The sequence below is a fragment of the Actinosynnema sp. NPDC023794 genome, from assembly GCF_040639675.1.
GTDB classification, from domain to species: Bacteria; Actinomycetota; Actinomycetes; order Mycobacteriales; family Pseudonocardiaceae; genus Actinosynnema; species Actinosynnema luteola.
This window is the reverse complement of record NZ_JBFAFR010000046.1, coordinates 1-46023: the sequence shown is the minus strand read 5'-3', so window position 1 is coordinate 46023 and position 46023 is coordinate 1. Positions and strand designations below refer to the sequence as shown.

The following is a 46023-nucleotide window of genomic DNA, read 5'->3' as shown; positions in this document are numbered from 1 at the left end:
ACCACCGACGATCAGGGTGCGGAAGGTCGGCAGCTCGACGTCGGGCACGGTGGCCAGCGCGACCGGCGGGATCAGCGCGTGGGTCACGCCGAACGTCCGGATCACCTCGGCGAGCTGGTCGCCGAGCAGCGGCCCGGGCGGCGGCACCACGAGCGCCGCGCCGGCGGGCAGGGCCATGCACAGCTCCAGCACCGACGCGTCGAAGCTGGGCGAGGAGAACTGGAGGACCCGGTCGCCCGGGCGCACGTCGAAGTGCGCCACCTCGGCGTCGGAGAACGCGGGTAAACCCCTGTGCGGCACCACGACGCCCTTCGGGCGGCCGGTCGACCCGGACGTGTAGATCACGTACGCCGGGTCCTCCGGCCGGATCGCGACGTCGGGCGCGGTGGCGGGTCGGTCGGCGAGGTGCGGCCTGCCGCCGTCGTGCCGACCGGCGAGGTCCCGCAGGTCGGAGAGCACGAGCAGCGGCTCGGCGTCGGAGACCATGAACGCGATCCGGTCGGCCGGGTAGTCCGGGTCGATCGGCAGGTACGCGGCGCCGGTCTTCAGCACCGCGAGCCGCGCCACCACGTTGTCCACCGAGCGCGGCATGGCCACCGCCACCACGTGCTCCCGCCGCGCCCCCTCGGCGAGGAGCAGGTGCGCGAGTCGGTTCGCGCGTTCGTCGAGTTCCCGGTAGCCGACCACACCCTCGGCCGATATGACCGCGGGTGCGTCGGGAGTGCGCAGCGCCTGCGCGGCGATCAATTCCGGCAGTGTGCGGGCGTGCGTCATCGCGAGAGGTGCCTTTCTGGCTCAGGGGCGCGGCTTACCCATTCCGCTGGGGTTCAAACGTGAAATTCAGCGCGTTTTCGCGACCTGCCTGCGGGCGAGTCGACCGCCGATCTGGATCCACCGGATACCGCCGTCGTCCGGGTCGCGCAGGAAACGCCCCGTCTGGTTGGTGTCGCCGGTGTCGGAATCACGCATCGCGAACACGAGGCCGTCGAACAACGACAGGTCGGCGAACGGCTCGCCGTCCACCGTGAGGGCCAGGCGCTCCCGGTCCACGGCGCGCACGGCGTATTCGACGTCGCCGTTGCGGAAGCGCCCGGTGCAGTCCGGCGGAGGGGCGATGCGGCGGTGCAGCCCGCTCATTCCGTCGTAATCCGCCACCGGCAGGCCCGCGTCGGCCAATTCCGGCACGAGCTCGCGCCACAGGCCCCACCCGCTGCTGCCGTTGGTCGTCAGGGCGACCGCGGTGCCGTCGGCGGGGTTGATCCGCAGGTGGCACGACGTGCCGTCGGCGGTGCCGTCGTGGCCGACCCAGCGGACGCCGTCGCGCTGGAACAGCGCCAGACCGAGGCCCCAGCCGTCGGCCATGCCGAACGGCTCCGCGTGGCGCACGGGCTCGCGCATGAGGGCGAGGTCGTCCGGGCCCATCAGGTGCGGCGCGCCGCCGCCGAGCATCCGGCCGAACGCGACCAGCTCCGCGGCGCTGGCGGCCAGGGCGCCGGCCGGCGCGTCGACCGGCGTGAGCGACTGCGTCACCGGTACCACGCGGCCTGTGGCGGTGTTCACGGCGTGGCCGGTGACGACGTCGGCGTCCGGGCTCGTGATGAACCTGGCGCGCACCCCGAGCGGGCGCAGCAGGACCGCCTCCACCGCCTCTGACCAGGACATCCCGGTCGCCACCTCGATCAGGTGGCCGATCAGGGAGTACCCGATGTTGGAGTAGGAGAAGCCCGCGCCGGGCTCGTGCAGGGGGTGCAGCTCGCGCAGCGCCTGCCGGACGTGGTGGCGCAGTGACGTCGTGCGCACGTCCTCCGGGTCCGACGGCAGGCCGCCGGTGTGGCTGAGCAGGTGGCGCAGCGTGAGTTCGCCGGCCGCCACCCCGGGCAGGTGGTCGGACAGCGGCGCGTCCAGGTCCAGGTCCCCGTCGGAGACCAGGGCCATGGCGACGGTCGCGGTGAACGTCTTGGTGATCGAGCCGATGGGCACGGCCGCGTCGGCGGCCAGGCCCACCTCGTGCGTCCACGTGCGCCCCTCGTGGTGCACGGCGAGCTGCGCGCCGGGCACCAGGTGGGCGCGGGCGAGCGTTGCTAATCGAGTGGAGATCCGGTCGGTGTCCATGCGTGATCCTCTGAGAATGAGCCACAGTGTCAATGAGTAACCGGGGCGCGGCCCAACGGTGGCTGTCGCCGGGAGATCGTCGCGACCGCCGAACGGAGCATTTGCGGAAAGGTGTGCCCCCATTTTGAGGGGAGGGTGACCGCGCGTCAGAAGATGCACTTCTGGGATTCACTCGAACGGCTGGTTTGGACCGTGGGGTCTCGTAAATACCTGCAGTACGCGAGGGTTATTCGCAGTCGCGTGTCAACGGCTTGCGGGTGTCGGTAGCCTGTCCACCAGGGGGTGTATGAATTGTCTACGTGCTCCGTTCAGATGGATTTTCGTTGAGGTTTTGAGATGGCCGTAACCTTCTTTGTCTGGCGTCGTTTGACGTTACTCGGGCGTAGCGGCGCGGCACGTCGGTAGTGACGTGCGGCACATTCACGATTGACAGATCGGCGCGCGTGAGTCCTGCGTTCAGCGCGCGAGAGTCCTGCGTGTGGGGCCTGCGTGCGGGGCGCGCCGCTCAGTCGCGCTGGACCTCGTGGTGCAGGACCTGCATCCGGGCGTCCAGCTCCGCGGCGATGGCCGCGGTGGCGGTCAGCTCCTCGACGAAACCCGCGGGCACCTGGTCGTCGTACTTGTAGTACAGCTTGTGCTCCAAAGTGGCCCAGAAGTCCATCGCGATGGTCCGCAGCTGCACCTCGACCTTCACGTGCTCCACCCGGTCGGACAGGAACACCGGGATGCGCACGATCAGGTGCAGGCTGCGGTACCCGTTGGGCTTCGGCGCGGCGATGTAGTCCTTGGTCCGCAGGATCTCCACGTCGCTCTGCCGGGCCAGCATGTCGCGCACGCGGTACACATCGGACACGAACGGGCACACCACCCGCACGCCCGCCACGTCGTCCAGGTGCTCGGCGGCCAGCGACAGGTCCGCCGGCAGCCCCTTGCGCCGGAGCTTGTCGAGGATCGCGTCGGGCCGCTTCACGCGGTGCGTCACGTGCTCGATGGGGTCGTGCCGGTGGACGAGGTCGAACTCCTCACTGAGGATCCGCAGCTTCGTCATGAGTTCGTCGACCGCGAACTTGTAGACCACGAGGGACCGCCGCAGCAGGTCATCCGCGACGCCGATGTCCATGATCCCCACGATACCGGCCGGCGGTCGTCTACGATGCCGGTCGTGAACACCCACTGGCACGTGGTCCTTCCGCCGCCGTGCGCCTGACCGGGCGCACTCGCTGACGCACGCCTTCTCGCCTGCCTGACCCGATCACGCCCTGATCCGGTCACGCGGTGCGCCCGTTCGCGTCCTCTTCCCCCTCGTCTCGCGAACGGAGACCTCGTGTCGACCTCTGCCGTGGAAACACGTGCTCGTTCCACCCGCGGACCGCTGCCGATCCTGGCCGCGTGCGTCCTGTGGGGCACCACCGGCACCGCAAGCTCGATGGCGCCCGCCTCCGCACCGGCCGCGGCCGTCGGCGCGGCGGGCCTCGTGGTGGGTGGCTGCTTGTTGTTCTTGACCGCTCGTGGCACGGGCGCCGTGCTGCGGACCGCCGACTGGAGGTTGCTGCTGCTCGGCGCGGTGACCGTGGCGGGTTATGCGCTCGCGTTCTACCCGGCCGTCGCGCGCACGGGTGTGGCGGTGGGCACGACCGTGGCGCTGGCCACCGCGCCGATCGTGCTGGGGCTGCGCTCACGGCCGCTGCTCACGTCGGCCGCCGTGGTCGGTTGCGCGGTGCTCGTGCTGGGCGGCGGCGACGCCCGCGTCGACCCGGTCGGAGTGGCGTTGGCGCTGGTCGCGGGCTTGTCGTACGCCGCGTACTCGGTGATCTGCGCGCACCTGATCGGGCTCGGGCACCCCTCCCGCGCGGTGGTGGGCGTGGTGTTCGGCGGCGCGTCGGCCCTGACGTTGCCGGTGGTGGCGGTGGTCGGCGCCGGGTGGGTGGCGAGCCCGTCGGGGCTGGCGGTGACCGCGCACCTGGCGGTGTTCACCACGTTCGCCGCGTACCTGCTGTTCGCCCGTGGGCTTCGGCACACGGGCGCGGCGGCGGCGACCACGTTGACGCTCGCCGAGCCGGCGGTGGCGGCGGTGCTGGGCGTGGTCGTGCTGGACGAACGGCTGCCGCTCGTGTCGTGGTGCGGGATGGGTGTGCTCGCGGTCGCGCTGGTGGCGCTCGCTCGGCGGTGAGCGGTGATGTGGCGGTGATGTGACGGGGGCCGGTGTCCAGGGTGGACACCGGCCCCCGGGTCTGCGCCCGCTACTCGTGCGGGGTCAGCACCCACTCCTGGCTCAGGTCGCCACGGGACGTCTGGACGTCGACTCGGGGCGGGTAGGTCAGCATTGGTGACCGGTCCAGCGCGAACCCGCCCTCCCAGGCCCGGATGGTCACGCGGTCGGGCGCTGAACCGGTGCGCACGACCCACGAGTACGGGTAGGGGCCGGCGACGACGGGCCGGTGGTCGGCTGCTTGCTGCCCGCCCAGAGTCAGGTAGAGGCCGCTGTTGAGGTTCCTGATGATCTGGGTGGTCCTGCTGTCCCTGACCAGTTCCCACTCCTGGTAGGCGGGCTCGCCGGTCGGCGGCAGGAGGACGGTCGGCGCGCCCTTCTGGTCCGACAGCGGGGTGAGGACGGAGTCCTCATCACCGCCGAAGGTGATGCTGTACACCCCGTCCGGGACCATCGCGCGTGGTGAGGCGGCTGCGGCTGAGGGCGCTGTGGTCAACGCCACTACCGCGCCGATGGCGGCGGTCCACGTGACGATCGTTCTGGCGGCACGTCGGAGAAGCATCAGCGGTCCCTTCCATGAGGTGTGCCCCGGGCGGGGCGTGACTCATGGCATACCGCCATTCGGTGGTGGCGGCAGACCTGCGACCGGTGGTGTCGCCTGATCGGGTCGGCCGATCCGGCTGGATGGTCCGGTCGGCTCGTCGGGGCGCGTCAGTCGGGGCGGTGTGCGCCGCCGCCCAGGCCGTAGAGGATGCGCTGGATGACCTCCGGGTCCACGTTCGGCTCGTCGCCCAGCTGCTCGGCGGCGGGGGAACGGCGGGGTTCGCGGCGCGGGAGCGGGACGGCGGAGGCGTTCATGCCCGACGGCAGGGCCAGCTCGCACCACGCCAGGTGGCCGCCCGCGGTGAGGTCGACCAGGCCGGCGCGGGAGCCCGCCAGTTCCGGCGGCAGCGCGACGCGGTTGCCCTCGACCTCGACCACCAGGTAGGTGCCGGTCAGCCGCAGGCGCACGAGGAGGAAGCCGGGCGCGCGCCGGTCGGCCACGTCGACCGCGGCGCCGACCAGTCGGCGGACCGTCTGCGCGGCCTCGTCCTGCATCGCGCGCAGGCGCCACTCGCCCAGTGAGAAGCGCACGAACATGTCCGCCACGTTCACCGCGGTGGGCAGCGCGACGAGTCGAAGGTCGTCGACCTGTTCGGTCTGGGCGTTCACACCGATCCTCCTCGCCTGCGTCCGGCGCGTGCTGCGCCAGATGGTGCCATGAGTGCGTCCGATATCACCCACGTGGTCTACGACCGTGAGCGGACTGTGTCCACATCGAGTTCTACAGCTTCAGTGCCGACCGAAGCAAAACTCTGGTTCTCACGACCTGCTACGACCTACTACGGGTGGAGACGGTGCGCGGTTCAGGCAGGTTGCGGCGGCACGCCAGAAACTACCGAAATGCTCGGTGTAATGGAATGACGCTCTGGTTCGCCCGGTCTAGCGACTTGCCCTGACGCAGGGTAGGGGAGGGAGGAGGGGTGGTGAGTGCCGGGGTGGAGGGGAGGGCGACGGGCAGCGCGAAAGGCCCGCCGGGTGTCGGCGGGCCTTCCGGGAGGCTGCTGCTCGTGGTTCAGGCCTGCTTGACGGCCTCGATCTCCAGCAGGATGGTGATCTTGTCGCCGACGACCGCGCCCGCCGGGCCACCGGTCACGCCGAACTCGCGGCGGTTGATCTCGGTGGAGGCGGAGAAGCCGACGACCTTCGAGCCCTCGAAGCCGTCGCCGAAGCCGTTGATCTCCAGCTCCAGGGACACGGGCTTGGTCACGCCGTGCAGGGACAGGTCGCCGTCGACGAGGAAGCCCTCGCCGTGGGCGCGCACGCCGGTGGACGTGAAGGTCAGCTCGGGGAACTTCTCGACGTCCAGGAAGTCCTCGTTCTTGACGTGGGCGTCGCGCTGGTCGTTGCGCGTGCTGACCGAGGCGGCGTCGATCTTCGCGGTGACCGTGGACTCCAGCGGGTTCTCGGCCGTCACGATCGTGCCCTCGAAGGTGCCGAAGTGGCCGCGGACCTTGGACACGCCCAGGTGGCGAACCACGAACGAGATGTCCGAGTGCACCGGGTCGATCGCCCACGTGCCCGCGAGGTAGCCGGGGATCTGCACAGTCTGCGAGGTCATTGATGGTCCTTCTGGGTTGGTCTGGTTGAACTCTCAACAGAACATAGCGCATCCTGGTTGAAGGTTCAACAACGCCCGTATGATGGGAGACATGAGCGACGTGCGGTGGCTGAGCGCCGAAGAGCAGCAGGTGTGGCGTGCCTTCATGACCGCCGTGACCAAGTTCACCGAACACCTGGACCGGCAGTTGCAGCGTGATTCCGGGATGCCGATGGCGTACTACGAGATCCTGGTGGCGCTGTCCGAGGCCCCGGAGCGCTCGCTGCGGATGAGTGAGCTGGCGGCGGTGTGCCACTCGTCACGGTCGAGGCTCTCCCACGCGGTGGCCCGGTTGGAGAAGGAGGGCTGGGTCGAGCGGCAGGCCTGCCCCTCGGATCGGCGTGGCTCGATCGCGGTGCTCACGGACGTCGGGTTCGCGGTGTTGGAGCAGGCGGCGGCGGGGCACGTGACGGCGGTGCGGGAGCACTTGTTCGACGTGTTGACGCCGGAGCAGTTGCGGTCGTTGGCGGAGATCAGTCGGGCCGTGGACGCGGGGCTGACGACGGAGTGCGCGAAGGTGCGGCGGGAGGAGTTCGCCGACCTGTGAGGGCGGTGTTTGAGGTGTAAGGGGCGGTGTTGAGGTGGGAAGGGCGCGCGCGGCGTTGGTGGGCGTGGCGGGGTGGTCGTACCGCGCGCGGGGGAGGGTTGGTCCGATGCGGACGCATCCGGCCGAGTCGGGTTTGGGCCGAGCGGAGCAGGCTGGTGAGTTGTCTCAGAATTGTCATGCAGGGCCGTTAGCATCCCGGCCGTGGGAGCGAAGCTGGGCAGGATCGCGCGTCGGGCCATCGGCGCGGGCCGGCGTGAGTCGGCCAGTGTCAGCGCCGCCGCGTTAGGGCTGTTGTTGCTGGTCGGCGCTGCTCTTGGCGACGGCATCTCGCGTACGGCTGTCGAGGTTTCCGATGGCCTTACCTGGCTGAACGACGACCAGCGCGGTGAGGTCGTGCAGGTCAACCCGAGTTCGGGGAAGCCGCAGACGCGGTTGCAGGTCAGTGGCGCGGACGCGCAGTTGGAGATCGCGCAGTCCGACGACAAGCTGATCGTGCTCGACCGCCGCACCGGCCAGATCACCGTGATCGACCTGGCGACGTTGTTGTCGTCCGGTCGCAGGCAGGCGCCTCCCGGACCGTCGGCGAAGGTGCTCATCGCGTGGGACCGGGTGTTCGTGGTGGACCGCGCGGCCGGTTCCGTGCACAACGCGGACCCGGTGACGTTGGCCGACATCGGGTCGCCGTGGCTCGCGGGGCAGCCGTTGGCGGACGTGGTGGCGGATGACGACGGTGTGATCTGGGCCGTGGACCACGGTGGCAACCTGCACGCGTTGGAGTGGTCCGACGACGAGCTGAAGTTCCTGGAGCGGTCCAACAAGGCGGTGGTGGGTGCGGGGCCGCGCACGGCGTTGGTGCCGCACGAGCGCGGTGTGACGTTGCTCGGGTTGGAGGGCGGCGTGGTGGTGCGCGACGGCACCGGCCGCGACCTCACCACGAGCACGGACACGTTCGGCGGCGAGGTGTTGGCCGCGCAGACGAGCCCCACCGGCCTGGTGCCCGCGTCGGTGCCGGACGCCTCGGTGGTCGTGCTGGTGAGCGGTGACGAGGTGGTCCAGGTCGACATGCGGCAGTTCGACTGCCCCAAGCCCGGCAGGCCCGCGGTGTTCCGCGAGAAGGTCTACGTGCCGTGCCTCGGGTCGGGCAAGGTCGTGGTGCTGGACCGGTCGGGGCGGCGTGGCGCGGAGGACGTGCGGATCGGTGGCGCGGGTGACCCGGCGCTGGTGTTCGACGACGGCAAGCTGTTCATCAACACGCCGGGAGCGGACTCCGGTGTGATCGTGGACTCCGACGGGCGCACGCGTGACGTGGTGATCCGCAGTCCCGAACTGCCGGTGATGGACCCGGAGCGGTCGCCGATCCCGAGCGTGCCCAGCCCTCCGCCGCCGCGCCCGGACCCGCCGACGCGGGACAACCGGGGCAACGGTCAGAACACGCAGGGCCGCGGTGGGGAGACGACGGTCGCGCCGACCACGACGACGCCGAGTGCCGGTGTGTCGGGTGCGGCGCCGGGTCGTCCGGCGGGTGTGACGGTGTCCCAGCGCAGCAACAACGGCACGTCGGTGGTCGTGACCGTGAGCTGGAGCGCGGTGCCGGACGGCGGTGAGCCGATCACCGGGTACCAGGTGACGGGGACCGGCGGGTTCTCGGGCGGCAGCCAGGAGACGCGGGTGGCGGGCACGTCGGCCGAGTTGGTGTTGCCGTGCGCGGGTTCCACGTTCTGCGCGAGCGGGAAGGTGGACGTCGCGGTGGCGGCGTACAACCGGTTCGGGGTGGGTGAGGCGGGCACGGCGTCGTGGACGATCCGGCCGGCCACCGGGACGACGACCACTCAGCCCCCGGTGGTGACTACGACGCAGCCGCCGGTGGTCACCACGACGACGACCCCGCCGCCCGTGATCACCACGACGACGACCACGCCCCCGCCACCTCCGCCGTTGCCGACCGGGGGCGTCCAGGTGATCAGCACGGTCGGGTCCGGCGGTCACCTGTACGAGAGGAGGGTGACCACGGCGCCGCCGGCGGACTGGGCGAGTCACAGCGGGACGTGCGAGGTCGTCAACCTGCTGTTGGAGGCCACCGCGCCGATCCCCTGCGCCGGTGGTTCGGTGACCATCGCGGTCGACTACGGCTTGAACTCGATCGTCGTGCGGGCGCACGGCCCGGCGGGGTCGGTGGAATCGGCGTCGTACCCGGTGCGCGTGCGCGAGCCGCCCCAGAACTGCGGTGGCGGTCGGATCTGCCAGCCGCTGAGCGTGCCCGCGTCCGACGAGAGCAACCAGTTGGTCGGCGGCGGTATCGGGTTGTTGGCGACGGCGTGGTTGTTGACCTTCCGCAACCGCCGGATGCGGCGCGGCGAGTCGGAGTGACGAGGGGCGAGAAGTGACGAGTACGGCGGTGCCGGCGATCGGTGAGGACGAGATCGCGGCGTTCCGCGCCCTGCACTCGCGGCTCGGTGACGCGGTCGAGTCGGCGGTGCGGGGCAAGCGGGACGTCATCGACCTCGTGCTGGTCGCGATGTTCGCCGGCGGGCACGTGCTGCTGGAGGACGTCCCGGGCACGGGCAAGACGACGCTGGCACGGGCGGTCGCGGGCGCGTTGGGCGGTGTGTCGCGACGGGTGCAGTTCACGCCCGACCTGCTGCCCTCGGACGTCACCGGCACGTCGGTGTACGACCCGCAGACCGGTGAGGTGCGGTTCCGGCCGGGGCCCGTGTTCGCGAACGTCGTGCTGGCGGACGAGATCAACCGCGCCGCGGCCAAGACGCAGTCGGCGCTGCTGGAGGTGATGGAGGAGCGGACGGTCACGGTGGACGGCGTGGCGCACGCGGTGCCCTCGCCGTTCCTGGTGGTGGCCACGCAGAACCCGATCGACCTGGACGGCACGTACCGGCTGCCCGAGGCGCAGTTGGACCGGTTCATGCTGCGCACGTCCATCGGCTACCCGTCGGTGGAGCACGAGATCGACGTGCTGCGGCCCGGGAGCGGCGCGGGGCAGGTGGGCGCGGTGCCGACGGTGAGCAACCCGCACGTCGTCGCGGAGCACGGGCGTCGGTTGGCGACGCTGCACGTGGCGGACCCGTTGTTGCGCTACATCAGCGACATCGGTGTCGCGTCGCGCGGGGACAGCCGGTTGCGGTTGGGTGCGAGCACGCGTGGTCTGCGTTCGCTGGTGCGGTGCGTGCAGGCGCACGCGGCGGCGCAGGGCAGGCACTTCGTGGTGCCGGGTGACGTGCAGGCGTTGGCCGTGCCGGTGTTGGCGCACCGGTTGGTGCTGACCCGTGAGGCGCAGTTGGCGGGCACAACGACCGAGGAGGTCCTGGCCGACGTCCTGGCGGGCGTGGCGGTGCCGAGACCGGCCGCGCGATGACCAGCGTGCGGCTGACCGCGCGGGGGCTGGGCGCGGTGCTGTCGGGCGTGACGTTGGCGGGTTTGGGGTTGTGGTGGCGTTATCCGGGTGTGGCGGGGTTGGGCTTCGCGTTGCTGGTGCTCGTGGCGGCGGGTGTGGTGTCGGTGTTGTCGCGGGCCCAGGTCGCGCCGAAGCGGGTCGTGCGGCCGAGGACCGTGCAGCGGTTGGGCGTCTGCACCGGTGTGGTGGAGCTGACGGGCACGAGCCGGCGTTTCCCGGTGGTGTTCGACGCGACCGACGAGGTGGCGGGTGAGGTGGTGGCGGTGGACATCCCGCTGCTCGCGCCGGGGCAGAAGGTGAAGGTGGAGTACCCGATCCCCACGCACACGCGGGGTTTGGTGAAGGTCGGGCCGTTGACGTTGAGCCGTCGGGGGTTGGCCGGGTTGGCGCACGCCCGGACGGTGGTGGGTGACGTGGTGGATGTCCGGGTGGTGCCGCGCGTGCTGCCGGTGCGTGGTCTGCCCGGAGGGGTGCGGCGTGGGCACGTCGGAGCTGATGAGCGGGTCGAGCGTGGTGGGACGGATCTGGTGGGGTTGAGGGAGTACGTGCCGGGTGACGACTTGCGGCGGCTGCACTGGGCGACGTCCGCGCGGACCGGGACGTTGATGATCCGGGAGGACGCCGACCCGGCTCGTCCGCACCTGGCGGTGGTGCTCGACGATCACGCGGACGGGTATGCGGAGGCCAAGGACCTCGAGGACGCGGTGGAGGTGGCGGCGTCGCTGGTGACGGTGGCGATCGCCGAGGGGCACCCGGTGCGGCTGGTGTCGTCGTCGGGTGCGGTGGACGTGGAGCTGCCTCCGGGCGCGGTGGACGCGGACGCGTCGGTGGTGCTGGCGGCGTTGGCGGATCTCAAGGCGGCTGACCGGGTCCAGGTGGTGCGTTCGCTGCCGATCCGGGACTTGGACGTGGTGGCGGTGGTGTGCGGGGCGAAGGCCGAGCTGCCGGCGTTGGTGCTGGAGGCGGGGCGGGCGTCGGTGGGGGTGGTGCTGGTCGTGGATCCGGGGGTGGTGCGGCCGATCTCGGCGGTCGGGTCGGTGTTGTTGTTGCGCGATGCCAAGGCCGAAGGGCTGTTGGACGCTTGGAACACGGCGGTGTCGCGGTGAGCGCGTGGCTGTGGCGGGCGCTGGGTCGCGTTCCCTTCCCCGCCGCGACTGCGGAAGATCACCCGATAGCGTCATGGGCGCCGGGGATGAGTGGAAGCGCCGATTTTGTTGCCGGAAGTACGGAGGCGCGGCGCCCCGGCCTCGGGTGTGTCGGGGCGGTGGGTCGGTGAGGGTGCGCGGGCCTTCGGTTGACGGTGTGCGCGGGTCTGCGGGCGACGGTGCGAGTGCCCGAGGCGGCGGAGGCGCGAGTGGCGGAGGTGGGAACGGCGGCGGAGGCGTGAGTGCCGCCCGGGTGGGCAGTGCGGCCCGGGTGGGCAGTGCGCGGGTGGCCTGGGCGGCGCTGCTGGTCGTGGTGGCCGCGCTGCACCTCGGCTCGGGGTGGCAGGGGTTCACGGCTTCGCTGGTGTTCGCGGGCGCGGCCGTCGTGGCGTTCGCGTGCCTGCCGTTGTTGCGGTGGCGGCGGATGCCTTCGGGGTTGGTGGCGTTCTCGCTGGTCGTGCTGGCGCTGGTCGGCGGGTACTGGGTGGCGGAGGACTCGGCGATCGACTCCGCCGACCCGCTGCCCGTGCTGCTGGACCTGGTGCCGCGCCTGTTGACCGCCGCCCGGCCCGCGCCCGTCACCCCCGAGCTGCTGGCGCCGGGCGCGTTGCTGGTGTTCGGGGTGTCGTTGGTCGTGGTGCTGGCGGTGGCCGGGCGGGGGAGGTCGTTGGTGGCGCCCGTGGTCGGCGCGGCGGTGCTCTACACGTGCACGGCGCTGTTGACGGCGGGCCGGGCGGATCGGCACGGGCTGGTCGCGGTGGTGTTGATCGCGCTCGTGGCGGTCGGGTGGTTGCTCGTGGACCGGTTGGAGGCCGGTGGCCGGGTGTTGCTCGGGCTGCCCGCCGTGCCGGTGGCGGCGGTCGCGGCGCTGGCGGTGGTCCTGCCGTCCGGTGAGGCGTTCGAGCCGCGGGAGCTGGTGGAGCCGCCGGTCGCCGATCTGGGGGTGGCGAGCCCGTTGCCGCAGTTGGCGTCGTGGGCGAACCTGGGCGACACCGAGCTGTTCCGGGTGCGCGGTCCGGAACGGGCGGTGCGGTTGGTGGCCTTGTCGGACTACTCGGGCGCGGCGTGGCGGGCGGCGTCGTTGTACGGGCCGATCGGGGCCGTGGCGGCGCCCGACCTGCCGCCGGGCGCGCGGGTGGACGAGGTCGAGGTGGAGATCACCGTCGGCGAGTTGGGCGGCCGGTGGTTGCCGACGGTGGGGCGGCCGACGGCGGTGACGTTGGACGGCGCGATGGTCGACCCGGACTCGGGGTCCTTGGTGCTGCGCAACGAGTTGACGCCCGGCCTGTCGTACCGGGTGCGGGGTGTGGCGGACGTGCCCGACGACGCGGACCTGCTGGACGCCACCGTGCCGACGAACGCGGGCCGCTACCTGGAGCTGCCGGGGTTGCCGTACTCGTTGGCGGAGTACGCGCGGCAGATCGTGCAGAACGCGCGGTCGCCGTACGAGCGGGCCGTGGCGATCGAGCAGGTGGTGAAGCAGGGGCGCACGCCGGACGCGCAGGCGCCCGTGGGGTCGTCGTACGCGCGGTTGGAGCGGTTCCTGTTCGGCGGTCCCGGTGAGCCCGGTGCGAACGCCGGGACGGCCGAGCAGTTCGCGTCGGCGTTCGCGGTGCTGGCGCGGGCGGTGGGGTTGCCGACCCGGGTGGTCGTCGGCTTCCAGCCCGCCGACGGCGAGGAACGCGTGGTGCGCGGCAGCGACGCGACCGCGTGGCCCGAGGTGTACTTCGCCGGGTGGGGCTGGGTGCCGTTCGACCCGGTGTCGGGCGTGTCGTCGGGTGGGTCGAGCGCCGCGCAGAAGCGCGAGGTGCTCGACCGGTTGGCGTCGGTCACGGCCACCCCGACCAGCACGCCGCTGTCCGCGCCGCCACCGTTGGTGACGCCGTCGAGCCCTGTCGCCGCGCAGGCGACGTCGGCCGGTTCGCAGCGGTGGATCGGGTACGCGGTGCTCGGCGGGGTGCCGGTGCTGATCCTGCTGGTGCTCGGGTTGGCGCGGCTGGCGCGGCGCAACCGGCTGCGTGCCGCGGGGGCGACCGGCGCTTGGGCCTACGTCCTGGACGGGTTGTTGCTGGCCGGCCGGACACCGCCCCCGGACCGGACCGCGCCGGACGTCGCGGCGGGTCTGGGGTCGGCGCCGGCGGTGGAGTTGGCCCGGTTGGCGGACTACGCGGCCTTCGCCCCGGAGCACGGTCGCGCCCCGGAGCGCGGTCGGCCCCGAGTCGGTCACCCGGCGCCGAGGGGACCCGGGACGGTGGCGGCGGGACCGGGCGCGGTGGCGGGGCGTCCGGCGGCCACGTCGGCGTGGTGGTTGGCGCGGCAGGTTCGCGGTGGGCTGCGGCGCGGCGTGCCCTGGTACCGCAGGATGTTCTGGGCGGTCGACCCGCGGCCCCTGTGGCGGCGCTAGCCGTTGCGCACGGCGCACGTGCGGGCTGACGCGCCGCGTTGCGTGGCCGGGTCGTCGAGACCGATCGCGAGCACCTGGAAGCAGTACTGCGGCGCCTTCGGCTCCAAGTCCTCCAGCACGTGCGACGTCGCACCGGCCGCCACGGTCACCAACGGCCGCGCCGCCGAGCCCGTCACGTCGACCACGACGAACTGCGCCTTGCCCTCGCTCGGATCCGTCCAGAACAGCTCGATCCGGTCACCCCCGTCCTCCAGCCGCTTGAGCACCGGCGTGAACCGCGGATCGCCGCCCTCGGGCAGGCTGGCGGTCGTGGTGGTGGTCGCGACGGACGTGGTGGTAGTGGTGGTGGTCGTGGTCAACGTGGACGGCGGCGACGCGACCTGCTCCGACCGGCCGGGCAGGTTCAACGCCACCCCGACCACCACGCCGGCGAACACCGCGCTCACCCCGGCCAACTTCCACGACCGGCGTGGCCGGGACGGCGGCGGCTCCGGCAGTTCCACCAACGGCGGCGGGGGCGGCGGCACGGGCGGGCGGCGTTCGGTGTTGTGCCGGACGGTCAGGTCGGCCAGGTCCTCGGTCCACGTCCGCACCGGCTCGGGCGAGGCGGCGACCGGTTCCGCCGCCGCCTCGACCACCGGCCTGGGACCGAAGTCCGGCAGCTCGGTCGGACCTTCCGGGTACTGCTCCGGCACCTCCCGCCGCACCGCCGCCGTGTGCTCGGGGTCCACTGTGGACTGCGGCGTCCACGTCGGCACCGCCGCCAGCGCCGCGCGCAGCGCCGCCGCGTCCGGGAACCGCTCCTCCCGCTCCTTGCGCAGGCACCGCAGGATGATCGCCACCAGCTCGACGGGCACGTCCCGACGCAGCAACGACCTCGGCCGCCCCTCGCGCACCCGTCCGAGGTAGGCGAGCATGGTGTCCTCGCCGGGGTTGGCCGACGCGAACGGCGGCTCGCCGTCCAGCAGGGTGAACAGCGTCGATCCCAGCGACCACAGGTCGTCGGCCGCGGCGGGCGGTCGGCCGTCCACCATCTGCGGCGCGGCGTGCCGGTAGCTGACCAGCTGCAACGACGCCGTGTGCGCCGCGTCCGCGCCGCGCGCGATGCCGAAGTCCGCCAGCACGTAGGAGGTGGGCAGCACCAGGATGTTCTGCGGCTTCACGTCCCGGTGCAGGATGCCCTGGCCGTGCGCGAACGACAGCGCGTCGGCCACCGCGATCCCGGCCGCGACCACCTCGTGCACGGGCAGCGGCCCGCGCTGCCGCAACCGGTCGTGGAGCGAACCGAGGTCGTGGTACTCCATCACGATGCACGGCCGGCCGCCGATCACGCCGGTGTCCAGCACGGTCACGATGTGCGGGTGCTGGCGGCCTAGCCGGACGGTGATCTCCAGCTCGCGGTGGAACCGGCTGACCGTGTCCGGGTCGGTCACGTCCAGCACCTTGACCGCGACGTCACGGCCGAGCCCGTCCTGCGTGGCCCGGTACACGGTGCCCTCGCCGCCGTGCGCGACGAGCCGGAAGTCGCTGTAGCCGGGCAGCGCGACGGCCGGCGCCGCACCGCCCGAACCGGGCGGGGGCGCCCAGGCCAGCAAGTCGTCGGCGGGATCCACGGCGCCGATCGTATCCGGCGGGCACGACGCCGGAAGGCGTTCGCCCAACGGGGGTGCGGGGCCGCGGTCGGCGTGCGGCCGACCGCACGCCGTCGGATGGTGTGGGTGTCGCTGACGTCGGTCGGAGGAAGCTGGAGGGACCCCGTGATGAGTGGCCCGATCGTGGTCGGAGTGGACGGCTCGGAGTCGGCGCTGTGGGCCGTGCGCTGGGCGGCGGAGGAAGCCGCACGGCACCGCGTGCCGCTCCGGCTCCTGCACGCCTACCTGCTGCCCGGGCGCGGCTACCCCGAGTCGGTGCTGACCGGCCACGACGTGCGGGAGGCGTTCGAGGAGCAGGGCAGGCAGTGGCTGGAGACGGCAGCGGCGAGCGTGCGCGACCTCGTGCCGGAGGTGGGCACGTCGGTGGTGGCCGTCCAGCCCGCCGCCGCGGTGGTCGCCGCGTCCCGGGACGCCCGGCTCGTCGTGCTCGGCTCCCAGGGGCTGGGCGGGTTCCTCGGGATGGTCGTCGGGTCGGTGGCGGTGTCGGTCGCCGCGCACGGCCGCAGCCCGGTGGTCGTCGTCCGCGGCCCCTACCCGGCCACCGGTCCGGTCGTGCTCGGCGTGGACGGCTCCCCGGCGGGTGAGGCGGCGATCGGGTTCGCGTTCGAGGAGGCGTCGGCGCGGGACGCGACCCTCACCGCGCTGATCGCGTGGACACCGCTGCTCGCGGGCACCCCCTACGCCGACAAGGTGCGCGTGCGCTGGGACGAGATGGAGGAGCAGCAACGGCAGCTGCTGGCCCAACGCCTGGCCGGGTGGCAGGAGAAGTTCCCGGACGTGGCGGTCGACCGGCGGGTGGTGCGCGAGCGTTCGACGAAAGCCCTGCTCGACGCCGGCCGGGACGCGCAGCTGCTGGTCGTCGGCAGCCGCGGTCGCGGTGGCTTCGCCGGCCTGCTCCTCGGCTCCACCAGCCAGGCGATGGTCTACCACGCGCCGTGCCCGCTGGCCGTCGTCCGCGCGGACTGACCCACCGCGCCGCCGGCCGAGGTGATCTTCGGGCATGATCGCACCGCGAGGTGATCGCCTCGATCCGTACCGGCGACGCGGCGGGGGAGCGAATGGTCGCAGTGCTGCGGGACAACCGGGACCTGGCGGTGCTGGTGGGTGGGTCCGGGGTGGCCGGCCTCGGCGCGCAGCTCACGCTGGTCGGGTTCACCACCGAGCTGGCCCGGTCCGGCGCGTTCGCCGTGGCCGGGCTGTTCGTGGCCGTCGCGTTCGGCGTGGTGCTCGGCACGCCGCTCGCCGGGTGGGCGGTCGACCGGTTCCCCCACCGGCTGCTGCTCCTCGTCGCGGTGTTCGCCCAGGTGCTGCTGCTGGTCGGGCTGCTGTTCGGGTATGCGCGGCTGCCCGTGCTGCACGGCCTGGTGGCGCTGCTCGGCGTGTGCGGGGTCGTCGTGCGGACGTGCGCGTCCGCGCTGGTCCCGGTCGCCACCGGCGAGGACGGCGCGGCACGCGGCCAGGCGGCGTTGTCGTCGGCGCAGAACACCGGGTCCGTGGCGGGCATCGTGCTCGGCGGCGTGATCGCGGTCGGGCCGGGCGTCGAGTGGGCCGTGATGCTCGACGCGGTGTCGGCGTTCACGCACCTGGCGCTGGTCGTGGTGTGGCTGCGGGTGGACCGCGATCCGAGGCGGGACGACGGCGCGGCCACGCCGGGCGGCCAGTGGAGCGGCTGGGTGCTGCTGCGCAGCGACCGGCTGCTGCTGGGACGCGTCGTCGCGCAGGCCGTGGTCGGTGTGGCCGTGGCGATCGCGCTGGTCAACCAGGTGTTCCTGGTCTTCGGCCCGATCGGCGGCAACGAGTTCACCTACAGCGCCGTGCTCGCGTGCTGGACCGCGGGCCTGCTGCTCGGCGCGAACCTGACCCGCCGCGTCACCACCACGCGCGGGCTGGTCGCGGCCTTCGCCGCGGCGAACCTGGTGCTGGCGCTGGCGTTGACCGCACCCGCGCGGCTGCCGCACCTCGTGGTCACCGCGGTGGCGTGGTCGGTGGCAGGCGCGTGCGGCTCGGTGCAGAACGTGACGCTGAACGGCCTGGTCGAGGCCAGGACCTCGGAAGCGGTCCGGGGACGCGTGGTGGCCACCGTCGGCGCGGTCACCACCTGCTCGGGCGTGGTCGGCATCCTGGTGGCGGGCGCGGTCGTCGGCACGGCGGGCCCGGTGGCGGCGCTGACCGCCGCGTCGGGGTTCGCCCTGGTGGCGGCCCTGATGGCGGTGCTGTCGGTGCTGCGCCGCGACCACCTGCGCGCCTCCGTCGCCGCGGACGTCGACCGCGCGTCGGTCAGGGCGGGCTGAACGCGGGTTGGGGTCGGTGCACGCCGCGCGGCCGGTAGGGCAGCGCGTCGGCCAGGCCGAGCAGGTCGGCGAGCAGCCACGTGACCGCCAGCCACATCTCGGTGCCCTGCAGGCCCGGCGCCGTGGCGGGGAGACCGGCGGTCGTGGGGTGCGGGGCCCGGAAGCCGAAGCCCGCGCCGTCGGACCAGTGGCCCAGCGCGTCGGTGAGCAGCCGGCGCGCGACCTCCAGGACCTCGTCGGCGCGGTGCCCGGTGTGGCGGGTCAGCCAGAGCGGGTGGGCGACGTCGAGGACGTTGCAGGCGTCCTGCCGCTCGGGGCGGAAGAAGCGTGGGTCGCGGACGTGCCGCAGGACGGTGTCCACGACGCGTTCCGGGTGCGGCACGGGCACGCCGAACTGGGCGAACGTGCCGCGCGAGGCCCGGTAGTAACCGTTGACGAGTTGGCGGAGGCCGTCGTCGGGTGACGGTCGGCCCCACATGCCGGTGCCCGGGTCCGCGGTGGTGACCAGCCAGCCGAAGAGGGCTTCGGTCGTGCCCGGTGTGTTCGGGGTTCCCCGTCGCCGGTTCCAGTGCAGGGCGGTGCCCAGCGCGTCCACCCGGGCGCCGGCCGACCAGGCGTTGGTCGTCCACGGCTGCCGTTCCAGGTCGGTGACCAGCTCCTCGGCGGTCATCCGGGACACGGCGTGGATCGGCTCGGGGAAGCCGCTGCCCAGCAGGTCGAGCGCGTAGCCGACGGACAGGACGTGGTAGGCGGCGTCCGGGTCGGACAGGTCGGCCCGGGTCGGTGGCGCGGCGCCGTCCGCGAGTCGGCCGACCAGGCCCGTCTCCGGGTCCTGCCGGCCGCGCAGCCGGTCGACCTGCGCCTGCGCCGGCAGTTGGTCGGGCGCGCGGCCGAGCAGCAGGTCGGCGACCTCGATCGCGTCGCACTGGGCGCGAACCGTCGGCGCCGACCCCGGTCGGTCGGTGAACAGGCCCAGGTCGGGGTTCCAGCAGCGCCCCAGCACCTGCTCGGCCTGGGCGCGGGCGGTCTCGGCGAACGCGGTGAGCCCGCCGACGAGGTCGTCCCGCGGTGGTTCGACGGCGGGCACGCGCCGGCGGAGGACCTTGGCCGGGTTGCCGCCGACGATCGCGCCGGCCGGGACGTCCTTGGTGACCACGGCGCCGGCGGCGATCACCGACCGGTCGCCGACCGTCACCCCGTCCAGGACGACGACGTGCGAGCCGATCCAGACGTCGTCGCCGATGGTGATGCCGACCGAGCGCAGCGGCTGCCGGAACACCTCGGTCTCGGGGTCGTCGGTGGTGTGGTTGAACGCGAGGATCGAGGTGTGCGCTCCGATGCGCACGGCATTGCCCAGGCGGATGTCGCCGCGCACCACCGCGTAGGGGTTGATCGTGCAGTCACGGCCGGCGCGCAGCGACCCGCTCAGGTAGGCGCCCGCGGCGACGTAGCTGCCGTGGCCGAGGCTGAGCTCCTCGTTCTGCACGGAGGCGAGCTCGGAGAGGAAGCAGCGCTCCCCGATCTCGTAGCCGCGGTGATCGACGAGGTGCCGCCGGACGTCGAGCTGGCGCCGTCTCGCCCGCTCGTCGGCCTCGTCCCAGAACGACCAGGGGGAGTAGTCGAAGTGGGTGCGGTCGAACGGCCCGTCGGCGGGGACGCCGGTCACGGCCGGGCGCCGGAACGCACGACGGGGCGCACCGAGTCGCGGACGACGATGTGGGTGCCGAGCATGACCCGCTCGGGCGTGCCCGACTTGTCCCGCGCGCGTTGCAGCGCCATGCGCACCGCGGTGCGGCCCAGCTCCTCGTGCGGCACGTGGACGGTGGTGAGGCCGATGTCGGCCGCGGGCGGCAGGTCGTCGAAGCCCACCACGGAGATGTCGTCGGGGATGCTCAAGCCGTGCTCGCGCAACGCCTGGCGGGCGCCCGCGGCGATCAGGTCGTTGCCCGCGAAGACGGCGGTGAAGTCGGGTGGCCCGGCGGCGAGCCGTTCGCTGATCATCCGGTAGCCCTCGTGCCGCTCCATGCTGCCCTCGACCTCCAGCCCGGGGTCGTGCGCCACGTGGTGGTCGGCGAGGGCCTTGCGGTAGCCCGCGATGCGGCTCTCCGGCGTGGTGTAGTTGTCCCGCCTGCCCAGGAACAGGATGCGCTGGTGGCCCGCGGACAGCAGGTGGCTGGTGATGGCGTACGCGCCACCGGTGTTGTCGTACTCCACGACCAGGGCGGGCACGTCGGGCCCGAGCGGTGGCCGTCCGCACAGGACCAGCTGGGAGCCGGCGAGCGCCAGCGCGCGGGCGTACTCGGCCATGCGGTCGCGGTAGGCCTCGTCCGCCACGACGTTGCCGACGAGGATCACGCACTCGGCGTGCTCCTCGCGCATGAGCTGGACCGTGGCGAGCTCCCGCTCCGGGTCGCTGCCGGTGGTGCCGACGATGCAGAGCTTGCCCTCGATCGCGGCCTGGGTCTGCACGCCCTGCGCGACGTGGGCGTAGTGCGGCGAGACGACGGAGTTGACGATGATGGCGACGCTGCGGCTGCTCGCGCCGGCCAGCCCGCGCGCGTTCGCGTTGGCCACGTAGTCCAGCTCGCGCACCGCCCGCAGCACCCTGGTGCGCGTGGCGGGCGCGCCGGGGTAGGAGCCCGACAGGATCCGGGACACGGTCGCGACGGACACCCCGGCGTGCGCGGCCACGTCACGGATCGTCGTCGGCCGCGGTCCACCGTTGTCGGACGCCGCTCGCCGAACCATCCCGCCTCCGTCTGCCGTGGTGCAACTCGCTGGTAAAACGCTTGCACGCGATGCTTCCGGCGGACTGTCCCGCTGTCAAATCGCATTCCGCCCGGAGCCGGGGTGGTCGTGGTCCCGCGCGGAGGTCTGTGGCGAGTCGTGCCTGTAACCGTATACCGGTCAGCGCAGCTCTCTTGACAGGTATCACAGCTCATGCTGGCATTACGGTGCTGTAAACGTTTTCAGCACCTCACCTTGCCCGGAGTCGACCCGCCGGAGTGGAGCACCCATGGCGATGATCTCCCGACGTGATCTCATCCTCGGCGCGGCCGCGGTCGGCGCCGCCGCGCAGGTCGGCCGCGGCGCCACGCCCGCCCACGCCGATCCCGTCGTCGGCCCGCGGCCCGCGACGGCGAGCGGCGCACTGGACGACGGCGTGCCGCTCAGGTGGCTGGAAGGCGGCACGCCGCGGCGCCTGGCCGCCGGGTCCACCTGGGGCGTGCCGTGGCCGAAGGGCACGGTGCCCAAGGGGCAGGCGTTCGCGTTGCACACCTCCGCGGGACAGCCGGTGCCCGTGCAGACGTGGGCCACCGCGTACTGGCCGGACGGTTCGCTGAAGTGGACCGCGCACGCCGTCGGGGCGGAGGCTCCGCCGGCCGAGACCTACGTGCTGACCGGTGGCACGCCCGCCAAGCCCGCGGCGGCCGTGACGGTCAAGGACGGTCGCAACGAGGTCGAGGTGGGCACCGGCGTCCTCCGGTGCGTGATCCCCAAGAAGGGCGACCAGCTGGTCCGCGCCCTGTTCCGCGGCGACCGCGAGATCGCCCGCAACGGCCGCCTGGTGTGCCTGCGGCAGGACGGGCCGGTCGACGACGAGGGCGGCGCGGCGAAGGTGGAGAAGTTCACCGGCCGCACGGAGCGGGTGACGGTCGAGCAGTCCGGCCCGGTCCGCGCCGTCGTCCGGATCGACGGCGGGCACCGGCACGGCAACCGGACGTGGCTGCCGTTCACCGTGCGGCTGTACTTCTACGCCGGCAGCGACGGCGTCCGCGCCGTGCACAGCTTCGTCTACGACGGCGACGAGAAGAAGGACTTCGTCCGCGGCCTGGGCATCCGGTTCGAGGTGCCGATGCGCGACGAGCCCCACAACCGGCACGTGCGCTTCGCCGGACCCGGTGACGGCGTGCTGGCCGAGGCGGTGCGCGGCATCACCGGCCTGCGCCGCGACCCCGGCGCGGCGGTCCGCCGGGCGCAGGTCGCCGGCCAGGCCACCCCGCCGGTGGCCACGTGGGACACCAGGGTCGGCTCGCGCCTGCACCTGATCCCCACCTTCGGCGACTACTCGCTGCGCCAGCTCTCCGCCGACGGGTTCCAGCTGCGCAAGCGCACCAAGGCGGGCCACGGCTGGATCCCGGTCGACGCCGGTGGCCGGGCGGGCGGGCTCGGGTACGTCGGCGGGCCCGGCGGCGGCTTCGCGTTCGGCATGCGCAACTTCTGGCAGCTGCACCCCACGCAGCTCGACATCCGGGGCGCGGCCGGCGAGACGGCCGAGGTCACGCTGTGGCTGTGGTCGCCCGACGCCCAGCCGATGGACCTGCGCTTCTACCACGACGGCATGGGCCAGGACACCTATCCCGAGCAGCTCGAAGGCCTGGAGATCACCTACGAGGACTACGAACCGGGCTTCGGCACGCCCTACGGCATCGCGCGCACGACGGAGCTGGTGTTCTGGGCGCTGGAGTCGACTCCGGCGGCCGAGCGGATCGCCGAGCTGGCCGACGCGGTGCGCACGCCGCCGCTGATCGTCGCGCCGCCCGCCCACCTGCACGCCGCCGGCGTGTTCGGCGACTGGTCGCCGGTCGACCGCTCGACCCCGGCGAAGGCCCGCATCGAGGACCGACTGGACTTCCTGTTCGACTACCACAGCGGGCAGGTCGAGCAGCGGTCCTGGTACGGGTTCTGGGACTACGGCGACATCATGCACAGCTACGACCCGGACCGGCACGTGTGGCGCTACGACGTCGGCGGCTACGCGTGGGCCAACTCCGAGCTGTCCCCGGATCTGTGGCTGTGGTACCAGTACCTGCGCTCCGGCCGGGCCGACGTGTTCCGCTTCGCGGAGGCGATGACCCGGCACACCGGGGAGGTCGACGTCTACCACCTGGGCAAGTGGCAGGACCTCGGGACCCGGCACGGGGTGCAGCACTGGGCGGACAGCGCCAAGCAGCTCCGCATCAGCACCGCCGGGTACCGACGCTTCTTCTACTTCCTCACCGCCGACGAGCGCACCGGCGACCTGATGCGCGACCTCGTGGACGCCGACAAGACGTTCCTGGTCCTGGACCCGATCCGCAAGATCCGCACGGGACCGTACCAGCCGGACCCGCACGCCCTCGGTGTCAGCACCGGCACCGACTGGAGCGGCCTCGCGCTCGCCTGGTTGACCGAGTGGGAGCGCGGCGGCGACCCGATCGCGCGCGAGAAGCTGCTCAACGGCATGCGCACGATCGCCGCGATGCCCAACGGGTTCGCACAGGGCAGCGGCCTGTACGACCTCGACAACGGCGAGTTCGCGCCGGCTCGACCGGCGGTCAGCGTCGGCTCGCTGGGGTCGGTGTTCGGCCTGGTCGAGCTGTGCAGCGAGGTCATCTCGCTCACCGGTGACGAGGCGTTCACCAAGGCATGGTTGCAGTACTGCCGCCTCTACAACGGCACCGCCGCCGAGCAGCAGGCGGAGACGGGGCAGTCGTGGGGCAGCCTGAACCTGCGTCAGGCCCACTCCCGGCTCACCGCCTACGCCGCCGCCAAGCTCGGCGACACCGCCCTGGCCGCGCGGGCGTGGACGGAGTTCGACACCGGCCACGCCGGCTACCCGCGGAACCTGGAGTTCAGGTCGGTGCGGCTGGAGGGCCCGGCGGTGCTCAAGCCGGTCGACGAGGCCGCTTTCGCCTCGACCAACGCCTCCTCGCAGTACGGCCTGGCCGCCATCCAGTGCCTGGCCCTGGTGGGTGACCGCCTGCCCGCTTGATCCGCGGAACTCGGACTTCAGCCCCGACCGGCAGCTGCCGGTCGGGGCTGAAGTGCTCCAGTGGTGCGGGACGCGGGCCGGGCGTCACTGGTTCGCGGCGTGCTCCTTGGCCAGCTCCTCGGCGACCTGGTCGCCGCCCGCCTGTCGCCACTGCGCCACGACGTCCTTCCAGGCCGACGGCGGCTTGCGGCCGAACGTGATCGCCGCGATGCCGTCGCCGACGATCTGGCTGAGCTGGGCGCCCTTGCTCGCCTCGGTCGCCGAGCGGAGTCCGGTGGCGGGGTTGCGCACGCTCTTGGGCAGGGTCGCCTTCTGCCACTCGTGGACGGCCTTGGCGACGTCGGGGTGGCCGGGCAGGTACAGGACCGCCGGTCCCACGCCGATGAACTTGGTCGGCAGCAGCGAGTTGTTCTCCTGGCCGTACAGGTCGGTGGTCTTGATGCCGCCGGCGTCCTTGGTGAAGTGCTTGCCCTCCACGCCGTAGTTCGCCAGCTCGTACTCCTCGGTGCCGAACGGCGCGCTGAGGTAGTCGCAGATGCGCAGCAACATCTTGATCCGGGCGGGGTCGGCCTTCTTCATGGTGACGTAGCCGAAGACGCCGGCGCTCTGCCAGGGCGTGGCCCGCGGCCCGTACGGCCGGCCGAGGTCGAGGTCGAACCGGCCGTTGATCTTGGTCAGGGTGGGCAGGCTCACCGAGCCGAAACCGTCGCTGATCGAGGCCACCGTGCCGTTGTGGAAGTAGCTCTGCATGTCGGTGGAGCTGACGGTGAGGCTGTCGGGGTAGTGCGCGCCCGACTCGACCAGCTTGCGCATCACCTCCAGCGCCTGCTCGAACTGAGGCGTGGCCAGGGTCGTCGCGAACGCGCCGCCGTCCGTCGACCACGCGTTGGGCGCGCCGAGCGAACCGGCGTGGTAGGTGATGGCGCCCAGCCCGCCGAACAGCGTCTTGAACCAGCCGATGCCCCACTTGCGGTCGCCGGTCAGCTCTTTCGTGGCGTCCAGGTACTGCTCGGTCGTCCAGTCCTTGGGGATGCCCGCCGCGTCCATGGCCGAGCGGTTGACGAACAGGCTGTTGCCCGGCATCGGCCGTTCCAGCGGGATGCCGTGGATCTTGCCGCCGATCCGGCCCATGCCCTGCCAGGCGTAGGTCGGGATGTTGGCCAGGTTGGGGAACTCCTTGACCGCGTCGCCGCCGACGAACTCCGACAGGTCGGCGCACCGGGCCTGGACGAACTCGGCCGCGTGCGGCAGCGCGAGGTTGGTGAACATGATCATGTCGGGCAGGTCGTCACCGGAGGCCATCAGCGTGGCCATCTTCTGCCCGTACTCCGGATCGGGCACGACGACGACCTTCAGGTTGACGCCCAGCGCCTGGTTGATCGCCTGCCAGTACTGGTTCTCGCCGACCGGCTTCGGCGGCGCGCCGAACGACACGACCAGCACCGTGACGTCGGAGCCGTCGCCCACCGGGTTGTTCACCGACCGCACCAGCTTCTCGGGGTAGTTCAGGTAGAGCGGCTGCACGCCGGAAGCGTCGCCGGGGGCGTCCGGGGTGGGGCCGGTGAACGGCACGTGCGTCGGCCACGGCGCCAGGTCCTTGCCCGCGTTGGAGACGCCGCCACCCGACGCGCCGTCGCCGCACGCCGTGAGGAAGGACGGGGCGGCGAGGCCGAGCGCGCCGACGCCCGCCAGCCGGAGCAGGGAACGGCGGTCGATGCGGTGGTCCATGACGAGGTTCCTCTCCCGGCGGGAAGCCGAAAGGAGTGGTTGCGGTGGAGGGGTTCAGGCCTTCAATGCGCCGGTGACGACGCCCTTGACGAAGTAGCGCTGCAGGAACGGGTACACGCACACGATGGGCAGCGTCGCGAGCATCACGACGGCCATCTGCACCGATTGCGGCGACGTGGTCGCCATCTCGCCCGAGGTCTCGGCCAGGGACGCCCCGCCGGTGACGTACTGCCGCAGCACGGTGCCGATCGGCCACTTGGCCTGGTCGTTGAAGTAGATGATCGCCTCGAAGAAGCGGTTCCAGTACGCGACCGCGTAGAACAGGCCGACCACGGCGATGACCGCCTTGGACAGCGGCAGCACGACCTGGCGCAGGATGCCGAGCTCGCCCGCGCCGTCGATGCGCGCGGCGTCGATCAGCTCCGACGGGATCGACTGGAAGAAACCGCGCATCACGACCAGGTTGAACACGTTGACCAGGAACGGCAGGACCAGCGCGGCGTAGGAGTCGAACAGCCCGGCGCCCTGGACCACCAGGAACAGCGGCACCATGCCCGGCGGGAACAGGAACGTGAACAGCACGAGCAGCAGCAGCGGCTTGCCGCCGTACACCTTCGGCCGGCTCAACGTGTAGGCCAGGCCGATCGTGCAGAACAGGCTCAGCGCCGTGCCGACGACCGTGACGCCCGCGCTGACCAGCAGCGCGCGGCTGATGATCCCGCCCTGGAGGATCTCGGCGTAGGAGTCGAACGTGAACTCGTCCGGCCACACCACCCAGCCGCCGTTCTCGATCACGTTCTGCGGGCTGGCGAGGCTGGTCGCCAGGACCGTCCACAACGGGAAGACCACCAGCGCGACGATCACGGTCAGCGCGACGGCCTTGGCGGCGCGCACCGCGGGGGTCGGCCGGCCCATCCAGGCCGGCGCGCTCGTCCTGCTCATGACCGGTAGACCCCCTGTTCGCCCAGCCGGTGGGCCACCTTGTTCGCCGTGTAGATGAGCGCCACGCCGATCACGCCCTTGAACAGCCCGACCGCGGCGGCGTAGCCGAAGTCGCCGTTCGCGAAGCCGGTGAAGTACACGAAGGTCTCCAGCACCTCGCCCGTCTCCGGGCCGACCGACTGGCGCTGCAGGAAGAACTGCTCGAACCCGATCGACAGGAACTCGCCCAGCCGCAGCACCAGCAGCAGCACGATCACCGGCCTGATCGCGGGCAGCGTCACGTGCCACAGCCGCCGCCACCACCCCGCGCCGTCCAGCGCCGCGGCCTCGTACTGCTGCTCGTCCACTTGCGACAGCGCGGCCAGGAAGATGATCGTGGCCCATCCGCACTCCTTCCACACCAGCTGCGCGATCACCAGCGGCCCGTAGGCGTCCGGGTTGCCGATGATCGAGATGCCGCCCAGGCCCAGCGTCGACAGCCAGCCGTTCACCACGCCCGCGCCGCCGAGCATCTGCTGGAACAGCGCGACCACGATGACCCACGACAGGAAGTGCGGCAGGTACACCACGCTCTGCACGAACCGCCGCAGGGTGTCGCCGACGACGCTGTTGAGCAGCAGTGCCAGCGCCAGCGGCGCGGGGAAGAAGAACACCAGCTGCAACGCGCCGATCAGCAGCGTGTTCTTCACCGCGTTCCAGAACAGGGGATCGGTGACCATGCGCTCGAAGTGCGCCAGGCCGACCCACTCGCTGTTCGAGACGCCCAGGAACGGCACGTAGTCCTGGAACGCCAGCACGTTCCCGAACAGCGCGCCGTAGTGGAACACCAGGAAGTACGCCAGACCCGGCGCCGCGACGAGCAGCAGCACCCGGTCCGCCCTGATGCGGCGCAGGTGGCCGAGGCGCGGACGACCTTCCGCCGGTGGGGCGGGCGCCTTCCCCGTCGGGGGGCTGGCGCCGCCGGTGCCGCCGCGGACCCGCGTCATGCTCACGTCGAACGCCTCTCTCGCGGTGCCGAGCCGAAACACGATGGTCACGAACATAAAACGGTTACACGTGTCCGTCAACGCCTTGCGTATCCGGTGTTCCAGGGTGTATCCGCCTGTAGTCGCAGTGGCTCGGACTCGACCCGTGGGCATTGTGAGCGGCAGGGCTTGTGCGTAGAGTGACGTGTGGATGCAAACGTTTACATGGATCGGCCGCTGCCCGACCCACTGATAGGAGCCCACTCCGTGTCACGGCGACCTGTCGCGGTCTTCGCCCTCGCCCCCTGGGCGCTCGCCGACGTCTTCCCGCCCGACCTCGTCACCCGGTTGCGGCAGCTGGTCGACATCGACCAGGCGGCGACGTTCACCTCGTTCGACGGGCCGGCTGCCGCCGCGGCCCTGGCGGGAGCGGACATCCTGGTCACGGGGTGGGGCTCCCCGCGCGTCGACGCCGCTGTGCTGGCCGCCGCGCCGGGGCTGCGCGCGATCGTGCACGCCGCCGGCTCGGTGAAGTCGTCCGTCGACCCCGTCGTGTTCGAACGCGGCGTGGTCGTCTCGTCCTCCGCCGACGTCAACGCCGTCCCGGTGGCCGACTACACGATGGCCATGCTGGTCCTGGGCGCGAAGCGGGCGTTCGGCCGCGCCAGGCGGTACGCGACCGCCGCCGAGGGCGCGCCGCGCGACTGGCTGCCCGGCGACGGCACCGGGCTGCACGACTGCACCGTCGGCGTCATCGGCGCGTCCCGGATCGGTCGCCTCGTGCTGCGGCGGCTCCGGGCGTTCGACGTCGAGGTCCTGCTCCACGACCCGCACGTGACCCGCGCGGAAGCCACCAGCCTCGGCGCGGAGCCGGTGGGGGTGGACGAGCTCTGCCGCCGCAGCGACGTCGTCACGGTGCACGCGCCCGCCCTGCCCGAGACCCGTCACCTCCTCGACGGCCGCAGGCTGGCCCTGCTGCCCGAGGGCGCGCTCGTCATCAACACCGCCCGCGGCTCGCTGATCGACACCGAGGCGCTGACCGGGGCGTGCGCCACCGGCCGGATCTCGGCGATCCTGGACGTGACCGAGCCGGAGCCGCTGCCGGCCGGGCACCCGCTGTTCGCCCTGCCCAACGTGCTGATCACCCCTCACCTGGCCGGTGCGCAGGGCCGGGAGCTGCGGCGCATCGGCGAGTTCGCGGTCGCCGAAGTGGGCCGGTTCGTCAAGGGCGTGCCGCTGCTCGGTCGGGTGGCGCCGGAACGCCTCCCTTACATCGCGTGACCGATCCTGATCGGGACCCCGGCACCCACACCGCGAGCGGAGAGGAACGGATCGCGTGAACCCCGTGGCCGACCTGGCCGAAGACCGACGGCTCAGCCCGCGCACCGGGTACACCCGCGCGCACTGGGAGACCGCCGCCGACGCCCTGCTGGAGGCCGCGTGGCGGTGGGCGAGCCCCGGTGGCGCCCGGCTGGACCTGCCCGGCCCGGCGTCGGGCAGCGGTGTGCGCAGCGACGGCCTGGAGGGGTTCGCCCGGACGATGCTCGCCGCCGCGTACCGGGTCGCGGGCGCGGGTGGCGACGACCCGCACGGCCTGCTGGCCCGGTACGCCGACGGCCTCGACGCGGGCACCCGCACGCCCGGCGCGGACGACGCCGAGTCGTGGCCGGTGATCCGCGACCACCACGTGCAGGGCCAGCCGATGGTCGAGGCGGCGTCGGTCGCGCTCGCCCTGCGGGTGAGCAGGCCCTGGCTGTGGGACCGGCTGGACGACGCCGTGCGCGACCGCGTCGAGGCCTGGCTGCGCGACGCCCTGCACGCCCTGCCCGCGCCGAACAACTGGTACCTGTTCCCGTACACCGCGGCCGGGTTCCTGGAGTCGGTCGGCCGGGGTGACGCCGACACCGCCCGCGTCCGCGAGCGCGCCCTGGGCCTGCTGGAGGCGTGGTACCGGGGCCAGGGCTGGTACTCCGACGGCGACGGGCGGGCCTTCGACCACTACAACGGCTGGGCGCTGCACCTGTACCCGGTGCTCGACGCGCACCTGGCCGGCACGAGCACCCCGCACGGCGACCGGCTGCGCGAACACCTCTCCGGGTTCTCGCTGCTGTTCGGCGGCGACGGCGCGCCCGTCCACCAGGGCAGGTCGCTGACCTACCGGTTCGCCGCCGGCGCGGCCGTCGCCCTCGGCGCGGTCACCGGCCACACGCCGCTCGCGCCGGGCGTGTCGCGCCGGCTGCTCAGCGGCTGCCTGCGCTACTTCCTCGACCGGGGCGCGGTGGACGACCGCGGCCTGCTCAGCCTCGGCTGGCACGGTCCGTACGCCCCGGTGGCGCAGCACTACTCCGGGCCGGCCTCGCCGTACTGGGCGTCGAAGGCGTTCGTGTGCCTGCTCGCCGGTCCCGACGACCCGCTGTGGACCGACGTCGAGCGGGATGCGCCGGTCGAGGAGCGCGACCACGTGCTCGGCCTGTCCGCGCCGGGCTTCCTCGTCCAGACCACAGCCGCCGACGGGGTCGTCCGGCTGCACAACCACGGCAGCGACCACCTGCGGCCGACCCGCGCGGAGACCGCCGAGGGCGACGACCCGCACTACAGCCGGTTCGCCTACTCCACCCGCACCGGCCCCACCCCGGCGGGCAACCCGGCCGACAACCACTTCACCGTGGTGTTCCGCGGCCTGCGCGCCGCCCGCCGCCGCATCCACCCGCTCGGCGCCGGCCACGGCGACGGCTGGGGCTGGGCCGCCTCGTGGCACCGGCCGGTGTTCCCCGGCGGCTCGCCGCTGCTGCCCGCGTTGCGCGTGGAGAGCGTGGTGGTCGCCCGCGGGCCGCACGAGCTGCGGGTGCACCGCGTGGTCGGCGCGCCGCCGGGGGCGGGGGTGGAGCTGACCGGCTGGGCCGCCGGGCCGGACCTGTCCTCGGTGCTGCACCCGCTGCACGGCTGGGAGTCCGCGGACGAGGTCGTCGCGCCGGGCGGCACCGCGTTCACGCCGTCGGTGCGCGTGCCGAGGCTGCGCGGGGTCGGTGCGGGGACATCGGTCCACGTGGCGCTGGCCGTGCTCGCCGGTGAGCCCGCGGGCCTCTCGGACGTGGTGTCGGTCGTGGCCGCCGGGCCGGACGCCGTCGAGGTGCGCTGGTCGGACGGGCCGGCGACGAGGGTGTCGTTCGCGCCGGTGGAGGTGGTGCACGGGTGAGCGGGTGGAAGTTCGCGGTGAGCACGCTCGGCGCGCCCGGTGTGCCGGTGTCGGACAGCGCGGTCGTGGCGGCCGAGTACGGCTGCCACGGCTTGGAGGTCCGCGTGCACCCGGACGAGGAGGTCCACCTCGGGATGTCGCCCGCCCGGGCGGCGCGGGCGCGCGACCGGATCGCCGACGCCGGCTTGGAGGTCGCCTGCCTCGCGGGTTACCCGAAGGTGTGCCGGCCGGGGCCGGACGGACCGGTGGTCGACGAGCTGCGCGCCCTGGTGGAGTTGGCGGCGCTGCTCGGCGCGCCTTCGGTGCGGGTGTTCCCCGGCGGCGGGAGCGCCGGTGACGACGGGCGGTCGTCGGAACGGATCGCCGCCGTGCTGCCCGACCTGCGCTCCGCCGGTGTCCGGCTGCTCGTCGAGACGCACGACTCCCACCCGACCGGTGAGGCCGCGCGGCGACTGGTCGCGCCGTTCGGCGACCCGGGGCGGGTGGCGGTGCTGTGGGACGCGGTGCACCCGTGGCGCGCGGGCGAGCGGCCGGAGCGCACCCGCGCGGTGCTGGGGGAGTACCTGGGGTACTTCCAGGTCAAGGACGTGGCCGCCGACGATCCGACCCCGGTCCCGCCGGGCGCGGGCGACGTGCCGCTGGCGGCGTGCGGCCGGCTGCTGGCGGACTGGTCGGGCTGGGTGTCGCTGGAGTGGGAACGCGCCTGGTACCCCTCCCTCGCACCGCTGCCGGTCCCGCTGCGCGTGGCGGCCGACTGGTACGCCCGGTGGCGGCCGTGACTCGCCGGCGGGACGGGGCGCGAGCAGGGTGGCCGCGGGTGAGGGCTTCACCCGCGGTCGTGCGGGGACCGGTCGCCGGGGAACGCGGCGGCGATGCGCTCGCCCAGGCGTTCCAGCAGCGGTTCGGCGTGGGTCAGGCAGGTGGGCACGTCGGGCTCCAGGTCGGTGAGCGCGAACGCGTCGGCGAATCCGGCGGCGGCGAGTTCGGTGCGGTCGAGGTCGCAGCTCCCGGTGGCGGCGACCGCGGTCGCACCCGCGCGCCGCGCCGCCGTGGCGACCCCGACCGGCGCCTTGCCGCGCAGCGTCTGGTGGTCCAGGCGGCCCTCACCGGCGATGACCAGTTGTGCGCCGGACAGCCGGTCGGCCAGGCCGGTGAGCTCCAGCACCAGCTCGATGCCCGGTCGCACGCCGGCCCCGAGCGCCAGCAGGGCGAAGCCCGTCCCGCCCGCGGCTCCCGCGCCGGGCGCGGCGGCGGCACCGGGGTCCAGCAGGTCGGCCCAGCGGGCCAGGTCGGCGTCCAGGGAGGCGACGAGCGCGGCGTCCGCGCCCTTCTGCGGGCCGTAGACCGTCGCCGCGCCGTGCGGACCGAGCAGAGGGTTGTCCACGTCGCTCGCCACGACCAACTCCGCCTCGCCCAACCGGGGGTGCAGCCCGGTCCGGTCGACCGCGCGGACGGCGCGCAGCGGCGAGGTCGTGGCGTCGAGGGCGACCCCGTCCGCGTCGAGCAGGCGTGCGCCGAGACCGGCCAGCAGACCCGTGCCGCCGTCGGTGGTGGCGCTGCCGCCCAGGCCGACCACGACCGTGGCACAACCCGCGTCCAAGGCCGCGGCGATCACCAGCCCTACGCCGAACGTCGACGCCGCCGCCGCGCGGTCCGGTGTCGGCGGCACGTCCGCGACCAGCCCGAGACCGGACGTCTCGGCCAGTTCCACGACCGCGATCCCGTCACGGACCGCGTAGCGCGCCTCGACCGGACGACCGAGGGGATCGGTCGACCTCACGGGCACCGCCGTGAAACCGGCCGCGAGCAGTGCGTCCAGCGTGCCCTCGCCGCCGTCGGCCACCGGGTGCTCGTGCACGGCCGCGCCGCGGCGGCGCACTCCCCGGGCGACGGCGGCCGTGGCCCGGCGGGCGGACAGCGAGCCCTTGAACGAGTCCAGTGCCACGACGACGTGGCCCGCCTGCGGCGGAGGTGCGGTCACCAGCTTATGGAAAGCGCTTTCCAAGGTGCTGTCAAGCACTCCGGGGCCCCTTGACTGCGTGCGAGGCGTCCCTGAATACTCACCGGAAAGCGCTTTCCGCAAGGAGGTCCGGATGGACGAGGTCGTCATCGCGCCCCTCGGTGTGACCGGTAGGACGGGGTACCGCCGGCGCCCGGCCCGGTCCGTCCACCCGATCCGGGACACCGTCGAGCCGGACGGCGGCCTGCTCGAGGGTCCGCGCCGCCGGGTGGGCGTGCCGGAGCTGACGTGGTGAGCACCTTGGCCGTGCGGCACGACATCGGGTCCGCGCTGACCGTTCGCGCCGGCGACGTCGACCTCGTCCGCTACACCTACGTGCCCGACACGCCGCGGCTGGAGTCGCCCAAGCCGTTCCTGCACCCGGTCCGCACGCGGGCGGGGCGGGTGGTGAGCTTGTTCCGGCCGCACGACCACGTGTGGCACAAGGGGATCGCGTGGTCGTTGCCGAACGTCGGCGAGGAGAACTTCTGGGGCGGTCCGACGTACGTGCACGGGCGGTCCTACGTGCAGCTGGACAACAACGGAACCCAGTCGCACCGGCGGGTGGTCGACGTCGGCGCGGAGGGGGAGAGGGCCTGGTTCACCCACGAGTTGGACTGGATCACCCAGGCCGGCGACGCGGTGATCACGGAGCGCCGGACGATCGCCGCGTCCCTGCTGTCCGCCGGGGCGTGGGCGTTGACGTTCGACACGACGATGACGAACACCTCGGGTCAGGAGATCGCGTTCGGCTCGCCGACCACGCGCGGCCGGGAGAACGCGGGATACGGTGGTCTGTTCTGGCGCGGGCCGCGCTCGTTCACGGGTGGGACCGTCGTGACGCCCGACGGCTCCGGTGGTGACGAGGTGCGCGGCAGGCGTGCCGAGTGGATGGCCTTCGCGGGCAGGCACGACGGCGACGACGCGCGGTCCCTGGTCCTGATGGTCGACCACGGGGCCAACCCGCACCACCCGCCGCGGTGGTTCGCCCGGTCCGAGCACTTCGCCTGCCTGAACCCGGCCCCGTTCTTCAGCGAGGAGCTCGTCGTCGCGGCCGGGGCGACCGTGCGGTTCCGCTACGGCGTGGGGGTGGCCGATGGCGGCGAGGAGGGCGCCGAGGCCCTGGCGGATTCGGTGCGCGGTGTGTTGGGTGGGGCGGTGTGAGCACGTTCCCCGGCGGTACGTCGCTGTCGTTCCTGGACGTCTACGACGACGCGGCTCCTGATGGTGTGGTCGGCGGGAGCCCGCACGTGCACTTGGCCTCGACCGAGTGCTACGTGGTCGTGGGCGGTGAGGGCGAGCTGCACGCCGTGACCCTCGACGGTTGCCGCGAGATCCCGCTCGTCGCCGGCTCGGTGGTGTGGTTCACCCCGGGCACGATCCACCGCGCGGTCAACCACGGCGGTCTGCGGGTGGTCGTGCTGATGGGCAACGCGGGGTTGCCCGAGGCCGGTGACGCGGTGATGACGTTCCCGCCCGAGGTCGTCGCCGATCGGGACCGGTACCGGGACGCGGCGACGTTGCCGGTCCGGGGGACGGAGGCCGAACGCGCCGCCGACGCCCGCCGACGTCGTGACCTGGCGGTGGAGGGCTTCGTCCGGATCCGGGACGCGGTCCGCGCCGGTGATCGGGCTCCGCTGCGGGAGTTCTACGCCTCGGCGGCGGCGTTGGTCCGGGATCGGGCCGGCTCGTGGGCGGGGATCGTGCGCGACGGGCCGCTCGACCAGGCCGAGGCCACCCTCGCGATCACGCGGGACGTGTCCCTCGGCGTGGCCGCGCACCTGGAGCGGGCGGCCGTGTTCCGGACGCCGGAACCGGAGCGCGTGTTCGGCATGTGCGGGCGGCTGAGCCCGGTCGACGTGGGTCTCCACCTGGAATGACAGCGGACGAGGAGCACTTTTCGTGACGAGTCGTAGCTACACCTGTGCGATCGTCGGCACGGGCGCGATCGCCGGCGCGCACGCCGAGGCGATGAGGAACCTGGCCGGGCGGGCGCGGCTCGTCGGCGTGGTCGACCTCGAGCCCGACCGGGCCGCCGCGTTCGGGGCGACCTGGGACGTGCCCGCGTACCCGACCCTGACCGCGCTGATCGAGGCTCGGCGACCCGATCTGGTCCACGTGTGCACCCCACCGGGGACGCACCTGCCGCTCGCGTTGGAGTGCCTGGCGGCGGGTGCGGTGCCGGTGGTCGAGAAGCCGCCGGTGCTGTCGTTGGCCGGTCTCGACCGGTTGCGCGCGGCCGAGGACGCGGCCGGCGTGCCGATGGCCACCGTGTTCCAGCACCGGTTCGGGTCCGGCGCGGTGCGGTTGCGGCGGCTGGTGGCCGAGGGCGCGCTGGGTCGGCCGTTGGTGGGGTCGGCGAGCACGTTGTGGTTCCGCGACGACGACTACTTCGCCGTCCCGTGGCGGGGGAAGTGGGAGCTGGAGGGCGGCGGGCCGACCATGGGCCACGGCATCCACCAGTTCGACCTGCTGCTGTCGATCCTCGGCCGGTGGAGCAGCGTCACCGCGATCGCCGCGCGCCAGGCCCGGCCGACCGACACCGAGGACGTGTCCGCCGCGCTCGTGCGGTTCGACTCCGGCGCGGTGGCCACCGTGGTCAACTCGGTGGTCTCGCCGCGTCAGACCAGCGAGCTGCGCTTCGACTTCGAACGGGCCACCGTGGAGCTGGAGCACCTCTACGGCTACGACGACGGGCACTGGACGTTCACCGCCGCGCCCACGTCGCCCGACGTCGTGTCGGCGTGGGACAGCGGGCCGGCCGACACGCCCAGCGGCCACACCGCCCAACTCGCCGCCGTGCTCGACGCCCTCGACAGCGGCGGGACCCCGCCGGTGTCCACCGCCGACACCAGGGTGACCATGGAGTTCGTCGCCGCCGTCTACGCCTCGGCGTTCACCGGCCGCACGATCGACCAGGGCGAGATCACCGACGGCCACCCGTTCTACGACAGCATGGCCGGCGTCGGCGCGCCCTGGCTGACAACCACGTCGGGGCTACGGCGGTCCGGGTGAGGGTCGCCCCGTCCGGGACGAATGACGAGGTCTGATCTCGCGGGCGCGGGGGTGCTCCCGCGCCCGCTCGCTCAGGAGACCTCCGGGTGGATCTGGGTCTCCCGACCGGTGAGGGCGTCGATCGCGAAGACCCGTTCGACCCGGGCGTTGGCCTGGAGCGTCGGGAAGTCCGTCAGCTCCACCGGGTCGCCTTCGGCGCGGTTGGGGCCAACCAGGACGTAGACGTCGCCGTTGGCGCTGCGGGCCGGGCTGGCGGCGACGGTGTCCGACACCTCGCGTCCGGGGCGTTCGGCCGCCTCGGGCTCGGCGCGGCCGTCCAGGTTGGTCATGAACTCGGCCAGGTCCATGAGGGAGTGCCGTTGGCCCTGGGCGTCGATGGTGTCGCCGGCCCAGAAGAAGGACCCCTCGCCCTTGGTGGCGAGGATGTCGCGGATGGTCTCCTGCCAGCGCTCGCCCTCCTCCGCCGGGAGGTCGCGCAGGTCGAGGCAGGGCTTGCCGTCCACCGAGGTGATCGGGAAGCCGTGCTGGTCGCGCTCGGACGGCCAGTCCTGCTCTCCGCCGCCGCCACCCGCGCCACCGCCGCCGTGCTCGCCGTTGCCGTGCTCGTCGCTGTCGCGGCCCTCACGGTCCCGGCTGTCACGATCGCCCGCCTCGCGGTCCCGGCCGCCGTGCTCGGTGCCATCGCGGTCCCGGCTGTCACGGTCGCCGGCCTCGCGGTCCCGGCCGGGACGTTCGTTGTCCGAGGCGTCACGGTCGCCGCGACCGCCCTGGTCCCCAGGCGACTGCTCGCCGGGACGGAGGCCGGCGAGGTCCGGGACGGCCGGGGTCGTGGGCAGGGCGCCGCCCGGCAGGGACGAGCCCGGCGCTCCCGTGCCGCCGGAAGTGCCCGTGCCGCCGCCCGTGCCGAGGTCGGGGATCGTCGGCTGCTTGAAGAGGTCCTTCGGCACTTCCGGGATGGGGGGCGTCGGCGGAGGTGTCATGCCACCCAACGGCACGCCGCCGGAACCACCGGGCAGAGCACCGGAACCACTGGCCGAACCGCTGCCCGTGCCGAGGTCCGGGATGGTGGGCTGCTTGAAGAGGTCCTTCGGCACCTCGAGGATGGGAGGCGTCGGCGGCGGTGTGGCGTTCGCCGAGGGGGTGGCGCCGCCGGCCGGGGTCTTCGTGCCCGATGCCGACTCGCCGCCGGTCGTGGGGGTGTTCTTGAGGGCGTCCGCCAGGTTCGCGCCACCGCCGCCACCGGAACCGCTGGGGACGGGCGGCGGATCGGGGATCTCGGGGAAGGCGGGCACCGGGGCGGCCTGGGGTGTCGCGGCTTGCGGGGGCGGGGTCGACGTTCGGGCGGCGGCTGTCTTGGTCTCGTCCGGCGAGCCGGCGCCGTTGGCGGTGGGCACGCCTGCCGGGGCGGACGGCTTCGTCGCGGTGTCGGCGGTGGGCATTCCCGCGGCGCCCGGCATCGGGGGCACCTGTCCGCTGGGGACGCCGGCGGTCTGACCGGTCGGCGCGCCGCCGCCTTGACCCGCGGGTGCGCCGCCGCCCTGGCCGGTGGGTTCCGGGCTGGTGTAGTCGGAGGCCTGCGTGGTGCCGTCCGCGCCCGGGATGTCGGTCGTCGGCGGGACCTGCGGCCCGCCGGGCTGGGAGGCGGCGCCTGCGCCGCTCCCGGCGTCGCCGGGGATCGTCCCGGTCGGGGTGACCGGCGGACCCGGGGTGGTCGGAGCGCCGTTGGGGCCGCCCGCCGGTGCGCCCTGCGGGCCGTTGGCGATCGTGGCGGGTTCTACCGCGGCGAACTGCTCGCCGCCGGCGCGGTCGGCTTCCTGCTGCGTCCGCGCGGTGGCCCTCAGCCCTTCGCCGACGAGTCCCAACGTCGAGGCGGCCTTGCCCGTCAGGTCGACCGACCTGTGGTTGGAGGCGTTGAACGCCTCGACGGCGAACGCGCCGGCGGTGCCGAACGCGTTGCCCGCCAGGCCTTGGCCGGACAGCTTCGAGGACACCTCTTCGTAGCCGGTGCGCAGGTCGTCGGCTTGCTGCTGGAGCGTGTCCATCGCGGACGCGTCCATCGTGAAGCCGGAGTCGCCGCCGGGAGGGGGTGGCGTGCTGATCGTGGTGGGGGTCAGGTTGGTGACCATGGCGTTGCCTCCGCGGAACGCAGGGAAGTGGAAGGACGGGGAGGTGCTCGGCCGGGCGGTCGGGGACCGCGCGCGCCTACTCGGTCTCCTCGACCCTGCGGACCGTCGCTTCGCGGGTGGCGGCCACCGCGCGCAACTCCGCCTGCTCGGCGGCTCGGTAGTGGGTGACCGGCTCGGTGACGCGGACGGCCTGCTCGTAGTGGACGGGGGCGTCCGCTCGGGTTGCCCGCACCATCGGCTCGGCCTGCACGTAGGTCGCGCGCATCACCGGTTCGGCCTGGACGGCGTGGCGGGCTTGGAGTGGTTCCTCCACGCGGACCGCCCGCATCATCGGTTCGGCCTGGACCGCCTGCCGAGCCTGGAGCGGTTCCTCCGCCACCCGCGCGGAGTAGGTGGGCTCGTCGGGCACGAGTCGACCGGTGAGCCGTTCGGCCGCCACGGCTTCCATGGGTCGCAGCGCTTGCATCTCTTCGGCAGCGACCATCGGCCTGGCCTCCATCGGCCGCAGAGCCTCGGCGGGCTCGCCCCCGCGCAGCACGCGCCTGGACGCGGTGCGGGCCGGTTGCGCCTCCGACCCCCCGCCCGTGGCGGCCTCGAACCGTTCCCAGCCGCGGCCGACCTCGTCCGCGATCTCGTCGAGCTGCTTGACCCGGTCGACCTGGCGGGTCAGCGCCGCGTGCAACTCGTCCATCTTGGCCGAGATGCTCGTGCCGAGTTGGGACGCGCTGTCCACCACCGCCGCCAGGAACATCGCGATGGACGCGCCGAACGTGATCGGGGCGAAGACGTACGCCGTGATCGCACCCGGCACCAGCGAGTTCGAGTACTGGCCGACGGTGTGCAGCAGCGCCTCGCGCAGCGCCTGCACCATCGCGCCGCTGTTCTCGACGACCACGCCCTTCACCGCCACCGCGCCGGCGAGCGAGTCCAGCTCCTCGCCGAGGGTGTCCATGCTGGTCCGGTAGGCCTCCTGGGCCCTGCCGGTCCACCCCTGGGGCTTGGCCAGCGTGTCGCGCTGCTTCGCGGCCAGCTCGCGCATCCGCTCGGCGGCGGAGCGGATCGCGTCCGCGGTGGCCTGCACGCTCTGCCGGTCGCCCTCCAACTGGTCGATCGGCTCACGCAGGAAGGTCACGTAGTCGACCGCCCACCCCGCGACGCCCCGCAGGCTCGCGAACGGGTCGTCGGGGAACTGACCGCCGGTCGGCCTGCCCACCACGGAGTCCGGCTCGGCCTCCGCCTCCTTGCCGATCGCCTCGATCCGCTGCCGGACGTCGGCCCTGGCCGCGGTCTTCCTGAGCACGGTACGCGCGGGGACCACCTCGGCGGTGCCTGTTGCCATGAGCCGGACCTTCCTCACAAGCGCTGGGTTCGAGCCGGGACGGAGACGCCTGACCCTGGCAGCCAAGTGATCGCCGCCAACGTCGCGCCAACGTTGTGCTAACGATCAACGCCCGCCCACCGTGTCCGCCGGGAGCGGAACCGCTGCCCCTGAGCGCCGGGCCTGCGTCACGATGGCGACATGGCGGACATCCTCCCTTTCCACCAGAAGCGCACGCCGGATCGCGAGCCGGACCCGCTGTGGCGCGACGTGCTCGGCCGATCCCTGCGCGCGGCGAGGGAGGAGCGGGGCAGCCGCCTCGTCGACGTCGCGGAACGGGCGGGCATCTCGCCGCAGTACCTCTCCGAGATCGAACGCGGCCGCAAGGAGCCGTCCAGCGAGATGATCGCCGCCGTCACCGGCGCGCTCGGCGTCGACCTCCTCGACCTGCTCGCCGACATCGCGGGCGACGTCCGGCAGCGCCGCGGCACGGGCCCCGCGGTCGGACGTCGCCCGGCGGGACCCGTGCTCATGGCCGCTTGAGGCCGCGGTCTCAGTCCCGGTGTTCGAGGACGCGGTCCGCGAGCCCGTAGCGGACCGCGTCCACCGCGGAGAACACCCGGTCGCGGTCGGTGTCGTGCCGGAGTTCCGCGACGTCGCGACCGGTGTGCAGCGAGAGGATCGCCTCCAGCTGGGCACGCACGCGCACCACCTCGTCGGCCTGGAGGATGAGGTCCGGGATGGTGCCGCGACCCTGCGCCGCGGGCTGGTGCAGCACCACCCTGGTGTGGGGCAGCACGAAGCGGTGCCCCGCCGCGCCGGCGGCCAGCAGCACCGCGCCGGTCGCCACCGCCTGGCCGACGCACGTCGTCGACACCGGCGCCGTGATGTAGCGGATGGTGTCGTACAGCGCGAGCATCGCGGACGGGTCGCCGCCCTCGTTGTTGATGTAGAGGTTGATCTCGCGGTCCGGGTTGTCCGCCTCCAGGTACAGCAGCTGGGCGATCAGCGCGTTGGCCACACCGGAGTCGATCGCGGTGCCGAGGTAGACGATCCGCTCGGACAGCAGGTGCGAGTAGACGTCCATGATCCGCTCGCCGCCGAGGCCGCGGGTGATGACGTTGGGGATGGTGTACGTGCTCATGCGCGGGCCCCCGTCCGGGTGCCGAGGCCCAGCTCGTGCGTGCGCACGGGCACGACTTGGTCCAAGCGCTCGACGACGTGGTCGATGAAGCCGTAGTCGAGCGCCTGCCCGGTGGTGAACCAGCGGTCGTGCAGGGAGTCGGTGAAGATCCGGTCGATCGGCTGGCCGGTGTCCTCCGCGATGAGCCCGAGCACCGTGTCGCGGGTGTGCCGCAGGTCGTCCGCCTGCACCTGCACCTCGACGGCCGATCCGCCGATCCCGGCCGAGCCCTGGTGCATCAGGACGCGGGCGTGGGGCAGGGCGAAGCGCTTGCCCGGCGTGCCCGCGGACAGCAGGAACTGCCCCGCGCTGCACGCCAGTCCCAAAGCGAGCGTGGCCACGTCGCACGGCACGAGCCGCATCACGTCGCGGATCGCGAGCATCGCCGGCACCGAGCCGCCCGGCGAGTGGATCCACAGCGCGATGTCCTTGTCCGGGTCCTCGGCGGCCAGGGACAGCATCTGGGTGGCGAGCACGGTGCCGTTGTCGTCGTCGAGCGGCCCGTCGAGGACGAGCACCCGTCGGCTGAAGAACCGGTCTCGCAGTCGGTGGTCGAACAAGGGCTGCTTGGTGTCGGTCATGCTCCGACCATGCCGAGGCGCCGGGGCGTTTCGCGGGACGTGCTGCTGTGGGCAGATCAGCTCTCGGCAGTGGGCGAGGTAGCGCTCGGGCGGGTTCGGCCGACACAGTGGCAGTGGGCGTCGCCGCGGGGTGGGGAGGAACGGTGGAGTGGGACTTCTTCCTGGCGCACGCCGGCGCGGACAGTCCTGCCGCCGAACGGCTGCGGTCCCTGCTGGAACCGCACGCGACGGTCTACGAGGACTCGATGTTGCGCGCCGGCGAGGAGTGGGACCTCGTCCTCGACCGGCACCTGCGGGCCTCGCGGATCACCGTGGTGCTGGTGTCGCGACGCACGGAGAACGCCGTCTACCTGCGTGAGGAGATCGCGCGCGCGATCACGTTGGCCCGCGCGGACGGTCGGCGGCGCGTCGTGCCGCTGGTGCTGGAGCAGGTGGACGCCCTGCCGTACGGGCTGGAGCTGCGGACGCCGATCCGGCTGGGTGACGGCCTGGACCTGGCGGGTGCGGCGGGCAAGCTGCTGGAGTCGTTGCGCGACTCGCGCCTGCCGCGCGGCGAGGGACCGCACGTGGTCGCGGCGCAGCTCGGGCCGCTGCTGCGCCGGCTCGACCTGGACGCGCTGGGCGGCGTCGCCTCCGAGCTGCTGGCGGCGGCCGTGACCGAGGTCGGCGGTTCCGACGCGCTGTGGCTGCACCTGGCCCGGCGCGGGCTGGACCCGCGGGTGTTGCTGCCGTCGTTGCCCGGTCACGACGAGGCGGTGGCCCGCTGGGTGCACGGCGCCGAGGCCGTGCCGGGCGCGCGCGACCTGCCGGCGGCGGTGAGGCGGCAGTTGGTGCGCCGGCTGGCCGACGAACGCACCGACCTCGTGGCGGCCTCGGTCGAGCTGCGGCGTGAGGTGCTGTCCGGTCGGGCCGCCTCCCCGGACGCGCGACGCCTCGCCAACGCCCTGGCCGCCGCCCTGCCACCGGTCCGGTCGGCCTCCACCGAGGCGGTGCTGCTGCGACTGGGCGAGGCCGCCGGCCTGCCCGTGGCGCTCACGCCGTTGCACCGCACGGCGTTGGGCATGACGGCCTTGCCGCCGCGCGAGCCCGCGTTGGCCGGTCGGGGCGGGCTGGTGGCCGACCTGGCCACCCGGGTCACCGCGCGGCTCGCCGAGCGGGGCCGCGCCACGGCGTTCCTCACCGGTCAGCTGGGAGCGGGCGTCTCGGCCGTGGCGGTCGAGGCGGCCCACGTGCTGGCCGACCGGTTCCCCGGCGGCGTCCGGTACGTGGACCTGCTCGGCCTCGACGCGCGGCGGACCCCGTCGGACGTGGCGAAGCTGGTGTGCCACAGCGTCGGCGTGACGCCCGAGCCGGGCGCGGAGGCGGCCCACCTGCGTGCCGCGCTGGACGGTCGCGGGGTGCTCCTGGTGCTGGACAACGCGTTGGACGCCAAGCACGTCGCGCCCCTGGTGCCCGCGCCGCCGACGTGCGCGGTCGTCGTCACCTCCCGCAACCGCACGCAGGGCTACGCCGACGTGGTCCTGCACGTGCCGCCGCTGGACCGCGCGGCGTCGGTCGAGCTGCTGGCCGGGGTCCGGGCCGGCGCACCGGCCGAGGCGTTGGACCGGATCGCGGCGGCGTGCGCCGACCTGCCGATGGCGTTGCGGCTGATCGCGTCCTGGATGACCAACCACCCGGAGACCGGCGCCGAGGGCGTGGCCAGGCTGGTGGGGCGCGAGCGGACCAGGCTCGCCTTCCTCGACGACGACGTGCTGCCGATGCGGCTGGCCATCGAGCTGAGCTACCGGCACCTGGACGACGACGGGCGCACGGCGTTCCGGTACCTGCCCGCCGCGCCGGGCTCGGCCGCGACCGCCGAGGACCTCGGCCGGGGGCTGGGACGGGACCCGGACGTCACCCGGCTCACCCTCTACCGCCTGGTCGACCGGAGCGTGGCCGGGCACGAGGAGCTCGGCGACCCGCCCGAACCGGTGTTCCGGCTGTTCGAACTCGTGCGCCTGTACGCGCGGGAGCGGCTGGAGGCGGAGGAGTCGCCGGACGCCGTGGCCCGCTTCCGCCGGCTGCTGCTCACCAGGCTGCGCGACGACCTGCGGGCCGGCGCCGAACCCGACCTCGTCCTGCGGCTCGACCCGACCCCGCTGCTCGCCGCTCGCGACCTCGCCGAACGCGAGGAGTGGTTCGACCTGGCAGGCGACCTCACCGACGGGCTGCGCGCCGTGCACGAGGCGGAGTCCGACGACGAGTCCGTCCGCCGCGACCGCGAGCACGCGGCCCGGCTGCGCGACCGTGCCGGCAACGCCGAGGCGGCCGTGCGCGAGTACCTGGACCTGGCGCGCACCCTCGACGGGGAGGCCGCCGAGGCCGCGTTCGCCTCCGCCGAGCGCGTCGCCGCCGACGCCGGGCTCGTCGAACTGGTCGGGCGCGTCACGTTCGAGCTGGCCGTGCACCTCGCGGGCCGGTCCGACCTGGCCGGCGCCCTGGCGGCGGGACAGCGGTCGGTCGACGCGTTCCGGACCGTCGGCAAGAACGCCACCGCGCTGCCGGTGGCGATCAACAACACCAGGCTCGCCCTGCGCCTGTCCGACTTCGACGCGGCCCGGCGCTGGGTGGCCGTGACCCGCACCCTGATGGACGCCCGGACGCCGGTGCGGCTGCGTGCCGACGCGTTCTACGAAGAGGCCCGGGTGGCGACCGGCCCCGGCGCGCCCGCCCTGTGGCGCAAGGCCGCGGACCTCTTCGAGGAGGTCCGGAACTTCGGCAACGCCGGGCTGGCCGCGTTCTCCGGCGCCCGCGCGGCGCGCCGCCAGGCGTCCCACGCCGAGGCCTCCGAGCTGTTCCTCGCCGCCGCCCACCTGCACCGCGCGGCGAAAGACGACGCCCGAGCGTTGTGGGCGACGGTCGAGCTGGCCGCCACGCACGCGGAGATCGGCGAACACGCGCGAGCCCGGGACCTCCTCGCGGATCTGGACGACCTCCGGAGCGCGGTGTGGCACCCCGGCGTGGCCGCGGAGGTCGGCCTCCGCGTCGCCGCGCTGTCCTACCTGGCCGACGGCTCCCACCCGGCGCCGGACCACCTGCCCGCCGTTCCCGGCGACCCCGACGAGCGGACCCGCCGGCTCGACCGGGTCGCGGCCACCCTGCGCCGGTCGAAGCCCGACAAGGCCGCCCTGCGCCGGTTCGCGGAGTCGCCGATGGTCTACGAACCTCCCGGCCACGAGCACTGGCTGCACGACCTCGGCGAAGAACCGGCGGACCGGCGGGCGCTGCGCGCGTGAACCGGATCGCCCTCACCGGAGCGGGTCGGTCAGTACAGCCACCGATCCAGGACCGCGGGCCAGAAGTGCGTCCGGTGATCGCCGCCGCGCGCGGACGGGTCGAGGCGGGCGATCCGCTCCCCCAGGTCGGCGAGCTCCGCGAGTGCCCGCTCCTCCGTCGTCGGGTCCTCGTCCCAGTGGTGGATCGCGGTCGAGCCGGCCAGCCAGGTCCCGACCAGGTGGAGCGAGCACAGCCAGTGGTCGATCGAGGAGTTGACCAGCCGCCCGCCGCCCGCCGCCCGCTCCAGCACCTGCCCGGTCTCCGGTTCGGCGGCGTAGGTCGCGTCCGGCCGGGACGGGTCGAGGCCGCGGCCCGCGAGCCGGTACCCCGTCGGCTCCGCCGTGAACGACACCACGTCGACGACGCCTTCGAGCAACGGCACGCCTGCCGAGACCAGCGACGCCTTCTGCCGTTGCAGCAGTCGCCAGTCGGCCAGGTCCGACTCGGCGGCGCGGATGACCCGCCCCGATCCGGCCCAGGCTTCGAGCGCGGTGAAGGCCGGCGGAAGGGGAAGATCACGTGCCGTCACGCTCGACGAGGCTAGCCGAGGCGCTCGGAGTCGCCCGGTCTGCGGGGCCGCCCTCCCCATGATCACGGCCGGACAGCGCGGGCAGCGAGCTGTTCGTCAACCCGTTGATGGGCGTGTGCTTCGCGGTCGACCTGCTCGCGCTCGCCGCGTCCGTCGGCTACGCGTTGTCGCGTGCGCTTGAAACGTCGTCGTCCGCGTGGGCGATCATGGGGGTATGAGGTCCTTAGGGGGATTACTCGTCGGCGTGTGCTTGTTGTCCGCGTGCAGCACGCCGGTGTCCGGTTCGGCGGTCGCGGAGCGGACGAACGCCACCGCCGTTACCACGTCCAGCGCGCCGTCGTTGAACGACCGGTTGCCCACGATGGTGCAGCAGGGGGCCATTCCGAAGGACGGGATGGCGGATTACGGCTTCACCGGTCCGTCGGCCGAGGAGTACGCCTTCCAGTGGCAGCCGAAGCCGTGCGAGGTGGAGGTCGAGGCCGAACGCGGCTACATGCCCACGCTGTACCGCGAGTGGATCAACGACGAGATCGTGATGCGGCAGGTCGTGACCGGGTATGCCGAGGCCACCGGGGCCGAGGTCCTGCGGCAGGTCATCGAGGCCACCCGGCAGTGCGCCACCTGGTCGATCGAGCCGGACCCGCAGCAGTTCACGGTGCTCAAGGACGTCGTCGTGGACGCGCCCGAGGGGGTCGACCCGTTCCTCGGGTACTGCGCCACGACCGCGGACGACACCAAGACGTACTGGCTGTGCGCGGCGTTCTTCTCGCACGGGAACCTGCTGTCGTGCGTCTACACGGTTCGGGCGGACTACCCGCCGGAGACGTTGGACGACCTGTACGGCGTCCTGCCCAGGGCGGTGCGGCACTTGACGAGTTGACCGGTGCGCCCCTCGGCGGGTGCGAGGGGCACACCGGCGTGCGTCAGCGGGTCAGGGACTGGTGCAGCTCAGCGTCGTGGCGGTCGGCGAGCCGTTGGCGATGAACCCGAACGTGGTCGAGGCGTTGGCGCCCAACGAGCCGTTCCACGCGGCGTTGCGGATCGCGGCCTGGCTGCCGGAGCCGACGGACACGCCGCCCCAGACCTGGGTGATGGTCTGGCCGGCGGCCAACGTCCACCGCACGGTCCAGCCGGTGATCGGAGCGCCGGCGGTCACCGTGACGTCGGCCTGGAAACCGCCCTGCCACGAGTTGACCGTGCGGTAGGAGGCGGTGCACGCCCCGGTCGGAGGTGTGGTCGTCGTCGTGGTGCTGGTAGTGGTGCTCGTCGGTGGGGTGTCAGAGGGTGCGACGGCCCGACCGGTCGCGGGCGAGATCATGCCCGCGCACAGGTTGCGGCTCGCGAGGTTCGCGGCGATCTGGGGGACGGCGTTGATGGTGGTCTGGTAGCCGTCGTGCATGAGGAT

38 protein-coding genes and 1 pseudogene are annotated in these 46023 nt (G+C 73.2%); 19 read left to right on the top strand and 20 right to left on the bottom strand.

Features of this window, described 5'->3' with window-relative positions; genetic code table 11:
• The 3 genes and pseudogenes from AB0H12_RS42345 to AB0H12_RS42335 all read right to left on the bottom strand — a co-directional run.
• Nucleotides 1–759 (bottom strand): annotated as a pseudogene (locus AB0H12_RS42345) (AMP-binding protein); the annotation flags it as partial.
• Between the two features lie 81 nt (nt 760–840).
• Nucleotides 841–2112: a serine hydrolase domain-containing protein gene (locus tag AB0H12_RS42340; RefSeq protein WP_499631505.1), complete on the bottom strand. Its 1272-nt coding sequence runs from the start codon at nt 2110–2112 to the stop codon at nt 841–843.
• Nucleotides 2113–2617: 505 nt separating this feature from the next.
• Nucleotides 2618–3232: a GTP pyrophosphokinase gene (locus AB0H12_RS42335; protein ID WP_230568594.1), complete on the bottom strand. Its 615-nt coding sequence runs from the start codon at nt 3230–3232 to the stop codon at nt 2618–2620.
• 204 nt (nt 3233–3436) lie between these two features.
• Between AB0H12_RS42335 and AB0H12_RS42330 the strand changes: the two genes are divergently transcribed.
• Nucleotides 3437–4282 (top strand): EamA family transporter, encoded by an 846-nt coding sequence (locus AB0H12_RS42330; RefSeq protein ID WP_499631501.1) that lies wholly within the window; start codon nt 3437–3439, stop codon nt 4280–4282.
• Nucleotides 4283–4352: 70 nt separating this feature from the next.
• Here AB0H12_RS42330 and AB0H12_RS42325 read toward each other — a convergent pair whose 3' ends face one another.
• The 3 genes from AB0H12_RS42325 to AB0H12_RS42315 all read right to left on the bottom strand — a co-directional run bounded on the left by AB0H12_RS42325 (nt 4353) and on the right by AB0H12_RS42315 (nt 6482).
• Nucleotides 4353–4883 carry an RICIN domain-containing protein gene (locus AB0H12_RS42325; protein WP_499631498.1) on the bottom strand — a complete coding sequence of 177 codons (531 nt, stop codon included), beginning with the start codon at nt 4881–4883 and terminating at the stop codon, nt 4353–4355.
• A gap of 149 nt (nt 4884–5032) precedes the next feature.
• Complete coding sequence (locus tag AB0H12_RS42320) at nt 5033–5533, bottom strand: ATP-binding protein (protein WP_230568591.1); 501 nt, start codon at nt 5531–5533, stop codon at nt 5033–5035.
• A gap of 403 nt (nt 5534–5936) precedes the next feature.
• The gene (locus AB0H12_RS42315) at nt 5937–6482 is read right to left on the bottom strand and encodes a YceI family protein (RefSeq protein ID WP_499631495.1); all 546 of its coding nucleotides are present in this window, start codon (nt 6480–6482) and stop codon (nt 5937–5939) included.
• A gap of 91 nt (nt 6483–6573) precedes the next feature.
• Between AB0H12_RS42315 and AB0H12_RS42310 the strand changes: the two genes are divergently transcribed.
• The 5 genes from AB0H12_RS42310 to AB0H12_RS42290 all read left to right on the top strand — a co-directional run bounded on the left by AB0H12_RS42310 (nt 6574) and on the right by AB0H12_RS42290 (nt 14023).
• The gene (locus tag AB0H12_RS42310) at nt 6574–7068 is read left to right on the top strand and encodes a MarR family winged helix-turn-helix transcriptional regulator (protein ID WP_499631492.1); all 495 of its coding nucleotides are present in this window, start codon (nt 6574–6576) and stop codon (nt 7066–7068) included.
• Nucleotides 7069–7269: 201 nt separating this feature from the next.
• Nucleotides 7270–9435: a hypothetical protein gene (locus tag AB0H12_RS42305; RefSeq protein ID WP_499631489.1), complete on the top strand. Its 2166-nt coding sequence runs from the start codon at nt 7270–7272 to the stop codon at nt 9433–9435.
• A 13-nt stretch (nt 9436–9448) separates the two neighbouring features.
• Nucleotides 9449–10435 (top strand): AAA family ATPase, encoded by a 987-nt coding sequence (locus tag AB0H12_RS42300; protein WP_499631486.1) that lies wholly within the window; start codon nt 9449–9451, stop codon nt 10433–10435.
• The gene (locus tag AB0H12_RS42295; RefSeq protein ID WP_499631483.1) at nt 10432–11580 is read left to right on the top strand and encodes a DUF58 domain-containing protein; all 1149 of its coding nucleotides are present in this window, start codon (nt 10432–10434) and stop codon (nt 11578–11580) included. The genes AB0H12_RS42300 and AB0H12_RS42295 overlap by 4 nt, the downstream gene beginning before the upstream one ends.
• A 277-nt stretch (nt 11581–11857) precedes the next feature.
• On the top strand, nt 11858–14023 hold the full coding sequence (locus tag AB0H12_RS42290) for a transglutaminaseTgpA domain-containing protein (RefSeq protein WP_499631481.1): 2166 nt from the start codon (nt 11858–11860) through the stop codon (nt 14021–14023).
• On the opposite strand, the gene AB0H12_RS42285 is transcribed toward AB0H12_RS42290, so the two are convergent.
• A complete protein-coding gene (locus tag AB0H12_RS42285; protein WP_499631478.1) occupies nt 14020–15636 on the bottom strand; it encodes a serine/threonine-protein kinase in 1617 nt (538 codons plus the stop codon). The two genes, AB0H12_RS42290 and AB0H12_RS42285, sit on opposite strands and share 4 nt — an antisense overlap.
• Nucleotides 15637–15783: 147 nt before the next feature.
• Between AB0H12_RS42285 and AB0H12_RS42280 the strand changes: the two genes are divergently transcribed.
• Both AB0H12_RS42280 and AB0H12_RS42275 read left to right on the top strand, forming a co-directional pair.
• Entirely contained in the window at nt 15784–16641 is an 858-nt protein-coding gene (locus AB0H12_RS42280; RefSeq protein WP_499631475.1) for a universal stress protein, read from the top strand.
• Between the two features lie 92 nt (nt 16642–16733).
• Complete coding sequence (locus tag AB0H12_RS42275) at nt 16734–17966, top strand: MFS transporter (protein WP_499631471.1); 1233 nt, start codon at nt 16734–16736, stop codon at nt 17964–17966.
• Here AB0H12_RS42275 and AB0H12_RS42270 read toward each other — a convergent pair.
• The gene (locus AB0H12_RS42270) at nt 17953–19632 is read right to left on the bottom strand and encodes an acyltransferase (RefSeq protein WP_499631468.1); all 1680 of its coding nucleotides are present in this window, start codon (nt 19630–19632) and stop codon (nt 17953–17955) included. The genes AB0H12_RS42275 and AB0H12_RS42270 overlap by 14 nt on opposite strands.
• Nucleotides 19629–20657, bottom strand: a complete 1029-nt coding sequence (locus AB0H12_RS42265) for a LacI family DNA-binding transcriptional regulator (protein ID WP_499631465.1) — start codon at nt 20655–20657, stop codon at nt 19629–19631. Before AB0H12_RS42265 ends, AB0H12_RS42270 begins: the two co-directional genes overlap by 4 nt.
• Before the next feature lie 325 nt (nt 20658–20982).
• Between AB0H12_RS42265 and AB0H12_RS42260 the strand changes: the two genes are divergently transcribed.
• Nucleotides 20983–23721: an exo-rhamnogalacturonan lyase family protein gene (locus AB0H12_RS42260; RefSeq protein ID WP_499631462.1), complete on the top strand. Its 2739-nt coding sequence runs from the start codon at nt 20983–20985 to the stop codon at nt 23719–23721.
• 84 nt (nt 23722–23805) lie between these two features.
• On the opposite strand, the gene AB0H12_RS42255 is transcribed toward AB0H12_RS42260, so the two are convergent.
• The 3 genes from AB0H12_RS42255 to AB0H12_RS42245 are packed head-to-tail and all read right to left on the bottom strand — an operon-like array spanning nt 23806 to nt 27428.
• On the bottom strand, nt 23806–25449 hold the full coding sequence (locus AB0H12_RS42255) for an extracellular solute-binding protein (RefSeq protein WP_499631459.1): 1644 nt from the start codon (nt 25447–25449) through the stop codon (nt 23806–23808).
• 54 nt (nt 25450–25503) lie between these two features.
• Nucleotides 25504–26391, bottom strand: coding sequence for a carbohydrate ABC transporter permease (locus AB0H12_RS42250; RefSeq protein WP_499631457.1), 888 nt, complete (start codon nt 26389–26391; stop codon nt 25504–25506).
• Nucleotides 26388–27428 carry an ABC transporter permease gene (locus AB0H12_RS42245; protein WP_499631454.1) on the bottom strand — a complete coding sequence of 347 codons (1041 nt, stop codon included), beginning with the start codon at nt 27426–27428 and terminating at the stop codon, nt 26388–26390. The genes AB0H12_RS42250 and AB0H12_RS42245 overlap by 4 nt, the downstream gene beginning before the upstream one ends.
• 195 nt (nt 27429–27623) lie before the next feature.
• Between AB0H12_RS42245 and AB0H12_RS42240 the strand changes: the two genes are divergently transcribed.
• Genes AB0H12_RS42240 through AB0H12_RS42230 form a run of 3 tightly spaced genes read left to right on the top strand, consistent with a single transcriptional unit; the run spans nt 27624 to nt 31331 of the window.
• Nucleotides 27624–28637 (top strand): hydroxyacid dehydrogenase, encoded by a 1014-nt coding sequence (locus tag AB0H12_RS42240; protein ID WP_499631450.1) that lies wholly within the window; start codon nt 27624–27626, stop codon nt 28635–28637.
• Between the two features lie 55 nt (nt 28638–28692).
• Nucleotides 28693–30552, top strand: coding sequence for a DUF2264 domain-containing protein (locus AB0H12_RS42235; RefSeq protein ID WP_499631448.1), 1860 nt, complete (start codon nt 28693–28695; stop codon nt 30550–30552).
• Nucleotides 30549–31331: a sugar phosphate isomerase/epimerase family protein gene (locus AB0H12_RS42230; protein WP_499631445.1), complete on the top strand. Its 783-nt coding sequence runs from the start codon at nt 30549–30551 to the stop codon at nt 31329–31331. The genes AB0H12_RS42235 and AB0H12_RS42230 overlap by 4 nt, the downstream gene beginning before the upstream one ends.
• A 47-nt stretch (nt 31332–31378) precedes the next feature.
• On the opposite strand, the gene AB0H12_RS42225 is transcribed toward AB0H12_RS42230, so the two are convergent.
• Nucleotides 31379–32533 carry a glycerate kinase gene (locus AB0H12_RS42225; protein ID WP_499631442.1) on the bottom strand — a complete coding sequence of 385 codons (1155 nt, stop codon included), beginning with the start codon at nt 32531–32533 and terminating at the stop codon, nt 31379–31381.
• A gap of 112 nt (nt 32534–32645) precedes the next feature.
• On the opposite strand from AB0H12_RS42225, the gene AB0H12_RS42220 reads away from it, so the two are divergent.
• Genes AB0H12_RS42220 through AB0H12_RS42205 form a run of 4 tightly spaced genes read left to right on the top strand, consistent with a single transcriptional unit; the run spans nt 32646 to nt 35566 of the window.
• Nucleotides 32646–32807, top strand: a complete 162-nt coding sequence (locus AB0H12_RS42220) for a hypothetical protein (RefSeq protein ID WP_499631439.1) — start codon at nt 32646–32648, stop codon at nt 32805–32807.
• Nucleotides 32804–33715, top strand: a complete 912-nt coding sequence (locus AB0H12_RS42215) for a DUF6807 domain-containing protein (protein ID WP_499631436.1) — start codon at nt 32804–32806, stop codon at nt 33713–33715. Before AB0H12_RS42220 ends, AB0H12_RS42215 begins: the two co-directional genes overlap by 4 nt.
• Entirely contained in the window at nt 33712–34431 is a 720-nt protein-coding gene (locus tag AB0H12_RS42210; RefSeq protein ID WP_499631433.1) for a cupin domain-containing protein, read from the top strand. The genes AB0H12_RS42215 and AB0H12_RS42210 overlap by 4 nt, the downstream gene beginning before the upstream one ends.
• Before the next feature lie 22 nt (nt 34432–34453).
• Nucleotides 34454–35566 carry a Gfo/Idh/MocA family protein gene (locus AB0H12_RS42205; protein ID WP_499631430.1) on the top strand — a complete coding sequence of 371 codons (1113 nt, stop codon included), beginning with the start codon at nt 34454–34456 and terminating at the stop codon, nt 35564–35566.
• Nucleotides 35567–35637: 71 nt separating this feature from the next.
• On the opposite strand, the gene AB0H12_RS42200 is transcribed toward AB0H12_RS42205, so the two are convergent.
• Nucleotides 35638–37692 carry a hypothetical protein gene (locus tag AB0H12_RS42200; protein WP_499631427.1) on the bottom strand — a complete coding sequence of 685 codons (2055 nt, stop codon included), beginning with the start codon at nt 37690–37692 and terminating at the stop codon, nt 35638–35640.
• Between the two features lie 76 nt (nt 37693–37768).
• The gene (locus tag AB0H12_RS42195; protein WP_499631424.1) at nt 37769–39031 is read right to left on the bottom strand and encodes a hypothetical protein; all 1263 of its coding nucleotides are present in this window, start codon (nt 39029–39031) and stop codon (nt 37769–37771) included.
• 180 nt (nt 39032–39211) lie between these two features.
• Between AB0H12_RS42195 and AB0H12_RS42190 the strand changes: the two genes are divergently transcribed.
• Complete coding sequence (locus tag AB0H12_RS42190; protein WP_499631421.1) at nt 39212–39553, top strand: helix-turn-helix domain-containing protein; 342 nt, start codon at nt 39212–39214, stop codon at nt 39551–39553.
• A gap of 10 nt (nt 39554–39563) precedes the next feature.
• Here AB0H12_RS42190 and AB0H12_RS42185 read toward each other — a convergent pair whose 3' ends face one another.
• Complete coding sequence (locus AB0H12_RS42185; protein WP_499631418.1) at nt 39564–40154, bottom strand: ClpP family protease; 591 nt, start codon at nt 40152–40154, stop codon at nt 39564–39566.
• Nucleotides 40151–40774 (bottom strand): ClpP family protease, encoded by a 624-nt coding sequence (locus tag AB0H12_RS42180; protein ID WP_499631415.1) that lies wholly within the window; start codon nt 40772–40774, stop codon nt 40151–40153. The genes AB0H12_RS42185 and AB0H12_RS42180 overlap by 4 nt, the downstream gene beginning before the upstream one ends.
• Before the next feature lie 143 nt (nt 40775–40917).
• On the opposite strand from AB0H12_RS42180, the gene AB0H12_RS42175 reads away from it, so the two are divergent.
• Complete coding sequence (locus AB0H12_RS42175; RefSeq protein ID WP_499631413.1) at nt 40918–44049, top strand: TIR domain-containing protein; 3132 nt, start codon at nt 40918–40920, stop codon at nt 44047–44049.
• Between the two features lie 29 nt (nt 44050–44078).
• Here the strand turns inward: AB0H12_RS42175 and AB0H12_RS42170 are convergent, their stop codons facing one another.
• Both AB0H12_RS42170 and AB0H12_RS42165 read right to left on the bottom strand, forming a co-directional pair.
• Nucleotides 44079–44618, bottom strand: a complete 540-nt coding sequence (locus AB0H12_RS42170) for an SUKH-4 family immunity protein (protein ID WP_499631410.1) — start codon at nt 44616–44618, stop codon at nt 44079–44081.
• 204 nt (nt 44619–44822) lie between these two features.
• On the bottom strand, nt 44823–44999 hold the full coding sequence (locus AB0H12_RS42165) for a hypothetical protein (protein WP_499631408.1): 177 nt from the start codon (nt 44997–44999) through the stop codon (nt 44823–44825).
• Nucleotides 45000–45012: 13 nt separating this feature from the next.
• Here AB0H12_RS42165 and AB0H12_RS42160 point away from each other — a divergent pair, with 13 nt between their 5' ends.
• The gene (locus AB0H12_RS42160) at nt 45013–45498 is read left to right on the top strand and encodes a hypothetical protein (RefSeq protein WP_499631405.1); all 486 of its coding nucleotides are present in this window, start codon (nt 45013–45015) and stop codon (nt 45496–45498) included.
• 51 nt (nt 45499–45549) lie between these two features.
• Here AB0H12_RS42160 and AB0H12_RS42155 read toward each other — a convergent pair.
• A partial coding sequence (locus AB0H12_RS42155; RefSeq protein ID WP_499631403.1) for a cellulose binding domain-containing protein occupies nt 45550–46023 on the bottom strand: 474 nt, incomplete at its 5' end.

Excerpts from the sequence above, each read along its gene's own strand:
- AB0H12_RS42250 (WP_499631457.1), bottom strand. The coding sequence starts at position 26,391 with ATGAGCAGGACGAGCGCGCCGGCCTGGATGGGCCGGCCGACCCCCGCG.
- AB0H12_RS42295 (WP_499631483.1), top strand. The coding sequence starts at position 10,432 with ATGACCAGCGTGCGGCTGACCGCGCGGGGGCTGGGCGCGGTGCTGTCG.
- AB0H12_RS42160 (WP_499631405.1), top strand. The coding sequence starts at position 45,013 with ATGGCGGATTACGGCTTCACCGGTCCGTCGGCCGAGGAGTACGCCTTC.
- AB0H12_RS42195 (WP_499631424.1), bottom strand. The coding sequence starts at position 39,031 with ATGGCAACAGGCACCGCCGAGGTGGTCCCCGCGCGTACCGTGCTCAGG.
- AB0H12_RS42280 (WP_499631475.1), top strand. The coding sequence starts at position 15,784 with ATGAGTGGCCCGATCGTGGTCGGAGTGGACGGCTCGGAGTCGGCGCTG.
- AB0H12_RS42260 (WP_499631462.1), top strand. The coding sequence starts at position 20,983 with ATGGCGATGATCTCCCGACGTGATCTCATCCTCGGCGCGGCCGCGGTC.
- AB0H12_RS42275 (WP_499631471.1), top strand. The coding sequence starts at position 16,734 with ATGGTCGCAGTGCTGCGGGACAACCGGGACCTGGCGGTGCTGGTGGGT.
- AB0H12_RS42310 (WP_499631492.1), top strand. The coding sequence starts at position 6,574 with ATGAGCGACGTGCGGTGGCTGAGCGCCGAAGAGCAGCAGGTGTGGCGT.
- AB0H12_RS42255 (WP_499631459.1), bottom strand. The coding sequence starts at position 25,449 with ATGGACCACCGCATCGACCGCCGTTCCCTGCTCCGGCTGGCGGGCGTC.
- AB0H12_RS42165 (WP_499631408.1), bottom strand. The coding sequence starts at position 44,999 with ATGGCCCCCTGCTGCACCATCGTGGGCAACCGGTCGTTCAACGACGGC.
- AB0H12_RS42340 (WP_499631505.1), bottom strand. The coding sequence starts at position 2,112 with ATGGACACCGACCGGATCTCCACTCGATTAGCAACGCTCGCCCGCGCC.
- AB0H12_RS42180 (WP_499631415.1), bottom strand. The coding sequence starts at position 40,774 with ATGACCGACACCAAGCAGCCCTTGTTCGACCACCGACTGCGAGACCGG.
- AB0H12_RS42335 (WP_230568594.1), bottom strand. The coding sequence starts at position 3,232 with ATGGACATCGGCGTCGCGGATGACCTGCTGCGGCGGTCCCTCGTGGTC.
- AB0H12_RS42200 (WP_499631427.1), bottom strand. The coding sequence starts at position 37,692 with ATGGTCACCAACCTGACCCCCACCACGATCAGCACGCCACCCCCTCCC.
- AB0H12_RS42325 (WP_499631498.1), bottom strand. The coding sequence starts at position 4,883 with ATGCTTCTCCGACGTGCCGCCAGAACGATCGTCACGTGGACCGCCGCC.
- AB0H12_RS42220 (WP_499631439.1), top strand. The coding sequence starts at position 32,646 with ATGGACGAGGTCGTCATCGCGCCCCTCGGTGTGACCGGTAGGACGGGG.
- AB0H12_RS42315 (WP_499631495.1), bottom strand. The coding sequence starts at position 6,482 with ATGACCTCGCAGACTGTGCAGATCCCCGGCTACCTCGCGGGCACGTGG.
- AB0H12_RS42190 (WP_499631421.1), top strand. The coding sequence starts at position 39,212 with ATGGCGGACATCCTCCCTTTCCACCAGAAGCGCACGCCGGATCGCGAG.
- AB0H12_RS42185 (WP_499631418.1), bottom strand. The coding sequence starts at position 40,154 with ATGAGCACGTACACCATCCCCAACGTCATCACCCGCGGCCTCGGCGGC.